Origin of the sequence: uncultured Chryseobacterium sp. (assembly GCF_913776365.1) — a bacterium.
GTDB lineage: Bacteria > Bacteroidota > Bacteroidia > Flavobacteriales > Weeksellaceae > Chryseobacterium.
In genome coordinates this window covers 1-51,828 of the sequence record NZ_CAJYMO010000082.1, presented here as the reverse complement: position 1 = coordinate 51,828, position 51,828 = coordinate 1, and the positions used below count along the sequence as shown (strand labels likewise).

At 43.4% G+C, this 51,828-nt stretch carries 45 protein-coding genes and 1 pseudogene; 26 read left to right on the top strand and 20 right to left on the bottom strand.

Annotation, left to right across the window (positions count from 1 at the left end; genetic code table 11):
* Nucleotides 1–41 precede the first annotated feature (41 nt).
* Nucleotides 42–506, top strand: a complete 465-nt coding sequence (locus tag QZ735_RS04295) for a hypothetical protein (RefSeq protein ID WP_294244652.1) — start codon at nucleotides 42–44, stop codon at nucleotides 504–506.
* Between the two features lie 287 nt (nucleotides 507–793).
* The gene (locus QZ735_RS04290) at nucleotides 794–1,303 is read left to right on the top strand and encodes a ferritin (protein ID WP_294244649.1); all 510 of its coding nucleotides are present in this window, start codon (nucleotides 794–796) and stop codon (nucleotides 1,301–1,303) included.
* A 59-nt stretch (nucleotides 1,304–1,362) separates the two neighbouring features.
* Here QZ735_RS04290 and QZ735_RS04285 read toward each other — a convergent pair whose 3' ends face one another.
* Entirely contained in the window at nucleotides 1,363–4,503 is a 3,141-nt protein-coding gene (locus QZ735_RS04285; RefSeq protein WP_294244646.1) for an exodeoxyribonuclease V subunit beta, read from the bottom strand.
* Between the two features lie 181 nt (nucleotides 4,504–4,684).
* On the opposite strand from QZ735_RS04285, the gene QZ735_RS04280 reads away from it, so the two are divergent.
* Together QZ735_RS04280 and QZ735_RS04275 are read left to right on the top strand one after the other, a co-directional pair.
* The gene (locus QZ735_RS04280) at nucleotides 4,685–5,431 is read left to right on the top strand and encodes a hypothetical protein (RefSeq protein ID WP_294244643.1); all 747 of its coding nucleotides are present in this window, start codon (nucleotides 4,685–4,687) and stop codon (nucleotides 5,429–5,431) included.
* A gap of 25 nt (nucleotides 5,432–5,456) precedes the next feature.
* Entirely contained in the window at nucleotides 5,457–6,248 is a 792-nt protein-coding gene (locus QZ735_RS04275; protein WP_294244640.1) for a carboxypeptidase-like regulatory domain-containing protein, read from the top strand.
* A 141-nt stretch (nucleotides 6,249–6,389) separates the two neighbouring features.
* On the opposite strand, the gene QZ735_RS04270 is transcribed toward QZ735_RS04275, so the two are convergent.
* The 5 genes from QZ735_RS04270 to QZ735_RS04250 form a co-directional block, all read right to left on the bottom strand.
* Nucleotides 6,390–6,902, bottom strand: a complete 513-nt coding sequence (locus QZ735_RS04270; protein ID WP_294244636.1) for a GNAT family N-acetyltransferase — start codon at nucleotides 6,900–6,902, stop codon at nucleotides 6,390–6,392.
* A 3-nt stretch (nucleotides 6,903–6,905) separates the two neighbouring features.
* Nucleotides 6,906–7,127: a PspC family transcriptional regulator gene (locus tag QZ735_RS04265; RefSeq protein WP_294244633.1), complete on the bottom strand. Its 222-nt coding sequence runs from the start codon at nucleotides 7,125–7,127 to the stop codon at nucleotides 6,906–6,908.
* 1 nt (nucleotide 7,128) lies between these two features.
* On the bottom strand, nucleotides 7,129–8,394 hold the full coding sequence (locus QZ735_RS04260; protein ID WP_294244630.1) for a DUF2851 family protein: 1,266 nt from the start codon (nucleotides 8,392–8,394) through the stop codon (nucleotides 7,129–7,131).
* A 139-nt stretch (nucleotides 8,395–8,533) separates the two neighbouring features.
* Nucleotides 8,534–9,682, bottom strand: a complete 1,149-nt coding sequence (gene bshA, locus QZ735_RS04255; RefSeq protein ID WP_294244628.1) for an N-acetyl-alpha-D-glucosaminyl L-malate synthase BshA — start codon at nucleotides 9,680–9,682, stop codon at nucleotides 8,534–8,536.
* Between the two features lie 101 nt (nucleotides 9,683–9,783).
* Entirely contained in the window at nucleotides 9,784–11,484 is a 1,701-nt protein-coding gene (locus QZ735_RS04250) for a glycoside hydrolase family 3 N-terminal domain-containing protein (RefSeq protein ID WP_294244625.1), read from the bottom strand.
* Between the two features lie 118 nt (nucleotides 11,485–11,602).
* Between QZ735_RS04250 and QZ735_RS04245 the strand changes: the two genes are divergently transcribed.
* Nucleotides 11,603–12,139, top strand: a complete 537-nt coding sequence (locus QZ735_RS04245; RefSeq protein ID WP_294244622.1) for a hypothetical protein — start codon at nucleotides 11,603–11,605, stop codon at nucleotides 12,137–12,139.
* A 105-nt stretch (nucleotides 12,140–12,244) separates the two neighbouring features.
* Here the strand turns inward: QZ735_RS04245 and ribA are convergent, their stop codons facing one another.
* The 8 genes from ribA to QZ735_RS04205 form a co-directional block, all read right to left on the bottom strand.
* Nucleotides 12,245–12,856 carry a GTP cyclohydrolase II gene (gene ribA, locus QZ735_RS04240; RefSeq protein WP_294244618.1) on the bottom strand — a complete coding sequence of 204 codons (612 nt, stop codon included), beginning with the start codon at nucleotides 12,854–12,856 and terminating at the stop codon, nucleotides 12,245–12,247.
* Nucleotides 12,857–12,879: 23 nt separating this feature from the next.
* Nucleotides 12,880–13,338, bottom strand: coding sequence for a hypothetical protein (locus QZ735_RS04235; RefSeq protein WP_294244615.1), 459 nt, complete (start codon nucleotides 13,336–13,338; stop codon nucleotides 12,880–12,882).
* The gene (locus tag QZ735_RS04230; RefSeq protein WP_294244611.1) at nucleotides 13,335–13,946 is read right to left on the bottom strand and encodes a DUF4254 domain-containing protein; all 612 of its coding nucleotides are present in this window, start codon (nucleotides 13,944–13,946) and stop codon (nucleotides 13,335–13,337) included. The genes QZ735_RS04235 and QZ735_RS04230 overlap by 4 nt, the downstream gene beginning before the upstream one ends.
* A gap of 11 nt (nucleotides 13,947–13,957) precedes the next feature.
* A complete protein-coding gene (locus QZ735_RS04225) occupies nucleotides 13,958–14,164 on the bottom strand; it encodes a twin-arginine translocase TatA/TatE family subunit (RefSeq protein ID WP_294244608.1) in 207 nt (68 codons plus the stop codon).
* Between the two features lie 30 nt (nucleotides 14,165–14,194).
* On the bottom strand, nucleotides 14,195–15,760 hold the full coding sequence (locus QZ735_RS04220; protein ID WP_294244605.1) for a peptidoglycan DD-metalloendopeptidase family protein: 1,566 nt from the start codon (nucleotides 15,758–15,760) through the stop codon (nucleotides 14,195–14,197).
* Complete coding sequence (locus QZ735_RS04215) at nucleotides 15,757–16,605, bottom strand: DUF4292 domain-containing protein (RefSeq protein WP_294244600.1); 849 nt, start codon at nucleotides 16,603–16,605, stop codon at nucleotides 15,757–15,759. Before QZ735_RS04215 ends, QZ735_RS04220 begins: the two co-directional genes overlap by 4 nt.
* Nucleotides 16,606–16,710: 105 nt before the next feature.
* The gene (locus QZ735_RS04210) at nucleotides 16,711–17,727 is read right to left on the bottom strand and encodes a sugar phosphate nucleotidyltransferase (protein WP_294244598.1); all 1,017 of its coding nucleotides are present in this window, start codon (nucleotides 17,725–17,727) and stop codon (nucleotides 16,711–16,713) included.
* 133 nt (nucleotides 17,728–17,860) lie between these two features.
* Entirely contained in the window at nucleotides 17,861–19,279 is a 1,419-nt protein-coding gene (locus QZ735_RS04205) for an oligosaccharide flippase family protein (RefSeq protein WP_294244595.1), read from the bottom strand.
* 145 nt (nucleotides 19,280–19,424) lie between these two features.
* Here QZ735_RS04205 and QZ735_RS04200 point away from each other — a divergent pair, with 145 nt between their 5' ends.
* Complete coding sequence (locus QZ735_RS04200) at nucleotides 19,425–20,762, top strand: dihydroorotase (RefSeq protein ID WP_294244593.1); 1,338 nt, start codon at nucleotides 19,425–19,427, stop codon at nucleotides 20,760–20,762.
* A 91-nt stretch (nucleotides 20,763–20,853) separates the two neighbouring features.
* On the opposite strand, the gene QZ735_RS04195 is transcribed toward QZ735_RS04200, so the two are convergent.
* The 3 genes from QZ735_RS04195 to QZ735_RS04185 form a co-directional block, all read right to left on the bottom strand.
* On the bottom strand, nucleotides 20,854–21,750 hold the full coding sequence (locus tag QZ735_RS04195) for an AraC family transcriptional regulator (RefSeq protein WP_294244591.1): 897 nt from the start codon (nucleotides 21,748–21,750) through the stop codon (nucleotides 20,854–20,856).
* A 72-nt stretch (nucleotides 21,751–21,822) separates the two neighbouring features.
* Complete coding sequence (locus tag QZ735_RS04190) at nucleotides 21,823–22,830, bottom strand: aldo/keto reductase (protein ID WP_294244588.1); 1,008 nt, start codon at nucleotides 22,828–22,830, stop codon at nucleotides 21,823–21,825.
* Between the two features lie 97 nt (nucleotides 22,831–22,927).
* Complete coding sequence (locus QZ735_RS04185; RefSeq protein ID WP_294244585.1) at nucleotides 22,928–25,225, bottom strand: GH92 family glycosyl hydrolase; 2,298 nt, start codon at nucleotides 25,223–25,225, stop codon at nucleotides 22,928–22,930.
* A 181-nt stretch (nucleotides 25,226–25,406) separates the two neighbouring features.
* On the opposite strand from QZ735_RS04185, the gene QZ735_RS04180 reads away from it, so the two are divergent.
* From QZ735_RS04180 to QZ735_RS04165, 4 genes and pseudogenes are all read left to right on the top strand, one after another.
* Nucleotides 25,407–26,288 (top strand): SDR family oxidoreductase, encoded by an 882-nt coding sequence (locus QZ735_RS04180; protein ID WP_294244583.1) that lies wholly within the window; start codon nucleotides 25,407–25,409, stop codon nucleotides 26,286–26,288.
* Between the two features lie 81 nt (nucleotides 26,289–26,369).
* A complete protein-coding gene (locus QZ735_RS04175; RefSeq protein WP_294244580.1) occupies nucleotides 26,370–28,568 on the top strand; it encodes a M1 family metallopeptidase in 2,199 nt (732 codons plus the stop codon).
* A gap of 147 nt (nucleotides 28,569–28,715) precedes the next feature.
* Nucleotides 28,716–29,543, top strand: a complete 828-nt coding sequence (locus tag QZ735_RS04170; RefSeq protein WP_294244578.1) for an endonuclease/exonuclease/phosphatase family protein — start codon at nucleotides 28,716–28,718, stop codon at nucleotides 29,541–29,543.
* 129 nt (nucleotides 29,544–29,672) lie between these two features.
* Nucleotides 29,673–31,536, top strand: a pseudogene (locus QZ735_RS04165) (M1 family metallopeptidase).
* 369 nt (nucleotides 31,537–31,905) lie between these two features.
* Here the strand turns inward: QZ735_RS04165 and QZ735_RS04160 are convergent.
* The 3 genes from QZ735_RS04160 to clpB all read right to left on the bottom strand — a co-directional run bounded on the left by QZ735_RS04160 (nucleotide 31,906) and on the right by clpB (nucleotide 38,122).
* The gene (locus QZ735_RS04160) at nucleotides 31,906–33,984 is read right to left on the bottom strand and encodes an outer membrane beta-barrel protein (RefSeq protein WP_294244576.1); all 2,079 of its coding nucleotides are present in this window, start codon (nucleotides 33,982–33,984) and stop codon (nucleotides 31,906–31,908) included.
* Between the two features lie 235 nt (nucleotides 33,985–34,219).
* Nucleotides 34,220–35,218: a zinc metalloprotease gene (locus tag QZ735_RS04155; RefSeq protein WP_294244573.1), complete on the bottom strand. Its 999-nt coding sequence runs from the start codon at nucleotides 35,216–35,218 to the stop codon at nucleotides 34,220–34,222.
* 309 nt (nucleotides 35,219–35,527) lie between these two features.
* Nucleotides 35,528–38,122, bottom strand: coding sequence for an ATP-dependent chaperone ClpB (gene clpB, locus QZ735_RS04150; protein WP_294244570.1), 2,595 nt, complete (start codon nucleotides 38,120–38,122; stop codon nucleotides 35,528–35,530).
* Between the two features lie 459 nt (nucleotides 38,123–38,581).
* Here clpB and QZ735_RS04145 point away from each other — a divergent pair, with 459 nt between their 5' ends.
* The 16 genes from QZ735_RS04145 to QZ735_RS04070 form a co-directional block, all read left to right on the top strand.
* Complete coding sequence (locus QZ735_RS04145) at nucleotides 38,582–39,190, top strand: TetR/AcrR family transcriptional regulator (protein ID WP_294244567.1); 609 nt, start codon at nucleotides 38,582–38,584, stop codon at nucleotides 39,188–39,190.
* Nucleotides 39,191–39,672: 482 nt separating this feature from the next.
* On the top strand, nucleotides 39,673–40,992 hold the full coding sequence (locus tag QZ735_RS04140; protein ID WP_294244658.1) for a phenylacetate--CoA ligase family protein: 1,320 nt from the start codon (nucleotides 39,673–39,675) through the stop codon (nucleotides 40,990–40,992).
* A complete protein-coding gene (locus tag QZ735_RS04135) occupies nucleotides 40,989–42,074 on the top strand; it encodes a 2Fe-2S iron-sulfur cluster-binding protein (RefSeq protein WP_294244564.1) in 1,086 nt (361 codons plus the stop codon). The genes QZ735_RS04140 and QZ735_RS04135 overlap by 4 nt, the downstream gene beginning before the upstream one ends.
* A 145-nt stretch (nucleotides 42,075–42,219) precedes the next feature.
* Nucleotides 42,220–43,161 carry a 1,2-phenylacetyl-CoA epoxidase subunit PaaA gene (gene paaA / locus QZ735_RS04130; protein ID WP_294244561.1) on the top strand — a complete coding sequence of 314 codons (942 nt, stop codon included), beginning with the start codon at nucleotides 42,220–42,222 and terminating at the stop codon, nucleotides 43,159–43,161.
* 107 nt (nucleotides 43,162–43,268) lie between these two features.
* The gene (gene paaB / locus QZ735_RS04125; protein WP_002981782.1) at nucleotides 43,269–43,550 is read left to right on the top strand and encodes a 1,2-phenylacetyl-CoA epoxidase subunit PaaB; all 282 of its coding nucleotides are present in this window, start codon (nucleotides 43,269–43,271) and stop codon (nucleotides 43,548–43,550) included.
* A 65-nt stretch (nucleotides 43,551–43,615) separates the two neighbouring features.
* Nucleotides 43,616–44,368 carry a 1,2-phenylacetyl-CoA epoxidase subunit PaaC gene (gene paaC, locus QZ735_RS04120; RefSeq protein WP_367117828.1) on the top strand — a complete coding sequence of 251 codons (753 nt, stop codon included), beginning with the start codon at nucleotides 43,616–43,618 and terminating at the stop codon, nucleotides 44,366–44,368.
* Nucleotides 44,369–44,463: 95 nt separating this feature from the next.
* Entirely contained in the window at nucleotides 44,464–44,928 is a 465-nt protein-coding gene (paaD, locus tag QZ735_RS04115; protein WP_294244558.1) for a 1,2-phenylacetyl-CoA epoxidase subunit PaaD, read from the top strand.
* A 170-nt stretch (nucleotides 44,929–45,098) separates the two neighbouring features.
* Nucleotides 45,099–45,899, top strand: coding sequence for an enoyl-CoA hydratase-related protein (locus QZ735_RS04110; protein ID WP_294244555.1), 801 nt, complete (start codon nucleotides 45,099–45,101; stop codon nucleotides 45,897–45,899).
* Between the two features lie 35 nt (nucleotides 45,900–45,934).
* The gene (locus QZ735_RS04105) at nucleotides 45,935–46,288 is read left to right on the top strand and encodes a four helix bundle protein (protein ID WP_294244552.1); all 354 of its coding nucleotides are present in this window, start codon (nucleotides 45,935–45,937) and stop codon (nucleotides 46,286–46,288) included.
* Between the two features lie 40 nt (nucleotides 46,289–46,328).
* Nucleotides 46,329–47,471, top strand: a complete 1,143-nt coding sequence (locus QZ735_RS04100) for a 3-hydroxyacyl-CoA dehydrogenase NAD-binding domain-containing protein (protein ID WP_294244550.1) — start codon at nucleotides 46,329–46,331, stop codon at nucleotides 47,469–47,471.
* A gap of 73 nt (nucleotides 47,472–47,544) precedes the next feature.
* On the top strand, nucleotides 47,545–47,859 hold the full coding sequence (locus QZ735_RS04095; protein WP_294244548.1) for a hypothetical protein: 315 nt from the start codon (nucleotides 47,545–47,547) through the stop codon (nucleotides 47,857–47,859).
* 268 nt (nucleotides 47,860–48,127) lie between these two features.
* Nucleotides 48,128–48,541, top strand: coding sequence for a hotdog fold thioesterase (locus QZ735_RS04090; RefSeq protein ID WP_294244545.1), 414 nt, complete (start codon nucleotides 48,128–48,130; stop codon nucleotides 48,539–48,541).
* 95 nt (nucleotides 48,542–48,636) lie between these two features.
* Nucleotides 48,637–49,845, top strand: coding sequence for a 3-oxoadipyl-CoA thiolase (pcaF, locus tag QZ735_RS04085; protein ID WP_294244542.1), 1,209 nt, complete (start codon nucleotides 48,637–48,639; stop codon nucleotides 49,843–49,845).
* A 152-nt stretch (nucleotides 49,846–49,997) separates the two neighbouring features.
* Nucleotides 49,998–50,591, top strand: coding sequence for a transferase hexapeptide repeat family protein (locus tag QZ735_RS04080; RefSeq protein WP_294244540.1), 594 nt, complete (start codon nucleotides 49,998–50,000; stop codon nucleotides 50,589–50,591).
* A gap of 76 nt (nucleotides 50,592–50,667) precedes the next feature.
* Nucleotides 50,668–51,249, top strand: coding sequence for a transposase (locus tag QZ735_RS04075; RefSeq protein WP_294244537.1), 582 nt, complete (start codon nucleotides 50,668–50,670; stop codon nucleotides 51,247–51,249).
* A gap of 41 nt (nucleotides 51,250–51,290) precedes the next feature.
* Nucleotides 51,291–51,828 (top strand): alpha/beta hydrolase-fold protein (locus QZ735_RS04070; protein WP_294244534.1); only part of this gene is annotated, 538 nt, incomplete at its 3' end.

Here is a 51,828-nt window from a genome sequence, read left to right as displayed (position 1 = left end):
AATCAAAAAGATATAAAAGAAATAATTTAAAATTTAAAAATATGAAAAAGTTAGTTTTAACGGTAGCGATGATCGGAATGGGAGGAATGGCAATGGCACAACAGACGCCGCCACAGGACAGAGAAGGAAGGAGGGCAGAGATGCACCAGAAGTTTCAGGAAAGAGAGAAAGAACATCTCGATAAAATGCAGAAGGACCTGAACCTGAATGCTTCTCAGGTAGCCCAGATCAAAGCGCTTCATGAAAAGAGGAAGGCGGAGATGAAAGCTGATTTCGACAGAAACAAAGACCAGCGCCAGGCCAGAATGCAGGAGATGAAAGCTAAAAGGGAGCGTATGGATGCCGATATGAAGCAGATCCTTACCCCTCAGCAATATGACAAATGGCAGGCGGATAGGAAAGAAAAAATGGAGAAGCACAGAATGGCGATGAAGGACAGGAAAATGAAAGGCGGGAAGATGCAGAGGCCTTTCGATGCACAGGCGCCTGCTCCTCACAGGAAGTAAACGAGATAAAGCATAAGTGTAGTTTATAATTTTTTGATTTTTTAATGTGTTAAGAAGGGCGGAACGGTGTTCCGCCCTTTTTGTATTTTCCCATTCAGGATCAGGCAGGTACTTACGGTTGCTTCAGGCTTGGTCTGAACCGAAAAACTTCAGGTCTCCGTCTTTCTTCTTCCAGCCTGTACCTGATTCTCATTCGGATCTGTTTTAATTTATATTAAAACTAAATTCAGCCGTACTTTTTGATTTCGGGGTTTTATTCCCTAATTTTGACCTAAAATTTATTACTTATGGTTAGCGAAAAAATTGCACAATTAATTAATGAGCAGATCGCCCACGAGCAGTATGCCGCACAATATTACCTTTCCATGTCCGCATGGTTCTTTGCAAAGGATCTGGACGGGATTGCCCATTATTTCAGGGTTCAGAGCAAAGAAGAGCTGATGCATGCAGATAAAATGTTCGATTACCTGAATGATGTGGGAGGTGAGATCATTGTCGGGGAAATCCCAAAACCGCCGCATGAGTTCCTTGGGGCTATCGACATTTTTGAAAAAGCACTGGAACATGAGAGAAAAGTAACGAGAAGTATTTTCAATATTGTAAAAAATGCAAACGACGAAGGGGACTTTGCTACGACTTCCTTCCTGCAGTGGTTCATCAACGAGCAGGTAGAAGAGGAGGCCAGTGCCTCGCAGCTGGTTACCAAAATCAAGATGGTAAGCGATAACCCGTCTGCCCTGTATCTTTTTGATCAGGAATTGGCACAACGGGTATTTACCCCGGATACTACTGCGTAATCCCATTTTTTAGCTCCATTAAACAGTTCGGGCGGCACCAAAGGTGCCGCCCGAACTGTTTATAAATAAATCAGCTGTGTTTTGATTACTTTCCGGCCCAGCTTTTCCAGGATTTTTTTATAATTCTCAATCTGCAATTCGTCTTTCCGGTTTTCTTCTCCGGTCTTGAAATCTACGATGATGTAGCCTTCATTGTTTTTCAGCATCCGGTCAGGACGGTAGACCCTGCTTTCCCCATTTTCAGAAAGCATAATATCCCTTTCATTGATGACTTCCCATTTACCGTCAAAAAATTCCGAATGTGCAGCAATGATGTCCTGGAGGTCCTGTTCAATCTTCCTGCTTTCCTCTATGCTGATATGGCCTTCCAGCACGTAACATTCCACTACTTTATGAACATCTTTTGCCGTATTGATCTGCGAAAGGAGCTCATGAACGAAAAGCCCGATCCGCACTTTTTCATTCCGGACCTGATAGTTTTTGGAAGGTGTTGCAATTCTGATGGAAGTGCTTTTTTCATCAATATTTTTCAGGATCCGGATATCTTTTGTCTTATAAGATGATGTTTTGTTCTTTGAATACTTCCTCAACATCTCAGGATGGGTTGCATACAGATCGTATTCGTCCAGGTTTTCCGGATTTTTAGACTGCAGGAAGTCCAGCAGTTCCAGGTTATTGGAGGTTTTATTGGCTTTCTGAATATAAAAAAAGAGCTGTTCTATCGGGCGGGTGGTGGCTACATACTGAAGACAGAGCCGGTCTACAAAATTTTTATAGGCATTCTGCTTATTGAATTGCTGGATTTCCTCATCATAGACCTCCAGGTTTTTGCTGAACTGGTTGATGTTTACGGATTTTAAAGCGGTATCCTGACTGGTTTCAAACCAATTGGTAAATTCGGCATCCCGGTTTTTGTTCATCATCGGAATGAAAACTACCGGGAATTCAAGTCCCTTGGCTTTATGGATCGTCATGATCTGTACCGCATCAATATTCTCGGAAGCCTGGATTGTATAGGCAGAAGCTTCCTCATCCCAGTATTTCAGGAACTCCTTGGTACTGGCCCCGGCATTCTGGGTAAAATTGAACAGCATTTCCATGAAGTTCAGCAGGAAATCGGTTTCTTTGTTTTCTACGGAAAATTCATTGATGTAATATTCCACAAAATTATAGAGGTTGAACCTGGGGAAGTTGTCCTGCCTCAAGGTAATCCCGTATGTATTCTGAATGAATGCCAGCGTCTGTTCATGGGATTCTATATCCAGGATTTCCTTCATTTCCAGGGTGAAATCTTCCATCCGTATCCTCCCCAGCTTATTCAGGTAATACATCATCATAATCAGGTCCGGCTTGTTTTTAGGATTGGTTTCCCATCTCAGAAATTCGATGACGGCTTTCAGGGTGTTGGACAGTTCCAGGGTCAATCCTTTGTCTGAAATGGTCTTGATATTGGTTTCTTCCCCTTTATACCGTACCTTGAGATTTCCCAGCTTCTGGGAATAGCTGAAAATATCGAAATTGCCCCGGCAAAGAATGGTGATATCGGAAAATGAAAAGCCGTTGTCCAGCACTTCCTGTATATCTTTCCGCATCCGTTCTGAAGTATCGGTATAGAAATCCTCATTGGTCAGGTTTTCGATAAGATTCACTTTTACCCTTCCTTCCTTGGACGATTTCGGGTTCTGTTCTGCATCCGCCCCGAAAATATTCTTATGCTCCTCTTCCAGGATATCGGAATGGAAACGGTACAGGTCATTGTTGAACCGGACGATGTTTTTTGCACTCCGCCAATTGTCCTTCAATACAAACAATTCTGCCTGTCTGGGTGAGATTTCTTTTTTATTGATGATATCCAGCATCAGCTTGCTCTCCCCGCCCCGGAAACGGTAAATACTTTGTTTAGGATCCCCTACCAGCGTAAAAGAGGTATTTTCGGTAGATACGGAATGGTCTCTCAACGGCAGGAAATTCTGCCACTGAAGTTCTGAGGTATCCTGGAATTCATCAAAGAAATAATGCTGGAACTGAGAGCCTACCTTTTCATAAATAAAAGCAGAAGGCTCATTCCGAAGGTTTTCATTGATAAGGATGTTGAACTTCGAAAGCAGTACCAGGTCATTTTCCTGTTCTATTTTTTTAAGTTCGTCCTGAATATCTTTGTTCACTTTCAGCGGAAGCAGGGCAGACAGTATTTTTTCTTTTTTCTGGGTTTCGATATACAACAGGATCAGCTTCATCCGGTTTTCAAGCAGCTGTTCCAGAAGGCCGAAGATTTCCGGCTCTTTGCTTTTTGATTTTGCGGAGGCTCCTTTCCGGTAATTGTTGACAACCGATTCCTCTGCGGTAGTCGGAAAAGGAAATCCGGATCTTTTCTGCTGATAAAATTCCAGGACTTTGATGAAGAATCCGCCGATGCCGTTTTTGCCCTGGGCAAAATCCTCTACTTCAATATTCCTGGACCTGAAGAGTTCAATAGATTGGGAAGCCAGTGCCACTGCCTGTTTTTTATTCAGCACGATTTCTTTGCGAAGCGTGTTCTTTATATTTTCATAATTCGCCGTATCGAAATCTTTGTTGCTCTTCAGGTGTTCGTAATGGATATCCTTTACGAATTCTTTCGCCGAGTCATACAGGCTTTTGTTCAGGTTGATCCGTTCGTTGTTTTCGAGGCTGTAATCTACATAATCCATAAACGAATCGGAAATAGCTTTGTTTTCACCGATCTGGTCCAGCATCTTATCAACAGCCTCGATCAGGAAAGGCTCCGCTTCGATTTCAAGGTTGAAATTCTTGGCCAGCCCCAGTTCATGCGAAAAGCTCCTTACCAGCCGCGAGTTAAAGCGGTCAATGGTACCGATATTCAGCGTAGAATAATTATGCAGGACGTAATCCAGCATCTTTTTGGCACGCTGGTGAAGATCGTCGATCGTAATCTTTATGCCTTCTTCCTCAAATGCGCTCTGGATATTTTTTAAATCCCCGTTACCGGCATACGTATCGGCAGAAAAGTTTCCCAGCCAGGAAAGGATTCTTTCTTTCATTTCGTTGGCGGCTTTGTTGGTAAATGTCAGAGCCAGGATATTCCGGATGGCGTGCTGCTGGTTGGGATACCGGAGGCAGATCATCAGGAGGCGCTGTACCAGGGCATACGTCTTTCCCGAGCCGGCCGAAGCATTGATCACCGTGTAAGAATTTTGCATATCGCGATAGGATTGTGAATGCAAGTTAGTTATTTTTGAGGTAAACTTTTAACAATTTGATGCCCGGATTTAACAGTTTACGGACCGGAAATCCCAAATAAATCCTAAAACGCGTTAAGTGTGGTTAAACTTATTTCTGCATCTTAAAATAGTTTTAGTTTTGTTCTGTAAAAAACAGCCAGTGAAACTTAAACTACTCTTTATTTTATTGATCACCTTTTTCATCCGGAGCCAGGCTCAGGACTATATTTTCGGGAAAACCGTTTCCGAAGAGAACAGTGAACTTCCTGAAGTCACCGTGATCAACATCAGGACGGACGAACGGGTGATGACGAACCGCGACGGCCATTTCATGATTTCCGGAAGGGCAGGCGATGAACTGCGGTTTGTAAAATCCGGATACGACCGGTCCAACCGGAAAATTACACAGGAAAATATCAGTTCTCCCATAAACATTACCCTGGTAAGGACTCCTGCACTGATTGCCGAAGTGGAAATTAAAAAAGAAATCACCGGCGATCTCAGAACAGATACCCGGAACCTGAATGCGCCGCGGAAAGTACAGAAGCTCAAGTCTGATCTTGCCCTTTATATGTCACAGAAATCTGATCCCAGAGTTTTGGCTGCAAGACCGGGAGAATTTGTCCAGCCTAAAGGACAGGGATTTGCCATTGGTAAAGCGAAGAACAAGTGGGATGACATAGACCTGACCCAATATCTCGCCTATGCCCTGGGAGAACAATATTTCACCGATCTTAAAATAGAAAAAGCAGCCATTCCCCATTTTATTTCTTATGTCCTGGCCGGAGGATTTGAAAGAGGAAAGATCCTGAAATACGGCTTCTGCAGCGATGCGGATCTGGTAAGGTTCCAAAGAGCGGTTTTAAACAGGGTTTCTTCTTACAGAGCACCTCAGACCCAACGATAAGCGGATGCTGAAATCGGTATTGCCTATGAAATCTTTAACAGGACTGTTTTTTATATTAAGCTTCAGCACCTTCTGCTCCCAGACGGTAAAAGGCACCATAACGGATGAAGACGGCGTCAGTCTTCCGGCTGTTACGGTGATCAATATCTCAGCAGACCATAAGACTTCCACAGCCATGGACGGAACTTTTTCCGTTGAAGCCTCAACCGGTGACGAGATCCGTTTTGTAAGGGCTGGTTATGAGCGGGCTGCCATAAAAGCTTCGGCAGATACGGAAGCCCGTCTGCATATTCGTTTGGTAAGGGCTGCACGGGAAATTGAAGAAGTCAGGGTTCCCGCATTTACCGGTGACCTGGGGAAGGATTCCCGGGCAGTGGCGAAAGCAGACCGGGGGAAGATGGTTCAGGATGCCGTCGGGCTTCCTCAGCCGGTTGGGAAAATGCGGGAAAGACCTGCAGAAGTAAAGCAGGTTCTGCTTCCCATACTTGTCGGCCAAGTGGATGTGCAGGGACTGTATGACCTGATCAGCGGAAAAGCAAGACGCCAGAAACGCAAGTACCGGTATGATGATCTGCAGCAGGATATTGCCTGGATCCGCAACAGGGTAGAGGATGAGTATTTCAGTAAACAGGGGATTCCTCAGCAAAGGATTTCAGAGTTCATTGAATTTTCGTTTGCCGTCAACTCCCGCATCCGGGCTTATATCCGGACAAAGAATCTGTCAGCGGCACTGATGAGAATCGATGAACAGATTCCGGTATTTGCCGGAAGGGTGAAGCAGGATGAAAAGTCCCTTAATCTGTATGACAAAGACTGATAGTGATGTGGGAGCTGATACATGGGAAAAAAACATAAAGCTGAGCAGGCATACCACCTGTTGGAATAGCTGATTTTAACAAATCCTTACCGGTGGAATCAGGGGCAATAAAAATCCGGAGGCCTGGGGCTCCGGATGGAATCAGTGATACACGATATCATAAATTTCTTCTTTTACAGCCTGCAGGTTTTCAGGCGTATGATTGGCCAGCAACCATAGGTTCAGCGGCTTTTTATCTTTTCCGTAGCTCGGCTGTACATACATCTCATCAATCAGGCGGAAGCCGTTTTTCTGATAAAAGAAATACCGTCTTTTGGCATCCTCTCCAAGGTGCTCCGGCTCGATTTCAAGGATCAGGCGGGGATAAGATTCTGCCAGGCTTTCTGTAATAAGGGATCCGAGGTTCCGGCTCCGGAATTCAGGGAATACTTCAAAATGTTCAATAAAGTGAAACCGGCTCAGTTCCCAGATGATAAGATACCCTATATTTTTTGTGTCGTGCAGTACAGAGAGCATCTTTACTTTCGGATTTGTGAAGAGGGTTACCAGCTTGTCCCAGTCCCTTCTCTCATCTTCCTGAAAAGTGGTGCAGTATGAGTCGTAAATTTCCTGAACCCTATAGTCTTCAGGTGAGATAATCTGTAAAAATTCCATAGTTTATAAATCAAATACGCTGGGTCTTCTGGTGATAAAAATATCTTTCACCCAAAGGGTAAAAGCCAGCCCCAGATAGATTAAAAAGAAAAAACCTGCCGTTGCAAAAGTGGAATAAATGAAAAATACCCTGAGTTTGGATACGGGAATCCCCAGTTTGGCACCTGTTCTCGTCAGAACGCCGAACCATTCTCTTTCCATTTTATGGCGCATATTGTCAAGCATCTCAAGATTCTTTTAAAAGGTTATATCCGATACTGCAATTTAAGCAATTTTTTTCTTCACATGCGTTTTTATAATGGAAAATCAGGCTTTGGCTTTCCAGTGCGGTTTCTGCCCGGAGGCCCAGCTTTTTCCACTCATCGACTATTATATTTTTTTCCGGTGCCAAAGACCGGTAAAGTTGCAGGATTTCATCCGGTGCTTCCTCATGACGGTAACGTTGGTAGGTATATTTCAGCGGGAGTACGGTATTCAGGATAACCAGTTCCGTAAATTCCGGGCTCACCGTTTTCGGATACCTGATTTTTGAAATCTTTCCGAAGTTAAAACGGTCATCCCAGTATTCTGATGCTTTTACTTTGTTAAACAGGTCTGACATTTCCTCGGGATTCCTGATACGGATAATCTTTGAGAATAAATTCTGGTGCTGATGGTAAAGGCAGGCCAGCTGGGAAAGCCGGACCGTAGGAAAGTTCGGAGGCCTGAGCCGGGAGAATTTCGGACGAACCGCTATTCCCGGGATACTGAATTTGACCTTTAAAAAATCAAACTCCCTTTTCCAGATGTGCATCTGTTCATCCTGCGGATCTTCCAGCCAGCCTGAAATCCCGAACAACAGGGCTTCCAGCTGAACACGGTGCTGCCGGATCTTATTGATTATGCTGAAATCGATACTTTCGGCAATCTGCCTGAAAACGGCAGCATTCACGGTGAGCCCGAAAGAATAGGCCAGGCTGTGGAAAAGAACGGCTTCGAAATTGTTTTTATGCTCGTTCAGGCTGGTTTCAAATTCCACTGCCTTTTGCTCCAGCTTTTTCAGGATATTTCCCTCATGAAAACAAACGGGAACTTTTGCTGCATCGAAAACAGCTTCGCAGGGAATAAATCTTTCTCCTGCTGCCAGCTTTTCATACGTACGCAGGATGTTTCCGTTGATGTAATCCTTCAGCTCCAGGGTCGGGACACGGCTGGCTATAAGCTCATCAATCTCGATGTCGTGCTGGAAGACAACATGAAGGATGATGTTTTTATAATTGGGATCCCTGGAATGGTTATGGAAAATCCAGTCGGAGGATCTGATGTGAAGTTCAACAGGCCCTGCCAGGATTATATTTCCTGTCCTTATTCTGGCATCCAGGAAATCAGGTCCTGCATTGGTATTCCATACTCCTGAATAAAGGATTTCTATCGGATTCCCTTCCGTATCTCTGAAGTCAAACCTGCTGAATATTTTGAAATTCCAGAGGTACTGTAATAATTTCTCTGTCATACCATGTGTTTTTGTATGACTAATTTAATGATTTATTTAAAATCAGGCTGGCTTCTTCAGGAAAATCTCCGGTGAATTTTCCGCAGATGACAAAAAAAATCAGAGTTGGAAAAACCCTGATTTCTATTCTCTTATAGCATTATATCCTGCTCGGCTCTGCTTTGAATTGCTCTATGGTCGTCCGGTACATTTCCTCGTATACCGGAAGTACATTTTTAAGATCGAATTTAATAGCCTGTTCTTTGGCATTATCTTTCATCTGGGCCAGCAGTTCATCATTGCTGAGAAGCTTGATGGTATAATTGCTCATGGCTTCCACATTCCCGATTTCTGCAAGAAATCCTGTTTCGCCCTGGATATTCACTTCAGGAATTCCTCCTGCATTGGAGCTGATCACCGGTGTACGGGCGGCCATAGCCTCCAAAGCTGCCAGTCCGAAGCTCTCCTGTTCCGAAGGAAGCAGAAAAACATCCGAAAGCTGAAGGATTTTGTAGAGATCGTTCACTTTACCCAATAAACGGATCTTGGAAATCAGGTCCGGATTTTCTTCCAGGAACTGATTAACTTTTTCCATATCCGGGCCTTCCCCTATGATGATGAGTTTTGACTGTACTTTTTTCTGGACGTTTTTGAAGATCTGAAGCACTTCATCTACCCGTTTTACAGGGCGCAGGTTAGAGACATGGATCAGGATTTTTTCATCGGGATTGGCAAACTGGGTGCGCTGACAGTCGCTGCGCTCGTCAAATTCACCGTTGTCGATAAAATTGGTGATGACCTGAATTTCCTTTTTGATTTTGAAAAACTGAAGGGTATCCCTTTTGAGGCTTTCCGACACGGAAGTAATGGCATCCGACTGGTTGATGGAAAATTCTACGGCATGTTTATAGCTCGGATGCTGGCCTACCAGCGTGATATCGGTTCCATGGAGCGTAGTGACCAAAGGAATGTCATTATTGTCTTCTTTCAGCATCTGTTTTGCCGTAAAAGCTGCATAGGCATACGGAATGGCATAATGGGCGTGGAGTAAATCCAGTTTATACAGGTTGACCACCCGGTAAATCATTGAGCTTAAGGCAATATCATAGGGCTGATACTGAAACAGCGGATAAGTCTGCACATTCACCCGGTGAAAGAAAATATTAGGGTTGGTGATATCCAGCCTTGCAGGGAGTGCAGAGCTGATAAAGTGAACTTCATAGCCCTTGTTGGCAAGGGACATGCCTAATTCTGTTGCTACAATTCCGCTTCCGCCATAGGTAGGATAGCAAAGGATGCCTATTTTCATATGATAAATAAAACGGAAACCCGTTTCTGTTTTTTAGAGTTAATATTACAGGATTGAATGATTTCATATTCTCAGGAAATCCTGATCACGATTTTCTATACCTATTGATGTGTTTGATTGCTTGCTTCCAGATCAAGCCCCATTCCCGGTTTCAGACTTTCATTGACCAATACCGGAAGCCTTCCGTGGATTTTTGTCTTTCCTAAGAATGCATCTGCAGTGGCCGTCATGGAATCGTCATTGTTTTCATAGGAGACCAGCACGGTGGAAACTTTCGAAAGGTCAATATCCTTCAGGGCGTAAGGACTTCCGAAGACATCCAGGATTACCTTGTTGTTACCGGCAAGTTCGGTCAGTATTTTTTTGGAGGCCTCAGAGATTTTATAAGGCTTGTAAGCCGTGGAATTATCTTTATGAAGGCCTGCAATAACCGTTGAATTAGCGGGAATTGTCCGGATCTCCTCCTTTCTTTTTATCATTATGTTCGCACCCATCCGGTCAGCAAAAGCCTGATAAGGAGCTTCTTCCAATGGGACGTAATACACTGGCTTTCCGGTCAGGGGTAGTAGTTTCTGTTCATCTTTCAATAAAGTCAGGGCATTGGAATATAAGTTTCTCACCAGTATTTTGTGGGAATCATTGTTGAGGTCTGCATTGATATGATCCGGAGTTCTCGGTTCATAGCGGTCCAGTCCCAGGAAATATTTCGTCAGAAGGATTTTCTTTACGCTTTCCTCCAGCCTGGACTGGGGGATTTTTCCCTGATCAATGGCCTGCTGGATCAGTTTTTTCCCGGCAGCCACACCCTGTGAAAACAGCATGATGTCATTCCCTGCTTCAAATGCCATGGCATCCAGTTCGCCCGGCCTGTACTTGTTGGCAACAGCTCCCATGTTCAGGGCATCGGTAATGATAAGCCCTTTGTATCCTAATTTTTCTTTGAGCAGACCGGTAATGATATTCTTGGAAATGGAGGCAGGAACCCCTTTTGCAGGCTCCAGCGCCGGAACATAGAGATGGGCTACCATCACGCCGCCTATGCCTTTATCCATCAGAGCTTTGAAAGGAGCGATCTCAACAGCATTCAGGCGTTCCCGGGTATGGGAAACTACCGGTAAATCCAGATGGGAATCGGTATCGGTGTCACCATGTCCCGGAAAGTGTTTGATGGCAGCAAGGATGTTGTTGTGCTGAAGTCCGTTCGCATAAGGCAGGGCAGAACTGACCACATTATTCACTTCCGATCCGAAGCTCCGGTTGCCGATAATGGGGTTGCCGGGATTGGTATTGACATCCACCACCGGGGCAAAATCCCAGTTGATGCCCATCCTGCGGCAGTCTTCAGCGATTTTGGCTGCCATCTTTTCAATCAGGTTTTTATCCTGGATGGCTCCCAGGGTAATGGCCCATGGAAATTTATGGGCTGCCGGAATTCTCTGGAATACACCCCATTCGGCATCCATTCCGATCATCAGGGGAATTTTGGATTTCTGCTGGAATTCATTGACCAAAGCAATTTCCCTGGCCGCATCGTCCTGCATCAGGATCAATCCTCCTATTTTATCATTCCGGACCATGTTCCTGACATTGCTGATCTCATTTTCCCCCTTGTTGGTATACAGGGCAACAATGAAAAGCTGGCCTAGTTTTTCTTCCTGGGAAAGACTGTCGTAAGTTTTATCTACCCATTGCTGTGCTTTCCTGATTTCTTTTTTCGACAGATGATCCGGCTGATACTGAGCCGAAAGTGGGGAGCCGGTAAAAAGCAGGAGGAAAAGCGATGCAGACAGGAATTTCTTCATAATTTTTACAATAAGAACAAAAATACGATTAAAAAGATGATGGAAACAAAGTTTTCCTGTTTTTTGGTATATGTTTTGAATAGGGTTTATGAATAATAAACAACTAAACTTCCATACAATGAAAAAAATTATTCCTATTCTGCTTCTGGTTTTCGTAAGCCTGTTTGCTTTCAGTTGTGATAATAATGACGATAACAATACTGCTCCTTATGAGGATAATGATACCATTGCAGTAGCTTACGATATCAACAATGCTTCTTTTACCAGAATAAACAGCAATCTTTACAGATATACGAATGTGTTCAATACGCCTCTAGTACAATCTGATGTGGTACTGATCTACATGCAGACTGATACAGGTACCGGCGGTACACCGGTTTGGAGGCTGCTCCCTTACACCTATTATGTTGGGAATGCTACGAATGACGCAGTTGATTATGCATTTGATTTCTCTAAGAATGATATTGCTATCTATGTGAATTCTACTTTAAACCTTGATAGTACTGCCAATGCTACCTACTATACAAACAAAAGGTTCAGAGTGGTTATCGTTCCTGCCAATACAGGTAAAAATTCAGGGGTTGACTACAATGATTACAACAGTGTTATTAAATTCTATAACATCAATGAATCCAAGATTACAGTTAAAAACTAATGATCTTGCTTATCCACTAGAATATATCTTTTCAGTTTTTATAATTACAGAAAGCTCCGGAAAAATTTCCGGAGCTTTTATTTTATCTTATCTGATTGGAAACCTTTATTGATTTATGGGCTGTTCATTATCATCAATGAGCAGATGGCCAAAATAGTCTTTCTTAGTCTGCAGATACCCTCTGCTGATCTCATTGGCAGGAATCTGAAGCGGTATTCTGGAATGAAGGCGGATGTTGCTGTCCACTACGTATTTTACCTTTTCAGGATTATTGGTAAGAAGATTGATTTCTTTAATGTCAAGCAGATTCAGTATCTCTATGGCAACGCCAAAATTCCTGTCATCAGCAGGCAGGCCCAGTTTCAGATTGGCTTCCACCGTGTCAAAACCCTGTTCCTGTAAAGAATAAGCCTTTAGTTTGTTGATAATCCCTATATTTCTTCCTTCCTGACGGAGGTAGATAATCACGCCGCCGTTTTCGTGGATGTATTTCATTGCGGCATCCAATTGCTGGCCGCATTCGCATTTTTTAGAATGGAAAACTTCACCGGTAATGCATTCTGAATGAAAACGGACATTGACAGGTCTGGAAAAGTCTGTATGGTCTGCAACAATAGCCATATGTGGCATCCAGTCGTTTTCGTTTTCAGATAAAGCAATCATCCGGAATGTACCGTAGTCGGTAGGAACATTGGATTCCGCCTGAATTTTAATCATTGATTGATCCCCTTGATTGTATATTAATTAAATCCTTTAGCATAATCCTCAATAACGGAAATATTGGATTTGATCCTGACCAGGTAACGGTTCAGAACCTCATTTTCGTCGGTATTGAGACGCTGTCTTAACTGCTGTACTTTTTTGTATGATTTCTCAAAATTCCTGATGGCCTTTTTCTTTCCGCCGGCATTTTTTACATCAATAGCATAGAGGTAATTCTGCAGGCTGTATTTTAAAGACGTGATTTCGTCATTTAAAGCATTGTTTTTAAAGCTGGGAAAAGTGGCAATGAGGTTTGAAATTTCGGAGGCACTGGTATTTCCTTTTAAGTTGACATCAATACTGGTGAATGTGCCCTTATTGGAATCGGATCCTTTGGTATCGCTGTAAAAGCTGGCTGACAGCGGAGAAAAATTTGGTTTTTCCGTTGCGCAGGATGTTGTAAACAGTACTATTCCACAAAAAACTAATCGTTTCATTTTTGCCCCTTTTGATAGAGGATTGGATTAAGACTTTCATCGTTGTACATCTTCATCTGTTTGTACACCTTTATCTTAACATCACCGTTCTCAATATCAGAAAGCAACTGATCAATTGAAGTGGAAAGGTCTTCATGCTGAGCAAGGAGAACATCCAGTTTTGCCTGGCAGGCAGCACGGTGCTCTTCTGAAGCTGAAGCCCTGTTGGCTTCTAATGACATATGGTAAACTTTTAGCGCAAGGATAGACAATCGGTCTACCGCCCAGGCAATAGTTTCCGTATTGATCTTTGCATCGGGTTTAGGAGTTATATTCTCGTATTTTTTCAGAAACCAGCTATCAATAAATTCCACCAGATCGGTTCTTTTCTGGTTGGAAGCATCAATCGTCCTTTTCAGTTGAAGGGCCTCAGCCGGATCAATATTTTCATCTCTGATTATATCTTCCAAATGCCATTGAACGGTATCAATCCAGTTCTTTGCATACAAAATCCGTTCCAAAGTATCTTTTTCAAACGGATTATTAATCGGTGCGGTAACATCATCCCATGTATGATAATCTTCAATGGATTGATTGAAGATTTTCCATGCGTTCTCGGTAAAATTCATGAATTAAGAATTTAGTTGCCTGACGGATTGTTGTTCGTGGTTTTGTTTTCAGAACCCGGCTTGTCTTCTTCCTTTACGGCATCTTTAAATTCCTTGATTCCCGAACCTACCCCTCTCATTAATTCAGGGATTTTCTTACCTCCGAAAAGTAATAACAGGATGATCGCTACGATCAGGATGTGCTGCCATGACAGCGACAATATTGTTAATGTATTCATTTCAATTTTTTTACAAAGTTAGTTCTTTTTTTAATAGGAAATCCAACCTAATGGATCTACCGGTGTACTTCCGTTCCATACCTGGAAATCCAGGGTATAGGTTCCGTCAAAATCCTGGCCAATTACGCCTACCGGTGTTCCTGCGGAAACCTGCTGTCCCTTGGAAACTGTTACATTTCCCAAGTTGGAATAGATGGTAAAATAGTTTCCATGCTTCAGGATAACCGTTTTGGTACCGTCACTGTTGGCCAGCACGGAAGATACGCTTCCCGGGAAGACCGATCTGGCTCTTGTACCCGAAGGGACGGAAATTTTGATTCCGTTGTTTTCCTCATCAATATTTTTAAATACAGGGTGAGGATGTCTTCCGAAGCGGTGCGTGATCTGGCCTGCCCTGTCTGCAGGATACCCCAGCCGGCCTTTGTTGTCTGCAAAATTGCTTCCTGCCACTGTGGTGACTCCATAGCTGGTCATTGCTTTGGTTTCAGCCGCTTTTTTATCATCTTCTTTTTTCTTGGCGAGTGCCGTTTCCGCTGCCCTTGCGGCGGCCACTTTTTCAGTAGCTTCTTTGGCTCTTGCCGCTGCTTCTTCTGACGCCTTCTGTGCGGCTACTTTCCGGGCCTCATCTCTTGAAGTGGCTTCAGCCCTTTTGGCTTCCTCACTACGCTTCCGCTCTTCCTCCGCTCTTTTTGCTGCCAGTTCAGCTGCTTTTCTCGCTTCAGCTTCTGCTGCCAGCCTTTCGCGTTCAAGCGCTTCCGCCCGGGCTTTGTTTTCCGCTTCAATTCTTGCCTTTTCCCTTTCAGCGGCTATCTTGGCCAGACGGATTTTCTCGGCTTCTGCTTTTTTCCTTGCTTCTTCTTCCGCTTTTGCAATTCTGATTTCTTCAGCAATGATGCTCCTGATCTGTCCTTCGAGTGCTTTGGATTGGGTTTGTTTCTGTCTGAGCTCTGCACTCAGTTTGGATTCGTTTTTCTTAAAATCTGCCACCAGCTGCTCCTTCTGAGCCCGTTCCGTATTAATGGTTGCCAGGTCTTTCTGCTGGTTTACCAAAAGGTTGGCTTTGGATTTTACCGCATTCTGCTTCATGGCAATGGTCTGCTTGATTTTTGCCGCGGCATTTGAAATTTCAGCGGCTTTCTTATCCTGGTAATCCGAGTATTGTTTTAAATACTGGACCCTGCGGATAGCCTCGCCCATATTTTTGGCAGACAGAATAAAGGTTACCTTATTCTGGACGCCTTTGTTTTTGTAAGCATTCACGAGCACTTTTGCATAGTTGTCTCGCAATACTTTCAGTTCTTTGTTCTGATGGTTGATATCAAGCTGACGAAGATAGATTTCATCTTCTATGAATCTTTTTTCCTTTTGGGTGTTGTTGTATACTTTTTCTCTGAGTACCAGCTTTTTGTTTACATTATCAAGATAAGCAACAGAAAGTTTAGATTCATTTCTGGTTTTTGCTAAATCTGTATTGATCTGGGCAATTTGTTTTTTAAGTTCGGCATTCTGTTTCTGCAGCTGTTCTTTTTTATTGCTCTGGCCATAATGCAGCCCAAACAAGACCATACCTATTAAAAAGCTAAATTTTTTAATCATTGAATCTCGATTTTCTTATAACTGGACGGTACGGAATAAGGCGTATCCATCCTAGAAAAATCAAATTTCGTATTTTCCAGTAAAATCTGGCTGCTTTTTGAACCTTTTATAATTATTTTAACATTTTTCGGAAGACGTATTCCATTGATTTCTTCCCAGTTGCCATAGGCTATTTCCAGTTCGTCCGGAGAGAGGACGTCCTTAAGGCTTACATTCAATAAGTCGTAATTCGTATCATACTGTAAAGCAATTCTATACTCCCTGGTTTTTTCATCCGTCACAATTTTCTGGTTGGTGTTGGAAACCATTCTGAACCCCTGGGCATTCCGGGTTAAGGTAAACTGGGAATCATTGATCTTTACAAAGGTCCTTCCGGTAAGAATTCTTTCCAGCGACTGGTAATCTATAAAGTTTACATTCAGCAGATTGTTCAGGTAATCAAAATCCGAATCAATGTAGGTCTTGCTGGTTTTATCCTGTCCTTTGATCCCTTCAGGCGTGGCAATACCGCGGGCCACGGTAAAGAGCAGGGCCTGAAGGTTCATCCAGACCTTTTTATCTTTCTCAATATAAATGACGGCATCCAGGGTAGGAATGAAACTTCCGGTTTCCACATTTACTTTGCTGCTGATTTTGATCTGCTCGAATTTAGGCGGAATGAGGACATGTTCATAGAACGAAAATTTATCCCGTACAGGCTCATTGGCATCTTTAGGGTTGTTGCCGTCATTGATAACAACACTGCTGTCTGCCTTTACCTGCCGGTCTTTTTTTCTGAATATTCCCCGGGTTTTGCAGGAAGTCAGCGTAAAAATTACTATCAGTGCGATGATGCAGTTTCTCATGAAATGATCTTTTCAGGTTAAAAATGGTTGCAATATTAACGCCAAACCACACAGGAAATTTTGTGTGGTTTGGAATTTATATGGGCTGTCAGGTTTGTGCGGATGTTATTTTGACAGAAAATCAAGAACCGAATAATCTCCCAGAGAAATTTCACGGGCCACTCCGAAATACTGAGCGGAGTTTCCGATCATTGAATTGGACAGGTTTCCATGGTTGATGCGGGTATTTTCCTGGATCAGGGAATTTTCGATATTGGAATTTACCACAATGGTGTTATTGCCTAAAGAAACGCCCGGACCCACTTTGGAATTGGAGATGTGCACATTTTCCCCGATAAAGCATGGCGGGATAATCAGGGAATTTTCAATGACTGCCGAAGCCGGGAAATGGCATACCGTTTCGGTTTCATAAGCCAGGATCTTACTGTTGGTTTCCACGGTAGCATTCTTATTTCCGCAGTCCATCCAGTCGTTTACTTTGCCCAGGGTGAATTTTGCCCCTTTGGCCCTGAGGTTTTCCAGAGCAGTGGTCAGCTGGTATTCACCGCCGTTTTTGATGTCGTTGGCCATGATGTAATTGATTTCCTCCATCAGTTTTTCAGCGCTGTTGAAATAGTAGATTCCGATGATGGCAAGATCAGAAACAAAGGTCTGCGGTTTTTCCACAAAATCGGTAATAAAGCCGTAATTATCCAGTTTTACCACTCCGAAGGCAGACGGATCTTCTACACTTTTTACCCAGATCACGCCATCTGAATTTTTATCCAGCACAAAATCGGCACGGAAAAGCGTATCGGCAAATGCAATAACCACATCTCCGCTCATCGATTGTTCCGCGCACTTAATGGCATGCGCTGTTCCCAGCGGATCGTTCTGGTAATAAATGCTTCCTTTGGCTCCCAGTTTTTCAGCAATCTGAATCAGGGATTTTTCAATCTCCGGGCCGAAATCACCGATGATAAATGCGACTTCTTCAATATTTTCACCTGCCACTTTAGCAATATCTTCCACCAGCCGCTGTACGATAGGTTTCCCTGCGATCGGGATCAGCGGTTTCGGAACGGTGAGGGTGTGAGGGCGCAGTCGGGAACCACGCCCAGCCATAGGAACAATAATTTTCATAAAAAGTATACGTATTTTTTAGTTTAATTTTTGATAAAGGTAGTTAAAAAAAAACATGCATGGCGCAGTGTCTGTTTTCTGAATGCCCGGTTGATTTTTGATCAATGAAATGTTTTCTTCAGGTTGAGGCGCTTTATTTTCTGATTTTTGAAAGCAGGAGATTCTTCTCGGAATAGATCAGAATGCCGGCATAGAGTAAAAAAAGCAGGTTGCCGATCCAGATGTTATAATCGAAAAATACTGCAATGATATAAGTGAAGGCAATCAGAAGGGCTACAAAGAAAGAAATTTTCTTCATCCTGTAAGGAATGGGATAATATTTCTGTCCCAGGAAATAGGAAAGGACCATCATGATGAAATAGGCGGCCAATGTTACCCAGGCGGAAATCATAAAGCCGTAATGCCTCAGAAGCACAAGATTTAAAATAATGGTGACAACAGCACCTGTCCAGGAAATATAGGTTCCCACCCTGGTCCTGTCGGTTACTTTGTACCAGGTGGAAAGATTATAATAAATCCCGAAGAACAAATTGGCGATGACGATGACAGGAATAATATTCAGGGCAATCCAGTAAGAGCTGTTGGGAACCAGTAATAGTTTCAGCCATGAAATATTGGCAATGATTCCCAGCGCAACGATGGATGCGAAAAATGAAAAGTATTCCGTTACTTTGGCATACGTGAGCTTTGCGTTTTCATTTTGCATCTGTTTGAAAAAGAACGGCTCTATCCCCATCCGGTAAGCCGTTACAAACAGGGTCATCAGTACGGCCATTTTATAGCAGCCACCATAGGCTCCCGCATCACCGTCATTAATAATAAATCTCTGTATGAATTTATCAAAGTTTTCATTCACCATAAAGGCCAGCCCTGCAATCATAACAGGCCAGGAATACCGGGTCATCTGAAAGAAAAGGTCTTTTGAAAACTGAAATTTTACTTTAAGGATCACCGGAATCACAAGCAGGACACCCAGAAAGCTGGCTGCCAGATTGCTGTAAAAGGGATAGGCAACTTTCTCCTTCAATCCCAGTTGTAAACTTATGTCCTGCGGAATCCACAAGAAGAGGGCAATGGCAAAAGCACTCTGGAAAACCGCCTGTATCACCCGTACCGCCGTGTACTTTACAGGTCTGTTGTTAAACCTGAACCAGGCCAGCGGAATGACAAGCAGGTTATCAAAGAATGCAATCCAGGCAAACCAGCGGATAAATTCCGGAGTATGGGAATAGCCCAATACCTCAGCAATCGGCTGATTGAACAGCAGGACCAGAATCAGAAAAACGGAGGAAAGGCCTGTCAGGAACCAGAAAGAAGTGCTGAAGACTTTCTCTTCATTCTCTTGATCGGATGAAAACCTGAAATAAGCGGTTTCAAAACCGAAAGAAAGAACAATATTGACAAACGAGATCAGCGCATACAGATTGGTGAAAATGGCAAATGCACTGTTATCGATATTTTTAATAAATAAATAATTCAGCAATACAACAATTACCCTCGGCATAATAGCCCCGATTCCATATATAATTGTTTCGTTGAGAAGTTTTTTCAAAATCTGAAATTTTTCTGCAAATGTAAATATTTAGAAATTGATTTGTAACCGGCACCGGTAAAATTCATTCATAAAGCTTAATTTTGGAAATCAAAACTCTGGCAGGGCCATCAACTTTGGCAAAGTCAATCGTAAAAAAGTAAGAATGAAGACCTTAATTAAAAATGTAAAGATCGTTAACGAAGGAAAGATTACGGAAAGCGATATTTTAATTGAACATGATGTCATCACTAAAATAGATGCCCGGATTGCTGAAGATGCAGACCGGATCATTGACGGCAGCGGTAAATACCTTATGCCCGGTGTGATTGACGATCAGGTGCATTTCCGGGAGCCCGGACTGACCCACAAAGGGGACATCGAAACCGAATCAAAAGCAGCCATTGCCGGAGGAATTACCAGTTTCATCGATCAGCCCAACACTGTTCCGAACGCCGTAACACAGGAATTACTGGCTGATAAATACGAGATCGCCGCTCAGAAAGCGTATGCCAATTACGGCTTTATGATGGGCGGAACCAATGATAACCTGGAGGAAGTTCTGAAAACCGATCCACGCAATGTTCCGGGAATCAAGTTATTCCTAGGTTCATCCACCGGAAATATGCTGGTAGACAACCCGGAAACCCTGGAAAATATTTTCAGCAATACAAAAATGCTGATTGCCGTCCATTGCGAAGACGAAGCGACCATCAGGGCCAATACCCGAAAATATATCGATGAATACGGCGAAGATATTCCCGTGAAATACCATCACCTGATCCGGAGCGAAGAAGCATGCTACAAGTCTTCCTCAAAAGCGATTGAACTGGCGGAAAAAACAGGAGCAAGGCTTCATGTCTTTCATTTGTCAACGGCAAAAGAAACCGCACTTTTCAGGAACGATATTCCTTTAAAAGATAAAAAAATAACGGCAGAAGTATGCGTGCATCACCTTACGTTCACCAATGAAGATTACGAAACCAAAGGCGGGCTGATCAAATGGAATCCTGCCGTAAAAACCCGGCACGACAAGGATGGGCTCTGGGAAGCATTGCTGGATGACAGGATTGATGTGATTGCCACCGACCATGCACCGCATACCTGGGAAGAAAAGCAGAACGTTTATACCAAATGCCCTTCCGGAGCGCCATTGGTACAGCATTCTCTGACGGTGATGCTGGAAAATTACAAGAACGGAAAGATTTCCCTGGAAAAAATCGTTGAAAAAATGGCGCATAACCCTGCGATCTTATTCAGAATTGAAAAAAGAGGCTTTATCAGGGAAGGATATAAAGCAGACCTGGTATTGGTAGACCTGGACGAGGACTGGACGGTCGCCAAAGAAAACATCCTGTACAAATGCGGCTGGAGCCCGCTGGAAGGAATGAATTTCCATTCTAAAGTCACCCATACTTTTGTTAACGGGAACCTGGTCTTTGAGAACGGAAAAATTAATGAGCAAAAAGCCGGTGAGCGGCTGCTTTTTGAGGTCCGGGAATAAGTGGCTGATACGGATGATCATAATAAAGGCTGCCTGGATTTTTCCGGCAGCCCTTTTTTATTTATATCTTCTATTTTATACTCCTGCTGTTTCAGCCAAATGCCTGCCGGAATTCTACGGGTGACATCTTTGTTTTTTTCTTAAAAAGCGTGCTGAACGACTGTGCATGTTCAAATCCCAGTTCATAGGCAATCTCGCTGACGGAAAGTGTGGTGACGGACAGCTTTTCCTTGGCTTTGCTGATGAGTTTCTCATGGATGTGCTGCTGCGTGTTCTGTCCCGTATGAACCCTCAGCAGGTCACTCAAATAATTCGGTGACAGGTTCATGGCCCTGGCTATCTGCTGAACTGTCAGCATACCCTTCTCAGAGGATTCCTTATCAAAATAGTCATGAAGGAACTGTTCGAATTTTGCCAGCAGCTGGTGATTGCCGTTCCTGCGGGTAATGAACTGCCGTTCGTAGAACCGCCTGGAATAACTAAGCAGGAGCTCGATCTGCGACAGGATGATCTCCTGGGTATGAATGTCGATGCGCCCGCATTCCTTATCGATTTTAAAGAGGATTTCAAGCAGGTCATTTTCCTCGTCTTCCGAGAGATGGAGGGCTTCATTAACGGCATAGGAAAAGAAGCCGAATCCGGAGATGGCCTGTGCCAGCGGGTGCTTCAGTAAAAAATCTTCGTGGAAAATCAGCAGGTAGCCTGCAGAATCGCATTCCATAGTCTTTACATCGAGGTACTGAACCTGATTCGGAGCCGTGAAGCTCAGTACGCCTTTGTCGTAATCATAATGCTGCTGTCCGTAACGTATTTTCCCACGGGCATTCCTCTTCAGGGCTATACAGTAAAACCGGTTGACGAATCCTTTCCAGGTTTCATCTTCCAGGAAAATACTCTCCGACATGTTAATGACGCTCACCATCGGATGCTTGGGTTCCGGAAGGGAGAGCAGACGGTGAAAAGCGGAAATGGAGGGGATGGTATGCATAGCGGCAGATTTGATATAAAATTAATGATTTACATTCATAAACCTCATTTTTTTTTAACCTATGAGGTTTCGTTAATAATCGAGAAGTCCCATGCTGAATTCATCATACGGGGCACCGGTATCCGTTCCCAAAGGGACAATGCTTTCCAGCCTGGATAGATCATCATCGCTCAGATGAATTTGGGCAGCTGCCATATTCTGTTCTAGGTAAGTTCTTCGCTTCGTGCCAGGAATCGGGAGGATGCCTTTGCTGATGATCCATGCCAGGGCGAGCTGGGATGAGGTGATCCCTTTTTCTGTAGCCAGATCTTCCATGGTTTTTACAAGATCAATGTTTTTATGGAAATACTGTTCCTGGAAGCGGGGGATCGCCCGGCGGAAATCATTTTCGGGAAGATCATCAACAGACCGGATCTGCCCGGACAGAAAGCCCCGTCCCAATGGGGAATAAGCGACAAAGCCGATGCCCAGTTCATCAAGCGTCTGCAATACGCCTTTTTCTTCCGCCGTCCTCTCAAATAATGAATATTCGCTCTGCACAGCCGACACCGGATGCACCGCATGGGCTTTTTTCACCGTTTCCGAAGAGACTTCCGAAAGACCGATATATTTTACTTTTCCTTCCCGTACCAGCTCGGCCATCGCATCTACTGTTTCCTCAACAGGGGTGTTTTTGTCCAGGCGGTGCATATAATATAGGTCGATATAATCGGTTTTCAGATTCTTCAGGGAACGTTCCACTGATTTTTTTACATAGTCTTTGCGGCCGTTGATCTTCCAGGTCACCTGGTCCTGGTCATCGATTTCCCATCCGAACTTGGTGGCAATGACGTACCGGTCCCGGCTGCCGGCAATAGCTTTGGCAATCAGCTGCTCGTTTTTAAACGGACCGTAGAGATCAGCCGTGTCAAGGAAATTGCCTCCCAGTTCCAGCGAGCGGTGGATGGTGGCGATGGCTTCTTTCTCATCGGTTTTACCATACATATCCGCTTCTCCGAAACCGGTCATGCCCATACATCCCAGTCCGATATTCGGGACGGTGAGTCCCTGGCTTCCTAATTTTACAGTTGTTGTATTCATCGTATTGATATTTAATAATACAAATGTCAGCAGAACTAAGGAAACCGGTGTTTGCAAATCCCCGAATACCGTAAGCAAAATACGGATGAAAGGAATATTAATTTTTCTTTGCCCCGGAGCCCATGTAAAAACTCAGTTTTCCGCCGTTCATTATTTCGGAATGTTTCAGGGTGAAATTTTTAACCTCTTTACCGTTCAGAAGTATTTTTTGTACATAAACATTATCCGGGCCTTGGTTAATGGCTTCTATCTCGAAAGTTTTTCCGTTCTCCAGATGCAATACGGCTCCGTTCAATGCCGGACTTCCGATGGCATATTCATCTGAACCTGGCGCTACCGGATAAAACCCTAAGGAACTCAGGATGTACCAGGCACTCATCTGCCCGGCATCATCATTTCCGCCCAATCCGTCCGGAGTTGCCTTGTACTGCATTTCCAGGATCCGCCTGATCTGTGCCTGGGTTTTCCATGGCTGCCCTGCCCAGTTATAAAGGTAGGCCACATGATGCGCAGGCTCATTTCCGTGGACATAACCACCAATGATACCTTCGCGCGTGATGTCCTCCGTATCGGCAAAGAACTCATCCGGCAGGTGCATGGTGAACAATTCGTCCAGTTTGGAGGCGAATTTTTTCTTTCCGCCCATCATCAGGATGAGTTCATCGGGATTTTGGGGAACAAAGAAGCTGTAGTTCCAGGAATTACCTTCAATAAAACCTTGTCCGTGGGTGCTCAGGGCATTGAAATCTTTTCCGAAACTTCCGTCTGCGAGGCGTGGCTGCATAAATCCGGTGCTGGCGGAGAAGTTGTTTTTCCAGTTTCCGGAACGTTTGATGAAGGTATTGTAAATTTCTTTTTCCCCTAAATATTTTGCCAGTTGGGCAATTGTCCAGTCGTCATAGGCATATTCCAGCGTGTTGGAGACCGAAGTCCCGTTTTTCTCGGCAGGGATATAGCCCAGGTCAATATAAGACCCGATGCCTTCATAATTTCTCTTGTTGGCAGTCTCTACGCAGGCATTTAAAGCTTCCTTGGCATCACCCGGGTAATTTCCTTTGATAATAGCATCTGCTACAACGCTTACGCTGTGATAGCCGCTCATACACCAGTTATCATTGGCATAATGGGACCAGATGGGCAGCATTTTCATGGAGAACTGATTATAATGTGCCATCATCGATTTTATCATATCCCCATTTCTCCTGGTCTGAATAATATTGAAAAAAGGGTGAAGCGCACGATAGGTATCCCAGATTGAAAAGGTAGTATAGTTCGTAAAGCCTTCCGCTTTATGGATGTTCTGGTCCAGCCCTTTATATTCCCCGTTGGCATCCATATAGGTTGTCGGGCTGATGAAGGTGTGGTACATGGCCGTATAGAAATTGGTTTTCTGTATATCTGATCCGGAAATGACGATCCTGCTCAGCTCCCTGTTCCAGTTTTCACGGGTTTGTGCCCTTACCTGATCGAACGACAGATTCCCGGTTTCTTTTTCCAGGTTGTCCAGTGCATTGGCCTGGCTTACGGGGGAAATGGCAAGCTTTACTTCAACGGCTTCCTTTTCTTCCGTATCGAAATCGAAATACATCTTCAGGTTTTTACCTGCCATTTCCGGGAAATTCCGGGTCTGGTCGAATTTTCTCCAGAATCCGTTATACACCTGTTTCCCGTCATAATTTTTCTGGCCGTAGGACTTGAAGGGCTTTGAAAATTTCAGAGCAAAATAAACGGTCCTTGTCCTGGCCCAGCCGTTTGTCTGCCGGTAACCGGTGATGGTAGTCCCGTTTTCCACCCGGGCATACGTCCAGATATTCTTGCCGTCATAATTGTAAATGCCGGCCATCAGGTCCAGAATGATGTGGGCCTGGTCCGACTTCGGGAAAGTATAACGGTGGACTCCGACTCTTGTTGTTGCCGTAAGTTCAGCCAGGATGTTATAATCGTCCAGCCTGACTTTGTAGTATCCCGTTTCCGCTGATTCATTCTGATGCGAAAACCGGCTCCGGTACCCATTTCCCGGTTGGGAGGCCGTCCCGGGATTTAACTGCAGCTTGCCAACGGTAGGCATTAACAGGAAATCGCCAAGGTCAGAATGGCCTGTCCCGCTGAAATGAGTGGAGCTGAAGCCTGTGATGGTCTTGTCTTCATACCGGTAGCCGGCACAGTATTTATAGACCTCGCCATTGTATTTTCCGTTGAGCGAATAGGCGATGGTATCGGTCTCAGGACTTAGCTGTATGGCTCCGAAAGGGGCTGTGGCTCCCGGATACGTATGGCCCATTTTTTCGGTGCCGATGAATGGGTTAACATAAGACGCAAGGTCCTGACGTGACTGTGCACTGCTGAAGATGCTGAGGAACAGCATCCAGAAAACAACGCTTCCGGATATTTTCATAAGGATAAGTTTCAGGGAAGAAATATACTTAAATTTAAAAAGATGGCCTATTATCAGAATCACAGGATGAAAAAGAGTCTTGTGATTTCCCTGAAACCCGGCTGTTCCTGTTATTTCCTGCATACTATTTAAGGTAGCCTGAATAACTTAAAAATCTTACATTTACTAAAAACAAAACAATATGAATCTTTATACACAGCCCATGCTTCGTGAAGGAGCATTGCAAGACAAGGTAGCCATTGTAACCGGAGGCGGAAGCGGACTGGGGAAGGCCATGACAAAATATTTCCTTGAACTGGGTGCGAAAGTGGTCATCACGTCCAGAAACCTGGAAAAGTTAAGGGGAACGGCCAAAGAACTGGAAGAAGAAACCGGAGGCAAAGTGCTTTGTGTAGCCTGCGACGTACGGAACTGGGATGAGGTGGAAGCCATGAAGGAATCCGCCCTGAAAGAATTCGGGAAAATTGATATTTTGCTGAACAATGCCGCAGGGAATTTTATTTCTCCTACGGAAAGACTCACGCATTCCGCATTCGATGCCATTCTTGACATTGTTCTGAAAGGGACGAAAAACTGTACGCTGTCCATCGGGAAATACTGGATCGATTCCAAAACGCCGGGTACGGTTCTGAATATTGTAACGACTTACGCCTGGACGGGCTCTGCCTACGTTGTCCCTTCCGCGTGTGCCAAGGCCGGAGTGCTGGCCATGACCAGATCGCTGGCGGTAGAGTGGGCCAAGTACGGTATCCGGTTTAATGCCATTGCGCCCGGGCCCTTCCCGACAAAAGGGGCGTGGGACAGGCTGCTGCCGGGAGACCTCCAGGAAAAATTCGATATGCGGAAAAAAGTGCCGCTGAGAAGGGTAGGGGAACATCAGGAACTGGCCAACCTTGCCGCTTACCTGGTATCCGATTATTCGGCTTATATGAACGGGGAAGTGGTAACGATAGATGGTGGCGAATGGCTCCAGGGTGCCGGTGAATTCAATATGCTGGAAGAGATCCCCCAGGAAATGTGGGATGCGCTGGAAGCCATGATCAAGTCCAAAAAATCGGAGTGACGCTGTCGTGAAAATAAACCTACGGTGTAACAATACGTAAGCCTGTTGTGACTTATTGGATATATGTTAAAAATAATTTCAATGAACTTTAAATTCCCTGTTCTTGCTTCTGCTGTCGCAGTAATGCTTTTTACTTCTCAGGCCCGAGCCCAGGAAGCCCCGAAATATGACTATGTAGAGGCCTTCAAGCCGTTCTTCTATCCCCAGACCGGTACGGAAACCCGTTCCGCCAGCGGCCAGCCCGGGCATGCGTATTGGCAGAATTCGGCAGATTACCAGCTGAACGTAAGCCTTGACGAAGCGAAAAACGAGATTGCCGGAACTGCAGAGATTACCTATACCAACAACAGCCCCGATAAGCTCGGTTTTTTATGGCTGCAGCTCGACCAGAACCTTTTTGCCAAAGATTCCAGAGGGAATTCCGTGGTTCCGGTGTCCGGAAGCCGTAACGGAGCGCATGGAGAAGAGTTTGACGGCGGTTACCGCATCAAGTCAGTAAAGCTGGACGGGAAAGACGTGAAATATACCATTACCGACACCCGGATGCAGATCGATCTTCCGGCTGAGCTGAAATCCCGTGGCGGCGTGGCAAAAATTAAAATTGAGTACTCGTTTACTTCTCCTAAATACGGTTCCGACCGGATGGGAATTGAAGATACCAAAAACGGTAAAATCTTTACCATAGCCCAGTGGTACCCTAGGATGTGCGTATATGATGACGTACTGGGGTGGAACACCATGCCCTACCTGGGAGCTTCGGAATTTTATCTGGAGTACGGAGACATTACCGCAAATATTACCGTTCCGGCAAGTCATTATGTTGTGGCTTCGGGAGAACTGCTGAATCCGAAAGAGGTATACTCCAAAGAAGAAAACAACAGATGGGAACAGGCAAAAAGCAGCGATAAGACCGTAATGATCCGTACGGAATCTGAACTGGCGAAAAATCCGCAGTCCGGGACCAGAACCTGGAAATTCAAAATCAGCCAGGCCCGGGATTTTGCATGGGCTTCTTCGCCTGCTTTTATCCTGGATGCTGCCAGGATCAATCTTCCGGGTGGTAAAAAGTCACTTGCCGTTTCCGCTTATCCTGCAGAAAGTGCCGGGAAAGAAGCGTGGGGAAGATCCACCGAGTATACCAAAGCGGCTATTGAGCATTATTCTGCTAAATGGTATCCATATACTTATCCTGCAGCAACCAATGTTGCCGGAAACGAAGGCGGAATGGAATATCCGGGAATTGTTTTCTGTCACATGAACTCCAAGGGAAGCGAACTCTGGGGCGTTACCGATCATGAATTCGGGCATAACTGGTTCCCTATGATTGTGGGGTCCAACGAAAGGCTGTTTGCCTGGATGGATGAAGGTTTCAATACGTTTATTAATGAACTTTCAACGGAAGCTTTCAACAAAGGCGAATATTACGAAAAGAAAAACATAGCCCAGAGCGGTGCTTTCCTGATGAACGACGGTTTCGAGCCTGTTATGGTCGGTCCGGACAATATGAAGGAAAACAGCATCGGCATTCTGGCGTATTACAAACCCGGACTCGGACTGGGCGTGCTGAGAGAATCGATTTTAGGACCGGAAAAATTCGATAAGGCATTCAGGACTTATATCGACCGCTGGGCATTCAAGCATCCTACGCCATGGGACTTTTTCCATACCATGGAAAATGTTTCCGGGGAGGAACTGAACTGGTTCTGGAGAGGATGGTTCATTAACAAGTGGAAGGTTGACCAGGCCGTGAAGAACGTGAAATATGTGAACGGGGATTTCAAGAACGGTGCCCAGATCACAGTGGAAAACATCGGGCAGCTGCCGATGCCGACCGTCGTGCAGGTGAAATTCAAGGACGGAACTTCACAAACGGTAAAACTGCCGATTGAAGTATGGAAAAGAAATAAGGAATGGACGTTCAAGATCAACTCAGCAAAAGAAATAGAACAGGTGAAACTGGATCCGGATTCCCTGATTCCCGATGTGAATATGCAAAACAACAGCTGGTCTTCTGCCAATGCGAAGCCTGCAGAAAAAATTAACCTGAAAGAATTTACGGGAACTTTCGGAAGCAAAGAGCTGCCTGTGAAAATCACTTTTACAGAGAAGAACAACCAGCTTTTCGGGCAGGCAGCCGGCCAGCCGGAAATCCCGTTTGAGTACGCAGGAGACAATACCTTTACTTTTGATCCGGCCCAGATTTCAATGATCTTCAGCCAGGATAAAAAAAGTATGACTTTCAAGCAGGGAGGAAAGGAATTCAAGTTTACCAAAGAATAAAAAACCGTTCATCATCAATGAACCTGGCTCCGGAAAATATTTCCGGAGCTTTTTTGTGAATGTAAATTGCCATTAAAATCCTGTAATCATCTTTTCCCTGCCGGAGAAATCTTACTTTTGTGACTTTGATAATTAAATAAAATGCGTATGAAACTGAGATTTTCAATGGTAGGCCTGATGCTTTTCGCGTTAGGGTTTTCACAGGATCTGAAGGTAATGAGCTTCAACATCAGGCTGAATGTGGATTCTGACAAAGAAAATTCGTGGCCGAACAGAAAACAGGATGTTGCCGATTTGCTGACCTATTATCACCCCGATTATTTCGGTGTGCAGGAAGCGCTTCCGGAGCAGATGAAGGATATCCGGACCGGGCTTAAAAACTATGACTATATAGGCGTCGGAAGGGATGACGGAAAAGAAAAAGGCGAATTTTCGGCCATCTTCTATGATACGGACCGGCTGAAAGCGGTTAAATCCGGGACCTTCTGGCTTTCGGAAACCCCGGAAAAACCGTCCAAAGGATGGGATGCCGCATTGAACAGGATCTGTACCTATGCCGTATTCAAAGATAAAAAATCAGGAAAGGAATTCATGGCACTGAACCTTCACTTTGATCATATCGGAAACATAGCCCGGGTAAAATCCTCGGAACTGATTTTAAAGAAAATCAAAGAACTCAATCCTCAAAATCTGCCGGTAACCGTAAGCGGGGATTTCAACCTTACGGAAGATTCCGAGCCTATCAGGATCATGTCCCGGAACTTGCAGGATTCCTTTTATCATTCGGAAACAAAACACTATGGCCCGAAAGGAACGTTTACCGGATTTAATGTTAATGAAATCCCGAAAGAAAGGATCGATTATATCTTTGTAAAAGGATTCAGGATCAGATCCCACCGCCATATCAATGACAGGAGGGAAAACCTTTTGTACCCGTCGGATCACTTCCCGGTACTTACGGAACTTCAGTTTTAGGCTTTGTACACAACCGCCACTCTTCCGGGTAAGGCCGGACGACAGGAGGGCAGAATATCAACGGTAATCGCAGTATTGCCGTTTTTTCGTATTTTTATGTTGAATTAAACATCGTATAACAAAAAATTAATGAAAAGATTGATGTTGGGAATATTGCTGATGGTTTCATGGCAATATTCCGCTCAGGAACTGTATATGCCGAGGAATATAAAAAAGGCATATCAGAACGGGACACGCGACCTGTCGGGTGCTCCGGGAAAAAACTACTGGCAGAACAAAGGGGTTTACCAGGTTGAGGTGAAAGTAGACGCTGCTTCCAAGATGGTTTCGGGAAAAGAAACCATCACTTATATGAACAACAGCCCGGATGTGCTTAATGAGCTGGCCGTCAGGTTTGTAAACAACCTCCATAAACCGCAGGCTCCGCGGTCCGGAATGGTGTCCAAAGATTTCCTCTCATCAGGTTTGCACATCAGGGCGTTTGTTGTAAACGGTGAGAAATATAATGTTAACAGCGACAACTGGGGAACCGTTGAAAAGATAAAGCTTACCAGGCCTTTACGGTCAAAAGGAAAAGCCGAAATTAAGATCGAATGGGAATATCCGCTGTCGGTTGAGAGCGGAAGGGAAGGGCAGATCGATCCTGAAACTTTTTATGCAGCCTATTCCTTCCCCAGGATTTCCGTATACGACGACTACAACGGCTGGGACCTGCTGCCGCATTCCGACAGGCAGGAATTCTATAATGATTTCAACGATTACAGCTTTGCGATTACCGCTCCGAAAAATTATGTAGTCTGGGCCACCGGGGATTTTCTGAATCCGGATGCCGTGCTCCAGCCGGAATACCTGAAACGCTATAAATCTTCCCTGAAAAGCGATACGGTGATACGCGTTGCAACCGAGCAGGAAATGAAATCCGGGAAGGTGACCAAACCCAATAAATGGAATACCTGGAAATTCAGGGCCAGCCATATCACCGATTTCTGTTTTGCCCTGAGCAATCACTACGTCTGGGATGCAGCCAGCGTACAGCTTAAAACAAAAAGGGCCAGTGTACAGGCCGGGTATAAAAACGGGGCAAAGGATTTTGAGCATTATGTGGAATGGATGCAGTATAACCTGAGCTGGTTTTCAAAAAACTGGCCGGGTGTGGAATATCCTTATAATGCAATGACTGCCATTCAGGGATATGCCGATATGGAATATCCGATGATGATCAACGATACCAGTATTCCGGATGATCTGCAGGATGCCAGGCTTACGGCGGATCATGAAATTGCCCATACCTATTTCCCTTTTTACATGGGAATCAATGAAACGAGGTATGCCTTTATGGATGAAGGCTGGGCGACCACCCTTGAATACCTGATCGGGATTGATGAAAACGGGGAAGACAAGGCCAGGGAATTCTATAAAAATTTCCGGGTGAAAAAATGGATCAATGATCCTTCTGCGGAACAGGACCAGCCCATTATCACCATGAGTACGCAGGTAAGCGGCGCGGGCTATGGAAACAATTCCTATGTGAAAGCATCCTTATCCTATCTGGCCCTGAAAGATTACCTGGGTGATGAGGTGTTTAAAAAAGCATTGCATCATTATATGGATAATTGGAACGGAAAGCATCCGGTGCCGTGGGATTACTTTAATTCCATGAATACCGGTTCCGGAAAAAACCTGAACTGGTTCTTCAGCAACTGGTTTTTCACCAATTATTATATTGCATCTTAAAGTCGGCAACGCATCCCAGCAGAATGGCCTGCTTGCCGTACAGGTAGATAATATAGGTGGATTTGCTATTCCTTTCGACGCAGAAATTTTATACGAAGACGGGACCCTGGAAAAGCTGCATTTTTCGCCTTCCGTCTGGGAGAAAGACCAGAAGAAAACGATGCTGACTGTTCCGGTAGCTAAAAAAGCAAAATCCGTAAGCCTGGACGGTGGTATCTTCATGGATTATACGCCGGAGGACAACCGGAAAAACCTTTGATATAACATGAACTGGCATATAAATCCTGTTGACCGGCTTTCAGCCTTTTTAATCAGGTCTTAAATCTGAGTTCACGGTAGATGAGTTGCAGCAGTCCGTAGCGTCGGGCTTTAGCCCGGCATCATTATAGCGGTATGCATCCGGTTTTAGCCAAAACCTGTCTGCATTCAGCTGATGCCGGATCATCAGACATCCCATCGTATGTGAGCTGAAATCAATTCTATTGATCTTATACCAGATTTTATATTAAACTCACTTTTAATAACTGACTGAAGATGATTTGAATACCGCTTGATTCATATTAATATACATCCGGTCCTTCATTTTTGAAGGACCGGATTCAGTTTCTAACCGTTCTGAAAGTTGATTTTAGAAAGTGGCTGCCGGAGCTGTGCTGTTGTTCAGCTTCTTCTCAATCTGTGTTTTCTTGCCTTTAGAAAAGTCATAGCTGATCCCTACTACGAAAAGGGATTTGTCATTCCGGATCCTGCTGTCGGAGGAATAGTTCACCAGGCTTTCCGGAAGGCTTTTGGTACGGTATTCAGCCGGCATCCCGATCCAGTACATTCCTGTGGTAAAAGTCCATTCCTTATGTTTATAGCTGGCAAAAAAATGGTTTGCATTCTCATTGGCCCTCAGGAAAGCACCGTCCAGTTTGTAAACAGGGATGTTGAATTCGTATTGCAGGCTAAAAGATTTGTATTCTGAAGTGAGGGTGAATTCATTACCGATATAATGATTCCTGATAACGGCGCCCGAGCTGGTTTTCACGGTCTCTGAGGTCGGTGTCAATGTCGCTTTGATGACCAGGATACTGTTGCCGAACGGTTTATAGGAACCCGATAATTGCAGGCCGTACCGCTGAGCATTCCTGGCATTTTCATACGTCAGGGCATAGCCGCCTAAGACAGTTTCCGGTACATAGTACTGATTAATTGCCTTATGGTTGTACCAGTAGAATGCATTGGCATTGAGATCGAAATGTTTGTTGTTAAAGGAATAGATCAGGTTATTTCCCCATTGCCGGGCTGCAACGAGAAACGGATTCCCGCGCTGCACAATATTGGGAGCCATCTGGACCACGTTGCTGCTGAGGGCTGAGCTTCCCGGGCTTTGCGGCTTATAGCTGCTGGAAAACCGGAGGTTCTGGTTGCTTTTAATGGCATAGCTCAGGATCACCTTCGGGCTGAATGCCCACAGGTCCTCCACATTTTCTGAGCTTTTATTGTGAATATTGGTCAGCCCTGCGCCTATCCGGTAGGAAAATTTATCCTTTTTGCCGGAATATTCGGTATAAAAATACTGTTCCAGATAATTAACGCTGTATTCAGTGTAGCCTTCCAGATTGGTAAGCTCATTGGAAATGGCAGTATTGGAGACACGGTATCCAGAAGACAGCTTTCCTTTTTCAAAACTGTGGACATGGGCAATCTCACCTACGATACCGGTCTGCATCGCTTTCAGGTTCATATCATTGGTATAGACAGGCGTACCTGAATCAATAACCCATTCCCTGGCCGTTTCAGAAGTACCCGTATTGAAGGTTGAACCGACCAGATTGATGCTCAGTTCATCTTTCTTGCCGATGTTTTTGGAATAATAAAGGTCAAGGGTAGGCCGGGAATAGCCTGAGTTGCCGTTTTTGAACATTCCGTGTTCTTCGGAAACCTGATCTTTAAAAAAGATGCTTCCGCCTTTTCCTTTGATGAAACTGGAGAACAGATTGAGGTTTACTTTTGCCTGCAGTGCATAATTTTCCGGAACGGCCCGGGTGTACCGCAGGCTGATGCTCTGGTAGGTGTATCCGAAATGGTCTCTTCTTTTTTCTTCGGAACGGTAACGGGAATTGTTAAGGTTATAATCGTAAATACTGCTGACTGCCCGGTGGTCATAATCGCGATACTCTATGGAATACTCCATTCCGAAATCATTTTTACCTTTGGTATAATTCCCGTAAGCGGAACCGTTGACAAAGCCTGTGGTAAAAGCGGCGGTGGTATCCGTACCGAAAACATATCCCGTTTCCGGATTTTTGGTAACAAGGTTGACTACCTGGTCTGCCCGGGTTGCCCATCGTGCCGGCGGAATGTCGTAATATTCCACTTTCAACACTTCGGAAGGCTGTACGCTTCTGATCTGCATGTCCGTTGCTTCAATACCGTTGATCAGAAAAAGGGTAGTCCCGCCCTTGGTACTTTTCAGGGTGTTGGAGATAGGGTCAAGCTGCAGTTCAGGCAGGGTCCTGATAAGATCTTTGGCATATCTTGCTTTTTCAAGCGCTTCTTTGTCAAAGGTATATACCGCCCTGTCCGAATACTGTTTCTTCCGCTGCGATTGTAAAATGATGGCCTCGATTTCTTTGGTTTTCCCGATCGTATCCGGCTTGCTTTCCTGAGAACAAACCGAAATGCCGATGATCATGGCAGCCAGCCCTATTGCTTTTTTCATAGATATCTGCTTCTACAGGTAAGACATCCGGAGTGCCGGTTTCATTACATGGTAGAGAGAACTGTTTTTTTCAGGGGCTAAAAAGCTGCTGAACTTATTACAGAAGGAATTCTTTGGACCGCCATATCCGGCCACGATCTGAGGAAAGACGGTACGACGGCGGCCTTTACCATAAAAGGCTGCACGGGAATCCGCACAGCCTTTATTATAAAAAATTAATGAAAAGATAATCAGATCAATAAAGCCTCAGTCCTGATCTTGCTCCCGACGAGGCAACCACAGACTGCATTCTCGTTCTTTGTCCGGCAGAGAACATGAACATGGCGGCATCATCCACATAATCCATATAATTCATGAACATAACGGATCTTTGGGTTCCGCTGCAGGTATTGTAAAGCGGATAGCTCGGTTTCCCGGAATTCGCACCGGTTTGCGTCGGTGTATCGGCTACCAGGTCATTTCCGCAGTTGGCATCGCCCCAGATATGTCTCAGGTTCAGATAGTGGCCTACCTCATGAGTAGCGGTTCTTCCCTGGTTGAAAGGGGAGGAAGCTCCGGTTTTACCGAAATAAGGGGCGGCGATTACTACACCGTCATTCCACATTCCGGCAGATTCAGGGAAAGTAGCATATCCCAGGATCTGTCCCATGTTGCCGACTACCCACATGTTCAGGTAATTGGAAGGGCTGGTGGCATCAATTCCGCCGCTGGAAGACCTTTTCATCGCATCATTGGTGCTCCAGCTGGTTTTGGTGGTGGATTTTCTTACCGTATTGGCCAGCCTGAAACGTACTTTCACATCACCTGCCTTCACACCCTGGAATTCAGTAGGGATTTTATAGGCATCACTGTTGCTTCCTGCATAATCGGCATTCAGAACGGCGATCTGCTCAGCAATCCGGGAATCGGAAAGGTTTTCGGAAGAGGTGCGGTATAAAACATTGACTACCACGGGAATTTCTACGGTACCATCTGACAGGACTTTCCCCATCTTGAGTGCATTTTCGAAATTTTCCGTTTTCAGTTCAAGATCAGAATATTTTTGTCTCAGTTCAGCGCTGTTCTGAAGGGCCGCTTTTCTGATTTCTTCAGAAGCGCAGCCTCTTTGTAAGGCCGCTCCTCCCGTAGAAACGGCAGCCGGCTGATTCTGCTCTTCGGATTGGTTGGAAAGCTGGTCGCTGTTGCAGGAAGACATGAAGCCCAGCACAAGGGCTCCGAGTACTACTTTTTTCATAAAATCATATATTTTGTTACGTAAGATGAAATTAAATAATCTGGAATTCATGTGCAAGTATTTCACACGAATGTTGAATTATTTTGTTATTCAATAAATAACATTTTTGTAATTTAAATAAATATATGATATTATATGGCTGTATTTTTTGATGAAAATAAATGTTTTGAAAGGAATGTTTAAGGGTTTATTTTGGGTGGATAGTGTGCTTTGTTGAATTAATTCCGGAATCCGGTCAAAAAATAAGTGCCGCAGACAAGAAAAATCTGCGGCACTCATTACAAAAATAATATATATGAAAAAAACTACTTATAAATCAGCGGGTCTGAAAACCAGACCGGTTTCATCGAAATAATCCAGTGTGATTCTATCGCCGTCGTTTACTTTTCCGGCAAGGATTTCTCTAGACAGCATGTTCAAAACTTCCTGCTGGATCACTCTTTTCAGCGGTCTTGCCCCGAAGGCAGGATCATAGCCTTTGTTCATTAAGTAATCCACAGCATCCTGAGTAGCGGTCATGATAATATTTCGTTTGGAAAGCATCTCATTAAACCCTCTCAACTGATAGGTCACGATTTTTCCGATTTCTTTTTTTCTCAGAGGCTGGAACAGTACGATCTCATCGATCCTGTTCAGGAATTCCGGACGTAAGGTCTGTTTCAACAGATCGAAAACCTGATCTTTCGTTTTATCAACAATTTCATCCTGGTTTTCATCGGTAATATTTTCAAAATTCTCCTGAATCAGGTGAGAACCCAAATTCGAGGTCATGATAATAATCGAGTTTTTGAAATTTACTACACGTCCTTTATTATCTGTCAGACGTCCGTCATCCAAAACCTGAAGCAACGTGTTGAAAACATCAGGATGGGCTTTTTCAATTTCATCCAGCAGTACCACGGAATACGGTCTTCTTCTCACGGCTTCCGTCAGCTGTCCGCCTTCATCATACCCTACATATCCCGGAGGCGCACCTACCAGTCTGGATACACTGTGACGTTCCTGGTATTCGCTCATATCAATTCTCGTCATATTGTTCTCATCATCGAATAAAAACTCCGCCAAGGCTTTGGCCAGCTCCGTTTTTCCGACTCCGGTGGTTCCCAGGAACAGAAACGATCCGATCGGTTTTTTATCGTCGCTCAATCCGGCTCTGTTTCTTCGGATCGCATCGGCGACTGCCGTAATGGCTTCGTCCTGTCCTACCACCCTGTGGTGAAGTTCATTTTCAAGGCTCAGCAACTTTTCTCTTTCAGACTGCAGCAACTTGGTCACCGGAATACCGGTCCATTTGGCAATCACTTCAGAAATATTTTCAGAAGTTACTTCTTCCTTGATCAGTTCATTCTGATGGTTCTGCATTTCCAGTTCCAGTTTCTGCAGCGCGTCTTCTTTTTCTTTGATCTTCCCATACTGGATTTCTGCTACCTTAGCATAATCTCCGGCTCTTGAAGCTTTTTCCGCTTCCAGTTTCAGGGATTCAATATCTTTTTTGATCTGGGTAAGATCTTCGGATTTCTGTTTTTCTTTCAGCCATTTGGCATTGATTTCATTTCTTTCTTCCGAAATCCTGGAAATATCTTCTTTTAAATGGTCGATTTTAGTCTGGTTACCTTCCCTTGAAATGGCAGCCAGCTCAATTTCCAGCTGCATCAGTCTTCGGTCGAGGACATCCAGCTCTTCCGGTTTGGAATTGATTTCCATTCTCAGTTTGGCGGAAGCTTCGTCGATCAGGTCAATTGCTTTATCCGGCAGGAAACGGTCGGAAATATACCGTTGCGACATTTCAACCGCAGCAATAATGGCTTCGTCTTTGATTCTCACCTTATGGTGCGCCTCATATTTGTCTTTTATTCCCCGAAGAATGGAAATGGCCGATTCGGTATCCGGCTCCTCCACCATTACTTTCTGGAAACGTCTCTCCAATGCTTTATCCTTTTCAAAATACTTTTGATATTCATTAAGGGTGGTAGCACCGATGGCTCTTAATTCACCTCTTGCCAAAGCCGGTTTCAGAATATTGGCGGCATCCATGGCACCTTCTCCACCGCCGGCTCCCACCAAGGTGTGGATCTCATCGATAAAAAGGATGATCTGGCCGTCGGATTTAATTACCTCATTAACTACTGATTTCAGTCTTTCTTCAAATTCCCCTTTGTATTTGGCACCGGCGATCAAGGCTCCCATATCCAATGAGTATAATGTTTTATCCATCAGGTTTTCCGGAATGTCGCCGCTGATAATCCTGTGGGCAATCCCTTCTGCAATAGCGGTTTTACCGACGCCGGGTTCACCAATTAAGATCGGATTGTTTTTGGTTCTTCTCGAAAGAATCTGCAGTACTCTCCGGATTTCTTCATCACGCCCGATTACCGGGTCCAGTTTTCCTTCTGCAGCTAATTCGTTGAAGTTTTTAGCGTATTTATTTAAGGACTGGTACGTCTCTTCCGAACTGGCAGAAGTCGCTTTGTTTCCTTTTCTCAATTCTTTAATTCCGCCCTCCAGCAGGTTTCTCGTTACGCCCATATCTTTCAGCATCTTCGATACTTCAGAATTTGTTTCGATTAGAGAAAGCCATAAATGTTCGATCGTTACATATTCGTCGCCCATCTTTTTGGCAATATTGGGAGCATCCAGCAATACTTTGTTGGCGGATTGGGAAAGGTAAATATTCCCTCCCTGTACTTTTGGGAGTTTTTCTAAATTTTCACGGTTGCGCTCTCTTACCAAAGCAGCATCTGCTTCGGACTTTTTCAGTAAGAAGGGCGAAATATTTTCATCTACCTGAAAAATACCTTCAAGAAGATGTTGGGGCTCAATGCTCTGGTTGCCGAACTCCATGGCTACCTGTTGTGCGGCCTGGATGGCTTCCTGCGATTTTACAGTATATTGGTTTAAATTCATATCTATTTATTTTTGATGTTATTCTGTTTTAAGTATTGATTTCAGACATCAGATTTCAGACCATAGAAGTCTCATAAATGTTAATTTTTCAAATCCGATTTTCTAATTTCTGATGCCCTCCATCGTATTTAATCATTTAATTCAGGAGGAATATCGCAAAAAGTATTCAATTGTTGAATTTTCAAAAAATAAGGACAAAATTTCCGGAATATTCATTTTTTCACATAAAACCCCTTGACAAAATTTCCGATTCTTTAAATTTTACTAAAAAATTCCGGAATAATCGTCATGCAGTGAATAGTTATAATTTACAGGAAACAGAACGTTAATGACAATACCCGGAAGTTTCTCCGATGAGAATATGGAAAATTCAGATCATTTTTGACGGATGATATAAGTAAAGGTCAATGTGAATTGGGGCGGCCATTAAAAATCATATTTCCAGAATCCTGTTTTACAATGAAAATAAGTACTTTTGTGTTTTGCCTGATGGAACTTAAAGAGAAACAAAAGAAAATATTAGACGTTGCCGTAGAACTTTTCAAGGAGAAAGGGTATATGGGAAGCTCCGTGCGCGACCTGGCCACCCGGCTGAATATCAAGGCGGCTTCACTATATGCACATATCCGTTCTAAGGAAGAGATCCTGGAGTGGATCTGCTTTGGGATTGCCCAGGAATTTTTCGATGAGCTTCAGCAGGTAAAAAATACATCGGCAGCACCGAGGGAAAAGCTCGACCTGTTTATCGAAAGGCATTTGTCCGTTGTGCTTCAGAACCGTGACGTTACCCACATTTATTCCAACGAATGGAAGCATCTCGAAGAAAGGCTCCCTGAATTTATAGAACTTCGGAAAAACTATCAGCAGGAAGTAGAGCGGCTGATTTCTGATATTTACAAAGCAGAGCAGTGGGAACTCAGGTCGCCGTCTTTCACCACCAGGTTTATTCTCCATACCCTCAACAATTCCTATTTCTGGTTCAAAAGAAACACGGAATCCACCACGGAAATTACCGATGAAATCCGGGATAAGATCCTGTTTGGGTTGTTGGGAAAACGTAATATTTAGAGCTGGCTTTTTATTCTCCTACAGAGTTCACGGAGGACTGCGTCTGTTTTGACACATAAGTCACAGAGATGGTTTTTGGATAGGCTGAAAATATTTTAAGAGCACATTAGAAAAAATCAAAGATTTTTAAAAACTTTGTATGCGTCTGTATATTTTATACTTCGCTTTATTTTACAGCATGAATATCTTTTGCCGCTTTTGTGTTTGGATTCTCAGCAGGTCTCTAAATTTCATAGGATAGTAATTTGGTTTCTGCTCCGCTTAGTCACCATATCGTTTGATTTAATGCCAATAAAATCTTTGATTTTATTTCTTATGTGCTCTGAAATACGCGCAAAGCTTTACTGAAATCTTATGTTTCTTATGTGCTAAGCATCATCTTCCTGAGTTGTAACACTCCCACATGACGAAAATCATAAAAATTTTGTCAATTCTAAAATTCTTTTTACATTTACACCTAACAAATGTTAGTTAGTTTGGTTATGGATTTTTCAGTGGAATATTTACAATTGGATCAGCTGCGGGCACTTCAGTCCGAAAGGCTGGTTAATCTGGTACAATACCTGGGTGAGAAATCGGAGTTTTATGCAGGGAAATTTATGGAGTCCGGACTCTCAACAGAAGATATTCGATCCATTGAAGACATTGCTAAACTGCCGATTACCTACAAACAGGATTTGAGAGACAACTATCCGTTCGGATTATGCACCGTTCCGAAAAACGAACTGCAGCGGATTCACTGTTCCAGCGGGACAACGGGCAAGCCAACGGTGGTGGGATATACTAAAGAAGATGTCGAACTGTTCAGTGAAGTGGTCGCCCGGTCACTCAATGCAGCAGGAGCCCGACCGGGAATGCAGCTGCATAATGCCTATGGATACGGTATTTTCACCGGCGGACTCGGACTTCATTACGGAGCGGAAAAGCTGGGCATGAGTGTACTCCCGATTTCAGGGGGAATGACTTCAAGACAGGTCGATCTGATCATGGATTTTAAACCTGAAGTCCTTTGTTGCTCACCTTCCTATGCTTTGACGATTGCAGACGAACTGACAAAGAGAGGAATTGCTCCTGAAGACATCAGCCTGAAATATGCGGTATTAGGCTCAGAGCCATGGACGGAAATCATCCGGCATCATATCGAAGAACGTCTGGGGGTCCATGCCGTAAATATTTATGGTTTGAGCGAAATCATCGGTCCCGGAGTTTCGGTGGAAGACTTTGAGGAAAAAGGCGGTTCTTACATCTGGGAAGACCATTTTTATCCTGAAATTTTAGACCCGGTTACCAAACAGCCGGTTCCTTTCGGAGAAGAAGGGGTCCTGGTGATTACTACACTGACGAAAAAAGCCATGCCGCTCCTGCGTTACTGGACCAACGATATTACAAGCCTGTATTATGATGAAAAAGGAAAGCGGACGATGGTAAAAATGAAGCCGATCCTGGGAAGGGCAGACGATATGCTGATCGTAAGAGGCGTAAATGTTTACCCAAGCCAGATTGAAGAAGCATTCACTCATGTAAAAGGGGTTGTTCCCAATTATTATCTTACGCCTGTCGAGAAAGAGCAGATGTGTGTTGCCCTGGATGTTGATGTAGAAGTAGATGATGAATGGGTAAGAGCACAAAATTTAAGCTTAAATACCGACGATTATGCTATTTTTGTCGGAAATTTCGGAAAAACTATAGAAAACGAAATTAAAAAACGGGTAGGTATCACTACAAAAGTGAAGATTCATGCCCAGGACAGCCTTCCGAAATGCGAAGGTGGAAAAATTAACAGAATACTAAAAAATAAATGAATTCATTTTACAAATTAAAGACGGTAAAAGTTCAGAAAGATACCAACGATGCAGTGAATGTAGCCGTGGAAATCCCTGAGGAGCTGAAGGATAAATTCAGATTCAGGCAGGGGCAGTATCTTAATTTCCGTATGATGATCGACGGAAATGAAGAAAGGCGTTCTTATTCCATCTGTAATGCACCCAGCGAAAAAAGCAACACGCTGGAAGTATTGGTTAAGCTGCTGGAAGGCGGAAAGGTTTCCGGCTATTTCAACGAACATCTTCATATGGATGAAGTGCTGGAAGTCATGCCTCCGATGGGCGGTTTCAATACTTCGTATCACCCGACCAACGTGAAAACCTATATCGGACTGGCTGCGGGAAGCGGAATCAGTCCTGTGCTTTCCAACATCAAAGAAAGTTTATATCAGGAACCGGATTCCAATGCATATCTGTTTTACAGCAACCGGAGCATGAACCATGTAATGAAGAAGGCGGAAATTGACGCACTGGTGCAGAAATTCAACGGAAGGCTGAAGGTTATTTACCTGGTAAGCCGCGAGAAACATGAGGATGAACTGTTTGAAGGAAGGATTTGTCCGGACAAACTGGAACAGCTTTTTGAAAGACATCCTGAGATCGATGTCAAGGAAGCTACTTATTTCATCTGCGGTCCTTCAGAAATGATCAAAAGTGTGGCAGATTATCTGAAAAAAGATAAAAAAGTACCGGCCATCCAGGTCTTGTTTGAGTATTTCACCGCTCCGGATGAAGAGAATACGGAAGAGATGAGCGATGAATTCAAAGCCATTGCCAATATCGAAAGCATGGTAACGGTAATCATTGATGACGATGAATATTCATTCCACCTCAACTCAAAAAAAGAAAGTATCTTAGATAAAGCATTAAAGGACAATCTTCCGGTGCCGTTTGCCTGCAAAGGAGGAGTGTGCTGTACGTGTAAAGCCGAAGTTCTGGAAGGAGAAGTCTTCATGGAAAAGAACTACGCGCTTACCGAGGAAGAAGTAGCCAGAGGCTATGTGCTGACCTGCCAGTGCCACCCGACCACCAACGTGGTGATGCTGAATTATGGTGTGTAATGAATGTAGCAATTTATCAATATAAAAATATAACAATCAATTTTTTAATGCAGAGCTAGTCGAAGCATTTTATTGGTAAACTGTTAAATTGATACATTGGTAAATTATTATATTGTTATATTTTAAAATTTGAAAAATTTTAATTATGGACTTAGAAAAATTCGTACAATACGTACACGACGAAAATAAAGTAGAGCCGAAAGATGTAATGCCTGATGATTACAGGAAGCTTTTGGTTCGTCAGATCTCCCAGCACGCCCACTCTGAAATTGTCGGGATGCTGCCGGAGGCCAACTGGATTTCCAGAGCACCTTCTTTGAGAAGAAAAATGGCCTTGCTGGCTAAAGTTCAGGATGAGGCCGGACACGGATTATACCTGTATTCCGCTACCGAAACTTTAGGCGACGGAAGCATCAGAGCCGATCGTGATGCGACTTATGAAGATATGCTTTCCGGGAAAGCCAAATACTCAAGCATCTTTAACTACCCGACGTTGAGCTGGGCAGATATCGGTGCGATCGGATGGCTGGTAGACGGTGCCGCTATTATGAACCAGGTGATGCTGATGGGTAATTCCTACGGGCCTTATTCCAGGGCGATGGTGAAGATCTGTAAAGAAGAATCCTTCCACCAAAGACAAGGGTATGAAATCCTGATGGCGCTTTGCCGCGGAACCAAGCAGCAGAAAGAAATGGCACAAGCCTCTCTGAACCGTTTCTGGTGGCCGGCGCTGATGATGTTCGGACCGAATGACGACAGCTCGCCAAACTCCAAAATCTCGATGAATTACCGGGTGAAAAGAGAGAGCAACGACAGCCTCCGTCAGCGTTTTGTTGATGTTACGGTTTCCCAAGCTGAATTCTTAGGCTTAACCATTCCGGATAAAGACCTGAAATGGAACGAAGAAAGACAGCATTACGATTTCGGGGAATTGCCATGGGATGAATTCATGGAAATCCTGAAAGGAAACGGACCGTGCAACAAAAAGCGGATCGAAACCAAAAGAAAAGCCCAGAGAGAAAATTCCTGGGTAAAAGAAGCGGCCGCCGCGTTTGCAGAAAAACAACAAAAAGAAGTAATAGAATAATGTAACAGTCTACCAATGTAGTAAGTTACAGTTACCAGTATATTGAGCCTTTTAGCTTTTATTATTGGTAAACTGTTACACTGATACATTGTTAAATTAATTTAATTATGGCAAATTTAGATATGTGGGAAGTGTTTATCCAGACTAAACCGGGATTGTCCCACAAACACGTAGGAATCGTACAGGCACCGACTGCCGAAATGGCGTTGCAGAATGCCAGGGACGTTTACACCAGAAGAAAAGAGGGAACTTCCGTTTGGGTGGTACCGAGCAAATATATCGTTACTTCCGAAGGGGTGGATAAAGAAGCATTCTTCGATCCGGCGGACGACAAACTGTACCGTCACCCGACTTTCTACGAGATCCCTAACGATGTTAAAAATATGTAACACAGCGATTGGCTGTTAGCTTCTTGCCATTTGCGAAAGCTATACGCCAAAAGCCAAAAGCTAAAATAATGAATCCATTATACAATTATTTATTAAAACTGGCAGACGACAGCTTCATCATGGGGCAGCGTCTGTCGGCATGGTGTGGGGAAGGGCCTTATCTGGAAGAAGATATTGCATTAACGAATATCGCTTTGGATGAATTAGGCCAGGCCAACAATTTTTATGTGTACGCTTCGAGAGTGATCGATAACGGCAAAACGGAAGACGATCTTGCTTTTTTAAGATATGAGCATGAATATGTGAATGCCCACTGGACTGAACTTCCCAACGAAGATTATGCACAAACGATTCTGAAAGTTTATGTCTTTGCAATCTATCAGAAGCTGATGTATGAAGCTTTATCCCAATCTGCGGACGAAGAGCTTTCTGCTATTGCCCAGAAATCTTTAAAAGAAGTACGGTACCATTATACCCACACGGCTTCCTGGATGAAAATCTTCGCCCAGGGAACAAAAGAAAGCAGATCCCGCCTGGAAAAGGCTATTGAAAATATCTGGGAATATACCAAAGGTTTGTTTGCAAAAACCGAAGGCGAGGATGATCTGGTTGCTTTAAATATAGTTCCGGATGCAGATACGCTGTATGAAGAGTTTCTGGCGATCACACAGAAAGATTTTGCTGAATTTGGATTAGCATATCCAACAAATCCTTTCATGCAGCCGAAATCCAGAACAGGATATCATACGGAATATTTCGGATTTATGCTTTGTGAACTGCAATACATGCAGAGAGCATATCCGGGATGTACCTGGTAAAAATCAATTAATCAATTTGAAAGCGTGCTAATTTGAAAATGACGGACCGCTTTAAATTTTAAAATTTCTCCGATTTTCAAATTTTAAATTAATCAATGAGAGATCCTTTAGACATATTAGAAATGGTTCCCGATCCGGAAATTCCGGTCATCAATATTGTGGAACTGGGTATTGTCCGGGAAGCAAAAGTAACCGGGGAAAATTCCTGTGAAGTTACCATTACGCCAACGTATTCTGCCTGTCCTGCCATGTTTACCATTGAGGAAGACATCATCAAGATCATGAAGGAAAACGGCTGGGACACAAAAGTAGTCACCAAAATGTTTCCGATCTGGACGACCGACTGGCTGACGGATGAAGCCCGGGAAAAGCTACGGGCTTACGGAATCACTCCTCCTGAAAAAGGAGCTGACGAACATCATATCGGGAAACCGAAAAAGTGTCCACGCTGTGGTTCTGAACACACCAAGCAGATCAGCAGGTTCGGATCTACCTTATGTAAGGCTTCCTACCAATGCCTGGACTGCCTGGAACCGTTTGATTATTTTAAATGCCATTAATCAATTTGAAAATGTGCTGATTTGAAAATTTAACAATTGTAAGGGATTATCTTAAATTTTTTTCAAATTCGTATGGGCTCACCTGTTGATTCATTCGGAAATGTGTAAATTTAAAAACAGTTTTTAACCATTTTCAAATAATCTAATTTTCAAATTAAAAAATTAAAGCTATGTACACACAACTCGATATTGAGACGCATTTTGAAGGAAAGCTGAAAATCGCTTACCTCAACCAGCCGGAAACCATGAATGCGCTGACAAAGCCGGCACTGCTGGATCTGAAAGATTTTATCCATGCATGCAGCAATGATCCCATCGTACGATGTGTAGCGATTTCAGGCAGAGGAAGGGCTTTTTGTTCGGGACAAAACCTGGACGACGCTTTCACCAAGGGTAAGGAGCACGATGATCATGAGGTGATCCGGAAAATCGTGGCCAACTACTATAATCCGCTGGTAATGGAACTTACCCGTTGCAAAAAGCCGGTAGTAGCTTTGGTAAATGGTCCTGCAGTAGGAGCCGGCGCAATGCTTGCCCTGATCTGTGATTTTGTACTGGCCAATAACAAAGCTTATTTCTCCCAGGCTTTCTCCAATATCGGATTGATTCCTGATACCGGAGGAACGTATTTTTTACCGAAATTATTGGGAAGGCAATTGGCCAACTATTTAGCATTTACCGGGAAAAAATTATCGGCTGAAGAATCAAAATCGTATGGATTGGTCGCTGAGGTTTTTGCTGAAGAAGAATTCAACTCCAGGTCAATGGAAATTCTGGAGAAAATGGCCAATATGCCGACAGCAGCTCTCAAACTAACCAAAAAAGCATTTGCCAACTCTTACAACAATACCTTGAAAGAACAGTTGGAACTGGAAGCCGACCTTCAGCAGGAAGCTGCCGGAACAGAAGACTTTATCGAAGGCGTAAACGCATTTTTACAGAAAAGAAAACCTGATTATAAAGGAAAATAATCAATTTGAAAATATAGTAATTTAAGAATTTGAAAATGAGAAATGATAAAGAAAATGTCATCGTTAATAAGACTTTTGATTTTGCATTGAAAATAATCGAATTTTCTGAAGTTTTATATGAAGCTAAAAGGTATCCTTTAGCTAATCAGGTTTTTAAGGCAGGAACATCTATTGGCGCAAATGTTAGAGAAGCTCAAAATGCAGAAAGCAAAGCAGATTTCATTCATAAATTAAAAATTGCGGCAAAAGAAGCAGATGAGACAGAGTACTGGCTCCTGTTATGTATGATGTCTCCTTATCTGAAGTCGCCGGATGAAAAATTATTTTCAGAACTCAAAGAAATTATCCTGATTCTCTCGAAAATCATTTCAACTTCCAAGATTAAATAATTTTCAAATTAAGACATTCTCAAATTTTCAAATTCAATATATGAAAGTAGGAATCATCGGTGCCGGAACCATGGGGATAGGCATCGCACAGGTAGCGTCTACCAACGGATGCAAAGTATGGGTATATGATGCGAATGCCAGACAGGTGGAAACAGCCACCCTCGGTTTGGAAAAGACACTTACTAAACTGGTAGATAAGCAAAAAATTTCAGGCGAAAAAATGACTGAAATTTTATCCAATATCTCCATTGCTACAGAACTGAAGGGATTTAAAGACTGCGAGCTGGTCATAGAAGCCATCATTGAAAATAAAGAAATTAAAACGAAGGTATTCACAGAACTGGAAAACCATGTTTCCGAAACCTGTATTATTGGTTCTAATACCTCATCTATTTCCATTACCTCCCTTGGTGCGGAACTGAAACATCCCGAACGTTTCATCGGAATCCACTTTTTCAACCCGGCGCCCCTGATGCCATTGGTAGAAGTAATCCCTTCTCTGCTGACTGAAAAGTCATTGCCGGAAAAAATTTATAATCTCATGAAAGATTGGGGGAAAACACCGGTTATCGCTAAAGATATTCCGGGGTTTATCGTGAATAGGATTGCCCGTCCGTATTATGGAGAAGGACTAAGGATGGTGGAAGAAAACATTGCTACACCAGAACAGGTGGATGATGCCATGAGAACTTTAGGAAATTTTAAAATGGGACCGTTTGAATTGATGGACCTTATTGGAGTGGATGTGAATTTCTCTGTAACCACAACGGTATACAAGGATTATTTCTACGATCCGAAATACAAGCCGTCTTTATTGCAGCAAAGAATGTCGGAAGCCAAGCTTCACGGTAGAAAAACCGGAAAAGGGTTCTATGATTATGCGGAAGGATCGACCAAACCCGAACCTCAAAAGGATGAGGTGTTGTACCAGCAGATTTTCCTGAGAATCATCTCCATGCTTATCAATGAAGCGGTAGAAGCCAAAAGATTAGGCATCGCCAGTGATCAGGATCTTGAATTGGCGATGCAGAAAGGCGTAAATTACCCGAAAGGATTATTGGCCTGGGGACAGGAAATCGGATACGAAAAAATCTCCGAAACCCTGCAAGGTCTTTACGAAGAATATCAGGAAGAAAGGTACAGGCAAAGCCCATTGCTCCGTAAATTAAATGAGACAATTTGAAAATGGATTAATTTGGAAATGGTTTTTTACAATATTTTCAAATTCTCAAATTGGTTAATTTCAAATCAATAACATGAATATAGAAAGAGTCAGAGCCGAATTGGAAACCAGGCTTCTTATTGAAAAAGAATATTTGGTTCAGGAGCTTTCTTCAATCGAAGATGATCGGGAAAAACTTGAACTGTTGGGTAAATTCAATGAAAAGTATAAGGCCCTGATTAAAAGAATCGCACTGGAAGACGGGATCGATCTAAATGCGTCCTATCAGGATAAAAGTGATGCTTTACATACGGAGAATCTTTCCAATGGCCAGATCATTCTGGGTAAAACCATGAACATTTACGATCGGTTGGCTGATGAATTATATGCAGAAATAAGCCATCCATAAATACTTCCAACCAAACCGAAACCATGCTTAAAAGAATATTTACAAAGAAAAACTTTCTGCGCGCTCTGGTAAATGCGATTATTTTTACTACTGGTTTTTTTCTCATTAAGCTTCTTTTTTATATGCTCGGATGGGATGATGAAAAAAGTTTATGGGGATATGGCTTTCTAGTATACTTTATTTTTATTTTTTTAGCCTACTTCATCTTGGACGGCAGAGATTACACCTGGAAAGATTTGATACAATTTAAAAATTTAAATAAGAATAAATGACACCCAAGCAGGTTGCAGAATATATGTATGATCAGGATCATTTTTCCCAATGGATGAATATCAGATTGATCGAAGTCAGAGAAAACTATTGTTTAATAGAAATGCCCGTTAAAAAAGAAATGATCAACGGGCTGAAAACGGTACACGGAGGCGTCACGTTTGCCTTTGCCGATTCGGCACTGGCCTTTTCATCCAACAATTCCGGTGACGCTGCCGTTGCCCTCAACTGTATAATCAATTTTACCAAAGCCGGAAAAGAAGGCGATGTTTTCAGGGCAGAAAGCATTCTTGCCAACGAAACCCGCAAGACCGCAGTCTATGATATTAAGATTACCAATCAGCACGAAGAACTGATTGCCAAATTTGTAGGGACGGTTTATAAAATAGGAAAGAAAGTAACGGAATTATAAATATGAAAATTTGGAAATGAGGCAATTTGAAAATTATTTTGATGCTTTATTTCATTTTCAAATTCTCAAATTAACTCATTTTCAAATTAAAAACAATGAACAACGTATATATTATCGATTATATCAGGACTCCGATTTCGAAATTAAGCGGAGGCCTTTCAGAAGTAAGAGCCGATGATCTGGCAGCCATTGTCATCAAAGAGATCATCGCAAGAAATCCGGAAGTTCCGGTACAGGAAATTGAGGATGTGATCTTTGGATGTGCCAACCAAGCTGGGGAAGATAACCGGAATGTGGCGAGAATGGCTCTGCTGTTAGCCGGACTTCCTTATAAAATCGGAGGGGAGACCGTTAACAGGCTGTGTGCTTCAGGAATGTCTGCCGTTGCCAATGCCTTCCGTGCGATAGCTTCAGGCGAGGGTGAAATTTATATTGCCGGCGGTGTAGAGCATATGACGCGTTCGCCGTACGTGATGTCAAAACCGAGCACGGCTTTCGGAAGAGACAGCCAGATGTTCGATACTACTTTCGGATGGAGGTTTGTTAACCCGAAAATGAAAGAAATGTACGGGGTTGACGGCATGGGGGAAACAGCGGAAAACTTAGCCGATATGCACCAGATCAGCCGTGAGGACCAGGACCAGTTTGCGCTGTGGTCTCAGCAGAAAGCTTCCAAAGCACAGGAAAGCGGAAGGCTGGCGGAAGAAATCGTACAGGTGGAAATCCCACAGAAGAAAGGAGAACCTAAAGTTTTCGATAAAGATGAATTTATTAAACCGGGTTCTACAATGGAAGGACTGGCGAAACTTCGCCCTGCTTTCAGAAAGGAAGGGGGAACCGTAACCGCCGGAAATGCTTCAGGAATGAACGACGGTGCTGCGGCATTGATTTTAGCCAGTGAAGAGGCCGTACAGAAATACGGACTTCAGCCGATCGCTAAAATTTTAGGTTCTGCCGTTGCCGGTGTAGAGCCGAGAATCATGGGGATTGGCCCTGTAGAAGCTGCTCAGAAAGTTTTGAAGAGATTAAACCTGTCACTGGATGATATGGATGTCATCGAACTGAACGAAGCCTTTGCCGCCCAGGCTTTAGCGGTGACGAGATCATTGGGTTTAAAAGACGATGATTCCAGAGTAAATCCAAACGGAGGCGCTATTGCCATCGGTCACCCGCTGGGAGTTTCCGGAGCCAGGATCATCGGTTCTGCCGCCGTGGAATTACAGAAACAGAATAAAAAATATGCCTTGTGTACCCTTTGTATCGGTGTAGGACAGGGCTATGCAATGGTGATTGAAAAAGTATAACTTTTTTAATAGTATAACAATTTATCAATGTAACAGTGTAACAATGTAGCCATGCAACAATTTTACGTAATGTCATGCTGAGCTTGTTGAAGCATCTATAGGTAAACTTGTACATTAATCCATTGTTACATTAAATTTTTAATAAAAAATTTATGAATATCTACTCCTACCACGGTATCCGGCCCATCATCAAACCTTCTGCTTACATTCATCCGCAGGCAGTGGTGATCGGGAATGTGGAAATCGGTGAAGAAGTGTATGTGGGCCCGAATGCGGTCATCCGCGGCGATTGGGGGAAAATTATGGTGAAAGACGGAGCGAATGTTCAGGAAAACTGTACCCTGCATGTCTTTCCGGGAATTGAAACCATTCTGGAAGAATCGGCCCATATCGGTCATGGAGCCATTATCCATTCCGGACATATCGGAAGAAACTGTCTGGTGGGAATGAACGCCGTGGTGATGGATAAAGCGGTTATCGGTGACGAATGTATAATCGGAGCTTTGGCTTTTGTACCCGCCAACTTCAGGTGTGAAGCCCGAAAGCTGATCGTCGGAAGCCCGGCAAAGATCATCCGTGATGTTTCCGATGAAATGATCAAATGGAAAACCGAAGGCACAAAACTGTATCAGGAACTGGCCAGAGAAGGGAAAGATGCCATTCTGCCCTGCGAGCCGTTCACCGAATATGTAAAACAGGTTCCAACTAAAATTATCGATTATAGTATTTGGGATGATGTGAAGTAATACACAAACCTCATAGGTTTCTAAAACCTATGAGGTTTATAGGCTCAGCACAGCCTCGGCTTTAAAAAACACAAAAATGAAAAAAAACACAAACATCGACAATTTTGAGTGCGGATATGTCTATCATATCTACACCCATGCTAATGGAAAAGATCTAATTTTCAGGGAAGAGGAAAACTACAGATATTTTTTAGAGAAGATTTTAAAATATATAATTCCTGTTGCTGAAATATATGCGTATTGTTTACTCCCGAATCATTTCCATTTACTGCTGAGGTTTAAAGAATTAAAGCAGATTGAAAATGAGCATTTTTATTTAATGAAACAGTTTAGTAATTTATTAAACGGGTATGCAAAAGCCTATAATAAAAGATACAATAGGACAGGATCTCTCTTTCTCGATTATTTAAAGCGTAAAAGAGTGAATGATGAAAAATATCTGACTAAATTACTGCACTATATTCATAATAATCCGGTGAATCATGGATTAATAAAGGATATCAGAAACTGGAGATATTCATCTTATCATGCTTATATCGATATAACAAAACCAAGTAATATTGAGAGAACAGAAATGATGAAATATTTTGATACGGTAAATGATTTCATAGCATATCATCAGTCTGATGTAGAATATGATTTTATACAAACCTCATAGGTTTTCAAAACCTATGAGGTTTAGAAAAAGTAAAGTAAAAAATGATTAAAAAAATTCTTCTGATCTTCATTATGATGTCTGGGCTTTCAATTATGGTTTCGGGCCAGAACAACAATATAAAACCCTTAACGATCGGTGAAATCCGAACATTGAAATCTAAAATTTTAAATGAAGACAGAGTATTGAATATCTATCTTCCGCAGAATTTTGATAAAACCAAATCCTATCCGGTCATTTATCTGCTGGATGGAAGCATGAATGAAGACTTTATTCATGTTACCGGACTGATTCAGTTTTTCAATCAGATGTATTCCATGCCCGAAACCATTGTGGTAGGGATAGCCAATATTGATCGGAAAAGAGATTTTACCTTTCATACGGATTTGAAAGATCTGCAGAAGAATTACCCGACAACCGGACATTCCGATAAGTTCATCAGTTTTCTTGAAAAAGAATTAAAACCGTATATCGAAAATCAGTTTAAGATAACGGAAAAATATATATTCGGACAATCTTTGGGCGGCTTGCTGGCGACAGAAATTTTACTGAAAAAACCGGAGCTGTTCAATAATTATTTTA

Excerpts from the sequence above, each read along its gene's own strand:
- QZ735_RS04295 (WP_294244652.1), top strand. The coding sequence starts at position 42 with ATGAAAAAGTTAGTTTTAACGGTAGCGATGATCGGAATGGGAGGAATG.
- QZ735_RS04290 (WP_294244649.1), top strand. The coding sequence starts at position 794 with ATGGTTAGCGAAAAAATTGCACAATTAATTAATGAGCAGATCGCCCAC.
- QZ735_RS04285 (WP_294244646.1), bottom strand. The coding sequence starts at position 4,503 with ATGCAAAATTCTTACACGGTGATCAATGCTTCGGCCGGCTCGGGAAAG.
- QZ735_RS04275 (WP_294244640.1), top strand. The coding sequence starts at position 5,457 with ATGAAATCTTTAACAGGACTGTTTTTTATATTAAGCTTCAGCACCTTC.
- QZ735_RS04270 (WP_294244636.1), bottom strand. The coding sequence starts at position 6,902 with ATGGAATTTTTACAGATTATCTCACCTGAAGACTATAGGGTTCAGGAA.
- QZ735_RS04265 (WP_294244633.1), bottom strand. The coding sequence starts at position 7,127 with ATGCTTGACAATATGCGCCATAAAATGGAAAGAGAATGGTTCGGCGTT.
- QZ735_RS04260 (WP_294244630.1), bottom strand. The coding sequence starts at position 8,394 with ATGACAGAGAAATTATTACAGTACCTCTGGAATTTCAAAATATTCAGC.
- bshA (WP_294244628.1), bottom strand. The coding sequence starts at position 9,682 with ATGAAAATAGGCATCCTTTGCTATCCTACCTATGGCGGAAGCGGAATT.
- QZ735_RS04250 (WP_294244625.1), bottom strand. The coding sequence starts at position 11,484 with ATGAAGAAATTCCTGTCTGCATCGCTTTTCCTCCTGCTTTTTACCGGC.
- QZ735_RS04245 (WP_294244622.1), top strand. The coding sequence starts at position 11,603 with ATGAAAAAAATTATTCCTATTCTGCTTCTGGTTTTCGTAAGCCTGTTT.
- ribA (WP_294244618.1), bottom strand. The coding sequence starts at position 12,856 with ATGATTAAAATTCAGGCGGAATCCAATGTTCCTACCGACTACGGTACA.
- QZ735_RS04235 (WP_294244615.1), bottom strand. The coding sequence starts at position 13,338 with ATGAAACGATTAGTTTTTTGTGGAATAGTACTGTTTACAACATCCTGC.
- QZ735_RS04230 (WP_294244611.1), bottom strand. The coding sequence starts at position 13,946 with ATGAATTTTACCGAGAACGCATGGAAAATCTTCAATCAATCCATTGAA.
- QZ735_RS04225 (WP_294244608.1), bottom strand. The coding sequence starts at position 14,164 with ATGAATACATTAACAATATTGTCGCTGTCATGGCAGCACATCCTGATC.
- QZ735_RS04220 (WP_294244605.1), bottom strand. The coding sequence starts at position 15,760 with ATGATTAAAAAATTTAGCTTTTTAATAGGTATGGTCTTGTTTGGGCTG.
- QZ735_RS04215 (WP_294244600.1), bottom strand. The coding sequence starts at position 16,605 with ATGAGAAACTGCATCATCGCACTGATAGTAATTTTTACGCTGACTTCC.
- QZ735_RS04210 (WP_294244598.1), bottom strand. The coding sequence starts at position 17,727 with ATGAAAATTATTGTTCCTATGGCTGGGCGTGGTTCCCGACTGCGCCCT.
- QZ735_RS04200 (WP_294244593.1), top strand. The coding sequence starts at position 19,425 with ATGAAGACCTTAATTAAAAATGTAAAGATCGTTAACGAAGGAAAGATT.
- QZ735_RS04195 (WP_294244591.1), bottom strand. The coding sequence starts at position 21,750 with ATGCATACCATCCCCTCCATTTCCGCTTTTCACCGTCTGCTCTCCCTT.
- QZ735_RS04190 (WP_294244588.1), bottom strand. The coding sequence starts at position 22,830 with ATGAATACAACAACTGTAAAATTAGGAAGCCAGGGACTCACCGTCCCG.
- QZ735_RS04185 (WP_294244585.1), bottom strand. The coding sequence starts at position 25,225 with ATGAAAATATCCGGAAGCGTTGTTTTCTGGATGCTGTTCCTCAGCATC.
- QZ735_RS04180 (WP_294244583.1), top strand. The coding sequence starts at position 25,407 with ATGAATCTTTATACACAGCCCATGCTTCGTGAAGGAGCATTGCAAGAC.
- QZ735_RS04175 (WP_294244580.1), top strand. The coding sequence starts at position 26,370 with ATGAACTTTAAATTCCCTGTTCTTGCTTCTGCTGTCGCAGTAATGCTT.
- QZ735_RS04170 (WP_294244578.1), top strand. The coding sequence starts at position 28,716 with ATGAAACTGAGATTTTCAATGGTAGGCCTGATGCTTTTCGCGTTAGGG.
- QZ735_RS04160 (WP_294244576.1), bottom strand. The coding sequence starts at position 33,984 with ATGAAAAAAGCAATAGGGCTGGCTGCCATGATCATCGGCATTTCGGTT.
- QZ735_RS04155 (WP_294244573.1), bottom strand. The coding sequence starts at position 35,218 with ATGAAAAAAGTAGTACTCGGAGCCCTTGTGCTGGGCTTCATGTCTTCC.
- clpB (WP_294244570.1), bottom strand. The coding sequence starts at position 38,122 with ATGAATTTAAACCAATATACTGTAAAATCGCAGGAAGCCATCCAGGCC.
- QZ735_RS04145 (WP_294244567.1), top strand. The coding sequence starts at position 38,582 with ATGAAAATAAGTACTTTTGTGTTTTGCCTGATGGAACTTAAAGAGAAA.
- QZ735_RS04140 (WP_294244658.1), top strand. The coding sequence starts at position 39,673 with ATGGATTTTTCAGTGGAATATTTACAATTGGATCAGCTGCGGGCACTT.
- QZ735_RS04135 (WP_294244564.1), top strand. The coding sequence starts at position 40,989 with ATGAATTCATTTTACAAATTAAAGACGGTAAAAGTTCAGAAAGATACC.
- paaA (WP_294244561.1), top strand. The coding sequence starts at position 42,220 with ATGGACTTAGAAAAATTCGTACAATACGTACACGACGAAAATAAAGTA.
- paaB (WP_002981782.1), top strand. The coding sequence starts at position 43,269 with ATGGCAAATTTAGATATGTGGGAAGTGTTTATCCAGACTAAACCGGGA.
- paaD (WP_294244558.1), top strand. The coding sequence starts at position 44,464 with ATGAGAGATCCTTTAGACATATTAGAAATGGTTCCCGATCCGGAAATT.
- QZ735_RS04110 (WP_294244555.1), top strand. The coding sequence starts at position 45,099 with ATGTACACACAACTCGATATTGAGACGCATTTTGAAGGAAAGCTGAAA.
- QZ735_RS04105 (WP_294244552.1), top strand. The coding sequence starts at position 45,935 with ATGAGAAATGATAAAGAAAATGTCATCGTTAATAAGACTTTTGATTTT.
- QZ735_RS04100 (WP_294244550.1), top strand. The coding sequence starts at position 46,329 with ATGAAAGTAGGAATCATCGGTGCCGGAACCATGGGGATAGGCATCGCA.
- QZ735_RS04095 (WP_294244548.1), top strand. The coding sequence starts at position 47,545 with ATGAATATAGAAAGAGTCAGAGCCGAATTGGAAACCAGGCTTCTTATT.
- QZ735_RS04090 (WP_294244545.1), top strand. The coding sequence starts at position 48,128 with ATGACACCCAAGCAGGTTGCAGAATATATGTATGATCAGGATCATTTT.
- pcaF (WP_294244542.1), top strand. The coding sequence starts at position 48,637 with ATGAACAACGTATATATTATCGATTATATCAGGACTCCGATTTCGAAA.
- QZ735_RS04080 (WP_294244540.1), top strand. The coding sequence starts at position 49,998 with ATGAATATCTACTCCTACCACGGTATCCGGCCCATCATCAAACCTTCT.
- QZ735_RS04075 (WP_294244537.1), top strand. The coding sequence starts at position 50,668 with ATGAAAAAAAACACAAACATCGACAATTTTGAGTGCGGATATGTCTAT.